Origin of the sequence: Paenibacillus sp. V4I3, assembly GCF_030817215.1 — a bacterium.
Classification (GTDB): Bacteria; Bacillota; Bacilli; order Paenibacillales; family NBRC-103111; genus Paenibacillus_E.
The window spans coordinates 1,693,185-1,750,855 of record NZ_JAUSZA010000001.1; the positions used below are offsets into that span (position 1 = coordinate 1,693,185).

The 57,671-nt window shown below is 46.8% G+C and carries 38 protein-coding genes and 1 pseudogene (2 of these 39 cut by a window edge); 27 read left to right on the top strand and 12 right to left on the bottom strand.

The features are described 5' to 3' along the window. The 9 genes from QFZ77_RS08060 to QFZ77_RS08100 all read left to right on the top strand — a co-directional run. Nucleotides 1-2,986 carry the 3' portion of a hypothetical protein gene (locus QFZ77_RS08060; protein WP_307438309.1) on the top strand. Its footprint begins 1,778 nt before the window's first position, so 2,986 of the gene's 4,764 nt are visible here — the last part of the coding sequence; its start codon lies beyond the left edge, outside the window; it ends in the stop codon at nt 2,984-2,986. A gap of 65 nt (nt 2,987-3,051) precedes the next feature. After that, nucleotides 3,052-3,678 carry a CIS tube protein gene (locus QFZ77_RS08065; protein WP_307438311.1) on the top strand — a complete coding sequence of 209 codons (627 nt, stop codon included), beginning with the start codon at nt 3,052-3,054 and terminating at the stop codon, nt 3,676-3,678. Between the two features lie 4 nt (nt 3,679-3,682). Further along, complete coding sequence (locus QFZ77_RS08070; protein WP_307438313.1) at nt 3,683-4,771, top strand: phage late control D family protein; 1,089 nt, start codon at nt 3,683-3,685, stop codon at nt 4,769-4,771. After that, nucleotides 4,771-5,496: a phage baseplate assembly protein V gene (locus QFZ77_RS08075; protein WP_307438315.1), complete on the top strand. Its 726-nt coding sequence runs from the start codon at nt 4,771-4,773 to the stop codon at nt 5,494-5,496. Before QFZ77_RS08070 ends, QFZ77_RS08075 begins: the two co-directional genes overlap by 1 nt. 18 nt (nt 5,497-5,514) lie before the next feature. Beyond that, entirely contained in the window at nt 5,515-5,916 is a 402-nt protein-coding gene (locus tag QFZ77_RS08080; protein ID WP_057304100.1) for a GPW/gp25 family protein, read from the top strand. Between the two features lie 53 nt (nt 5,917-5,969). Further along, a complete protein-coding gene (locus tag QFZ77_RS08085; RefSeq protein WP_307438318.1) occupies nt 5,970-9,044 on the top strand; it encodes a baseplate J/gp47 family protein in 3,075 nt (1,024 codons plus the stop codon). Between the two features lie 708 nt (nt 9,045-9,752). Continuing rightward, nucleotides 9,753-11,987, top strand: a complete 2,235-nt coding sequence (locus QFZ77_RS08090; RefSeq protein ID WP_307438320.1) for a putative baseplate assembly protein — start codon at nt 9,753-9,755, stop codon at nt 11,985-11,987. Nucleotides 11,988-12,016: 29 nt separating this feature from the next. Beyond that, nucleotides 12,017-14,134, top strand: coding sequence for a phage tail protein (locus QFZ77_RS08095; RefSeq protein ID WP_307438322.1), 2,118 nt, complete (start codon nt 12,017-12,019; stop codon nt 14,132-14,134). 33 nt (nt 14,135-14,167) lie between these two features. Beyond that, nucleotides 14,168-15,859 carry a hypothetical protein gene (locus QFZ77_RS08100; RefSeq protein WP_307438324.1) on the top strand — a complete coding sequence of 564 codons (1,692 nt, stop codon included), beginning with the start codon at nt 14,168-14,170 and terminating at the stop codon, nt 15,857-15,859. Nucleotides 15,860-16,043: 184 nt separating this feature from the next. Here the strand turns inward: QFZ77_RS08100 and QFZ77_RS08105 are convergent, their stop codons facing one another. Continuing rightward, nucleotides 16,044-16,922 (bottom strand): LysR family transcriptional regulator, encoded by an 879-nt coding sequence (locus tag QFZ77_RS08105; RefSeq protein WP_307438327.1) that lies wholly within the window; start codon nt 16,920-16,922, stop codon nt 16,044-16,046. A 109-nt stretch (nt 16,923-17,031) separates the two neighbouring features. Between QFZ77_RS08105 and QFZ77_RS08110 the strand changes: the two are divergent. Together QFZ77_RS08110 and QFZ77_RS08115 are read left to right on the top strand one after the other, a co-directional pair. Next, a pseudogene (locus tag QFZ77_RS08110) lies at nt 17,032-17,412 on the top strand (tautomerase family protein); the annotation flags it as partial. 33 nt (nt 17,413-17,445) lie between these two features. Continuing rightward, nucleotides 17,446-17,775 (top strand): carboxymuconolactone decarboxylase family protein, encoded by a 330-nt coding sequence (locus QFZ77_RS08115; protein ID WP_307449328.1) that lies wholly within the window; start codon nt 17,446-17,448, stop codon nt 17,773-17,775. A 458-nt stretch (nt 17,776-18,233) separates the two neighbouring features. Here the strand turns inward: QFZ77_RS08115 and QFZ77_RS08120 are convergent, their stop codons facing one another. Both QFZ77_RS08120 and QFZ77_RS08125 read right to left on the bottom strand, forming a co-directional pair. Then, nucleotides 18,234-18,896 carry a stalk domain-containing protein gene (locus tag QFZ77_RS08120; protein ID WP_307438329.1) on the bottom strand — a complete coding sequence of 221 codons (663 nt, stop codon included), beginning with the start codon at nt 18,894-18,896 and terminating at the stop codon, nt 18,234-18,236. A gap of 197 nt (nt 18,897-19,093) precedes the next feature. Further along, nucleotides 19,094-19,753 carry a TetR/AcrR family transcriptional regulator gene (locus QFZ77_RS08125; protein WP_307438332.1) on the bottom strand — a complete coding sequence of 220 codons (660 nt, stop codon included), beginning with the start codon at nt 19,751-19,753 and terminating at the stop codon, nt 19,094-19,096. A 279-nt stretch (nt 19,754-20,032) separates the two neighbouring features. Here QFZ77_RS08125 and QFZ77_RS08130 point away from each other — a divergent pair, with 279 nt between their 5' ends. From QFZ77_RS08130 to QFZ77_RS08150, 5 genes are all read left to right on the top strand, one after another. Next, a complete protein-coding gene (locus QFZ77_RS08130) occupies nt 20,033-20,884 on the top strand; it encodes an SDR family NAD(P)-dependent oxidoreductase (RefSeq protein ID WP_307438334.1) in 852 nt (283 codons plus the stop codon). Next, nucleotides 20,881-21,891, top strand: a complete 1,011-nt coding sequence (locus tag QFZ77_RS08135; protein WP_307438336.1) for a zinc-dependent alcohol dehydrogenase family protein — start codon at nt 20,881-20,883, stop codon at nt 21,889-21,891. Before QFZ77_RS08130 ends, QFZ77_RS08135 begins: the two co-directional genes overlap by 4 nt. A 31-nt stretch (nt 21,892-21,922) precedes the next feature. After that, entirely contained in the window at nt 21,923-23,083 is a 1,161-nt protein-coding gene (locus tag QFZ77_RS08140; RefSeq protein ID WP_307438337.1) for an SMP-30/gluconolactonase/LRE family protein, read from the top strand. Between the two features lie 1,442 nt (nt 23,084-24,525). Next, nucleotides 24,526-29,544 (top strand): DUF8202 domain-containing protein, encoded by a 5,019-nt coding sequence (locus QFZ77_RS08145; RefSeq protein ID WP_307438338.1) that lies wholly within the window; start codon nt 24,526-24,528, stop codon nt 29,542-29,544. A 200-nt stretch (nt 29,545-29,744) separates the two neighbouring features. Beyond that, the gene (locus QFZ77_RS08150) at nt 29,745-32,840 is read left to right on the top strand and encodes an ATP-binding response regulator (protein WP_307438341.1); all 3,096 of its coding nucleotides are present in this window, start codon (nt 29,745-29,747) and stop codon (nt 32,838-32,840) included. Nucleotides 32,841-32,984: 144 nt separating this feature from the next. Here QFZ77_RS08150 and QFZ77_RS08155 read toward each other — a convergent pair whose 3' ends face one another. The 5 genes from QFZ77_RS08155 to QFZ77_RS08175 form a co-directional block, all read right to left on the bottom strand. Further along, nucleotides 32,985-34,199, bottom strand: a complete 1,215-nt coding sequence (locus QFZ77_RS08155) for a response regulator (RefSeq protein ID WP_307438342.1) — start codon at nt 34,197-34,199, stop codon at nt 32,985-32,987. Between the two features lie 395 nt (nt 34,200-34,594). After that, the gene (locus tag QFZ77_RS08160; RefSeq protein ID WP_307438344.1) at nt 34,595-36,013 is read right to left on the bottom strand and encodes an MFS transporter; all 1,419 of its coding nucleotides are present in this window, start codon (nt 36,011-36,013) and stop codon (nt 34,595-34,597) included. Nucleotides 36,014-36,077: 64 nt separating this feature from the next. Next, the gene (locus QFZ77_RS08165) at nt 36,078-36,665 is read right to left on the bottom strand and encodes a TetR/AcrR family transcriptional regulator (RefSeq protein ID WP_307438347.1); all 588 of its coding nucleotides are present in this window, start codon (nt 36,663-36,665) and stop codon (nt 36,078-36,080) included. Nucleotides 36,666-36,804: 139 nt separating this feature from the next. Continuing rightward, entirely contained in the window at nt 36,805-37,656 is an 852-nt protein-coding gene (locus tag QFZ77_RS08170; RefSeq protein ID WP_307438349.1) for a DMT family transporter, read from the bottom strand. Between the two features lie 27 nt (nt 37,657-37,683). Then, a complete protein-coding gene (locus QFZ77_RS08175; protein ID WP_307438351.1) occupies nt 37,684-38,634 on the bottom strand; it encodes a metallophosphoesterase family protein in 951 nt (316 codons plus the stop codon). A gap of 224 nt (nt 38,635-38,858) precedes the next feature. On the opposite strand from QFZ77_RS08175, the gene QFZ77_RS08180 reads away from it, so the two are divergent. The 7 genes from QFZ77_RS08180 (at nt 38,859) to QFZ77_RS08210 (ending at nt 48,677) form a co-directional block, all read left to right on the top strand. Next, nucleotides 38,859-40,514: a DUF4091 domain-containing protein gene (locus QFZ77_RS08180; protein ID WP_307438356.1), complete on the top strand. Its 1,656-nt coding sequence runs from the start codon at nt 38,859-38,861 to the stop codon at nt 40,512-40,514. A gap of 138 nt (nt 40,515-40,652) precedes the next feature. Then, nucleotides 40,653-41,423, top strand: coding sequence for a DeoR/GlpR family DNA-binding transcription regulator (locus QFZ77_RS08185; protein WP_307438357.1), 771 nt, complete (start codon nt 40,653-40,655; stop codon nt 41,421-41,423). Nucleotides 41,424-41,663: 240 nt separating this feature from the next. Beyond that, nucleotides 41,664-43,280 (top strand): type 2 periplasmic-binding domain-containing protein, encoded by a 1,617-nt coding sequence (locus tag QFZ77_RS08190; RefSeq protein ID WP_307438358.1) that lies wholly within the window; start codon nt 41,664-41,666, stop codon nt 43,278-43,280. A gap of 66 nt (nt 43,281-43,346) precedes the next feature. After that, entirely contained in the window at nt 43,347-44,264 is a 918-nt protein-coding gene (locus QFZ77_RS08195; protein WP_307438359.1) for an ABC transporter permease, read from the top strand. Nucleotides 44,265-44,276: 12 nt separating this feature from the next. Continuing rightward, nucleotides 44,277-45,155, top strand: coding sequence for a carbohydrate ABC transporter permease (locus QFZ77_RS08200; protein ID WP_307438361.1), 879 nt, complete (start codon nt 44,277-44,279; stop codon nt 45,153-45,155). Nucleotides 45,156-45,328: 173 nt separating this feature from the next. Further along, the gene (locus QFZ77_RS08205; protein WP_307438363.1) at nt 45,329-47,608 is read left to right on the top strand and encodes a helix-turn-helix domain-containing protein; all 2,280 of its coding nucleotides are present in this window, start codon (nt 45,329-45,331) and stop codon (nt 47,606-47,608) included. A gap of 124 nt (nt 47,609-47,732) precedes the next feature. Further along, entirely contained in the window at nt 47,733-48,677 is a 945-nt protein-coding gene (locus QFZ77_RS08210; protein ID WP_307438366.1) for a stalk domain-containing protein, read from the top strand. Between the two features lie 213 nt (nt 48,678-48,890). Here the strand turns inward: QFZ77_RS08210 and QFZ77_RS08215 are convergent, their stop codons facing one another. Beyond that, on the bottom strand, nt 48,891-49,799 hold the full coding sequence (locus QFZ77_RS08215; protein WP_307438368.1) for an AraC family transcriptional regulator: 909 nt from the start codon (nt 49,797-49,799) through the stop codon (nt 48,891-48,893). A 162-nt stretch (nt 49,800-49,961) separates the two neighbouring features. Here QFZ77_RS08215 and QFZ77_RS08220 point away from each other — a divergent pair, with 162 nt between their 5' ends. The 3 genes from QFZ77_RS08220 (at nt 49,962) to QFZ77_RS08230 (ending at nt 54,132) form a co-directional block, all read left to right on the top strand. Further along, a complete protein-coding gene (locus QFZ77_RS08220; protein WP_307438370.1) occupies nt 49,962-51,722 on the top strand; it encodes a glycoside hydrolase family 35 protein in 1,761 nt (586 codons plus the stop codon). Nucleotides 51,723-51,744: 22 nt separating this feature from the next. Next, the gene (locus QFZ77_RS08225) at nt 51,745-52,584 is read left to right on the top strand and encodes an alkaline phosphatase family protein (protein ID WP_307438371.1); all 840 of its coding nucleotides are present in this window, start codon (nt 51,745-51,747) and stop codon (nt 52,582-52,584) included. A 582-nt stretch (nt 52,585-53,166) separates the two neighbouring features. Then, nucleotides 53,167-54,132, top strand: coding sequence for a CapA family protein (locus tag QFZ77_RS08230; protein WP_307449330.1), 966 nt, complete (start codon nt 53,167-53,169; stop codon nt 54,130-54,132). Nucleotides 54,133-54,310: 178 nt separating this feature from the next. Here the strand turns inward: QFZ77_RS08230 and QFZ77_RS08235 are convergent, their stop codons facing one another. The 3 genes from QFZ77_RS08235 to QFZ77_RS08245 are packed head-to-tail and all read right to left on the bottom strand — an operon-like array spanning nt 54,311 to nt 57,335. Beyond that, on the bottom strand, nt 54,311-55,345 hold the full coding sequence (locus QFZ77_RS08235; RefSeq protein ID WP_307438373.1) for an NAD(P)-dependent oxidoreductase: 1,035 nt from the start codon (nt 55,343-55,345) through the stop codon (nt 54,311-54,313). 8 nt (nt 55,346-55,353) lie between these two features. Next, a complete protein-coding gene (locus QFZ77_RS08240) occupies nt 55,354-56,211 on the bottom strand; it encodes a DUF6807 domain-containing protein (protein WP_307438375.1) in 858 nt (285 codons plus the stop codon). Nucleotides 56,212-56,231: 20 nt separating this feature from the next. Continuing rightward, nucleotides 56,232-57,335, bottom strand: a complete 1,104-nt coding sequence (locus tag QFZ77_RS08245; RefSeq protein WP_307438377.1) for a Gfo/Idh/MocA family protein — start codon at nt 57,333-57,335, stop codon at nt 56,232-56,234. A 174-nt stretch (nt 57,336-57,509) separates the two neighbouring features. Between QFZ77_RS08245 and QFZ77_RS08250 the strand changes: the two genes are divergently transcribed. After that, nucleotides 57,510-57,671 carry the 5' portion of a DNA-binding transcriptional regulator gene (locus QFZ77_RS08250; protein WP_307438380.1) on the top strand. 1,053 nt of this gene lie beyond the right edge of the window, so the window shows 162 of its 1,215 coding nt (coding positions 1-162); the start codon lies at nt 57,510-57,512; its stop codon lies beyond the right edge, outside the window.

A 57,671-nucleotide genomic window follows, 5' to 3' on the forward strand; every position in this document is an offset into this window, starting at 1 on the left:
AGTACAGGATCAGGTACCGAATCAAAATCGAAACCAGGATCAAGTACTGAATCAATTGTTGCAATATGAACATACACACCAACAAGTGCTGCTAGAGGCAATCTCTTCTGCCGGTCAAAAGCTTGAGATGGGAACTGGGCAGCAGCCGATTTCGGAAGCTAGCTCATATGAAAATTGGGAAACTCGTTCAAGCTCGCGTGAAGGTAACAAGAGGAATCGAGGCTCCTCCATGATGGAACGCCTCATCAAGTTAGTTACTAAGCAAGTGGCTGAGCAGGGTATTGAATCAACTCCATACAATGAGGCTGCTTTTCCTTCACAGATACATAGAAAACCTAATGTGATGGAAAATGGACTAGAATCTGTTGTGAAAATTCAAAGCAACGAGAAATTGCTAAAGCAGCTGGTCCAACGACAAAAACAAAGACAAAACTCTTCTAATGATTCATTTGTTGGGAGTATACATACAGTTTCAAAAAAAAAATTACAGGTGATTTATGATCATCTAGCAATGACTACTCACATTCCGCGGATTATGCGCAGGGAGAATATCATGCTAAGTAACGCTGATAATCCCCTAGCCATCACGAGATCAGCTGCGAATCCGAATGTGGAATTGAGAATGCAGTCACACTCTGAGTCAGTGCCACTACAACCAAATAGGAGTACAAGAGCAGCTGTAGAAGCTGATCTTGGTACTGATATTTATGTAAAAGCACAAGGGAAATCCGGGAGTGCACAACTATCTTCCAAGCCTAGTGCTATTAGAGTGACATACCAAAAAGGAAATCCCCGTGAGGGATACCTGGCCAGTCTTCAAGCCAGTTCTTTTTTACAGGATTCACAGCGTGTTCTCAGAGCTGCTTCGAAACCTGAAGAGCAAAATGAAACAAGCATGAAAATGGGTCGGAATTTCCCAGTAGCTGCAAGGTCAGTGATACTTAGGGACCAAACATCAGATGCACTGGGTGCTATGAAGCCGCTTGAGGGATATCGAGCTAGCTTGCAAGCCAGTATTCAGCTGCAAGAGGTTGGGCGTGTATTTCGTAAGGCGGCAGGAAACGAAGTGAATAGTGAGTTAATGAAGCAACAATATGCGTCACAAGTGGAAGAAAAATTAACTCCTGCTGTGGGAAGCATACGTTCAACTCCAACTTTGGGTTCTGAACTAGCTGCAAAAATGGCCGAATCCAGTGTCAAGAAAATAGGAACAAGCCTGAACTTGGCGGCAGAAGCTAAAAGGAAAGCTGATTCAGAGAATCGACTTGATGGTTTTCAAACTAGCCTACAAGCTAGAGCAGGATCACTTAAGCAGGAGACTCGGCGGATTTTTCGTACTCCTGTTGAGTCAGAAGGCTCGAGACAGTCGGAAAAGGGCAGACAACAACGTGCAAGGGCGAACGAAGACAGATTAGGGACTAAGCCGCACAGTGTCCTCCCCTCCTCCCAAAGTTTAGCTTCTGAGATAGCTACAAAAGTAGTTGAAAACAGTTTGAAGAAGATTGGTCCCAGTCTTACAGTGAATGCAGGTCAAATAGGCTTACAGCGCAGCTTCTCCCATAATACTGAGCTATCAGAGCCAGCTTCCGTTCGGGCCATTTGGAGGCAAGCTGAAAAAAGGCCGATAGGTGAGACTGGAACGACTATAGAGGCAGTAATGGGAACCATCCGAGAAAGAGCTAATGAAAAGGTTGGTAACAAAGCTAGCAAAAAAGTTAGTAATGACAGTACAAGTAGTGATAGTGCAAGTAATGAAGAAGCAAGCCATACCTCATTGGAACTTGTTAGAGGAACTATAAGCCGGACACCTGTGGACATGGTAAGAAGAACGGGCAGGCCGACGGGAATCGATCGAGTAAGAGAACAACAAGCTGCGATACAAAGAAAGATCGATACCGAGGTAGCGACGACAATTCGACCAGAGATTGGCGGGGCTAGACAATCGATGACTCAAACTGGGACGGGGGAAGCAATGACCCGACAAGTGAAGAGTCGAACAAGCTCAGGAGAAGCCGGGCGAACAGCGGATATTCACACAGGTGCAAGAAAAACCAGTCAAAGGTTGGATTATCGAGCAGCAGGCGAAGGGGTTGCTGGGCAAACGACGAGTCAGACCGGCCGAGCCGTTTGGCGCAGGGCGCAAGTCGAGCATGTTCAGAGACAAGTCATTGTCGATGACAGCGAGCGCGAGCTGCAGGCAGGGAATGGTTCGGAGAATCGAGTGGAAGCCGGAGGCTTGCAGTCAGATTCAGCGGAACGAACCATTCGGGCTAGAGTGAGCGCGCTGGAAGAGGAGCGCGCTCAAGGGTTTGAGGCTGCTGCCGCTTCGCGGGCAGCAGGGAGTGTCGGCGGCGCGCGTGCTGCGCTCGCGCCGACGGCTCGCCAGCCCGTGAGCATGACACCGCGTGTCATGCCGCTGCTGGCGAGCAGCGCAGGAGCGCTTCGCGCTGCTCCTGCGGGTCTCACCCAGGCGGCTGCCATCGGCAGCGCCGCCTGGGCAACTACAGCTGGCGCTCAGCGCAGCGCCAGCATGACCCACAGCAGCAGCGTAAGCTTGGCTGCTGCAGCAATCAAGCCGCTGCCCACGCAGGTGCAGCGGCAAACACTAGCCGGCGGCGTGCCGAACGCCGGCCAACCAAACCAAGGCGCGCCGCTGTTCAGCGGCACGCCAAGCGCGAGGCAAGATTACTTAGCCTCGCAACAACTTCAACCCACGCTGGAGCACAAGCAAGCTCCAGCCGTAGAGATCAGCAGCGCGCTAGCCGAATCGCCGCTGGAGATGGACTGGCTGCGCACCAAAGCAAGCGCAGATGAAGCCTCAACCCCAGAAGCGCCGGTTCATCAGGCGGCGCCGGAGCTAAGTGCGGAGCAGCTGCAGGAGCTGATGAAACAGCTCCCGCAGCTGGACATAGCCAAAATCGCGGACAAAGTTTACCGCGAAATTGAGAAAAAGATGAAGTTCGAGCGGCAGCGTCGAGGCATCTAATTATTTCCATCGTGAATCGTTAATAACGTTAAGTATATAGATAAAAGCAGAAAGGACAGACACCTATGGCGCTCAAGAAAGCAATGATTATCGTTCATAAGGGAAGCAAAACAGAAAATGTACAAGTGATGTTCAATCCGGGTGAGTATACCCTAGATACGAATAACAGCTATTCTTGGAAAACAGTGCCGGGTCTGTCCATGCCCATCGCTCAATTCGTGAGCGGAGGGACAACGACGCTGTCCATGGATTTTTATTTTGACACCTACGAAAAAGGGACGGACGTCCGTTTGCTTACGAAGAAAATCTCAGGTCTCCTGGATGTTGAGAAGGAGATTCATGCACCGCCGCTTTGCCGGTTTGTTTGGGGTTCTCTGGACTTCAAGGGGGTAGTTGTGGCGGTTAATCAGCACTTCACGATGTTTCTAGAAACCGGAGTTCCGGTTCGTGCCAAGCTGAAAGTGACCTTTAAATCCACGCTGAGCAAGAAAGACCAGCTTAAGCAGATACCCCGCCATTCGGCCGACCGGACGAAGTTGAAGATGCTGAATCAAGGGGAACAGCTTTGGATGATTGCTGCAACGGAATACGAGGATCCAACCTTATGGCGGGAAATCGCCAAAGCCAATCAGATAGATAATCCAATGAAAGTCGCAACGGGACGCCGCATTTCAGTCCCGAGGCTGGATTAAGCCGATGCCCTTAGAATTAGAAACGAGCTCCTTTCCCTATGACGAGTTGGCCAAAAAGTACAAAGAATTTTATGCGCCTTCCTATCTAATTAGCGTAGATGGAACGAAAATATCGGACACGATTGCCATTGATATTCTTCGCGTTGAAACATCTATCGATGGAACCGCAGACTCCTTTTCGTTTCGAATTGCGAATGCGTACGATATTACAAATAATGAGTTCCAGTGGCTGTCTACGTTCTCATTAGGCAAAGCCATTGAGATCAGTTTAGGTTATGTAGACAAAATGACCGCTGTATTTTCGGGACATATTACATCCGTTGTTGTTGATTTCCCGGAAGAGGGTGCTCCTGGCCTCGTCGTGCGGGGGATGGACATTTCTTATCTTATGATGAAAGGGACCAAGTCTCGCTCGTGGAATAAGAAGAAATATAGTGATGTTGTTGATGAAATCGCCAAATCGTATGGCTTCAAAACACATATTGATGCAACGACGACGGAATTTCCTGCGCTTTCGCAGAGTCAGATTAATGACTATCACTTTATTCAAAATTTAGCTAATTTGGTTAACTATGATTTCTTTGTTGTGGGGAAGAACTTATATTTCCGTAAGCCGCTCACGGCTATGACGGCATTGATGACACTAGAAATGGGGAAAACCCTCCGTAGTTTAATGATTGATATGAATTTAGCCGAGCAAATTACGGGAGTAACCGTTCGGGCCTGGGATAATAAAGAGCTGAAAGTGATCGAAGGTAAATCGGCTAGCATTACGAAGCTGGGCTCGAACAGCAAGACGGGCAAGGATATCTTGGCATCTAAAGGTGATTTCGTCGAGCATATGTACACGAATGTGACCTCCGTGGAAGAAGCGCAAAGCTATGCAAATGCGATCCTGAATCGCCGAGCGATGAAGCTGATTAGCGGTAACGGGGAATGTATTGGGATTCCTGAGATACGAGCAGGGCGATATATCAAGCTCAGTGGTGTTGGGAAATCGTTCGACCAGACTTATTATATTACTGGGGCGACACACATTTTTGACGATGAAGGCTATACTACACGGTTTCAGTTGGGAGGAAATGCGGTCTAATGTTCAAAACTCCCGATATTACCATAGGTGGCGTGTCTGATTTTGCTAGTCAGAAGTTAGATGGCGTCATGGTTGCTATTGTAACGAATAATGCCGATCCTGATAAAATGGGACGAGTGAAGCTCAAGCTTCCCATGCAGGAAACAGAGACCGAAACGGATTGGTGCCGCATCGCGACGTTAATGGGCGGCAATAATATGGGCAGTCTTTTTATCCCGGAAGTGAATGATGAGGTTTTAGTTGCTTTCCATCTGGGAGAACTCCGCCAGCCCTACGTCATAGGCATGCTGTGGAATCCGAAGAATAAGCCGCCTGCTCCCGCGGAGAAAAATGATCTGCGCATGATTAAAACACGCTCTGGCCATGAATTATCGTTCAATGATAAAAGCGGTGATGAGAGCATTACGATTAAAACGAAAAAAGGCCAAATCATCGAGCTGAAGGATAAGGATGAGAGTATTTCGATCGCGGATTCAAGCGGGAATAACAAGATATTGATCAAGGGCGGCTCGGCAAATGAAATTTCGGTTGTGAGCCAAACCTCGAAGATCACCTTGAATGCCAAAGGCGAGGTCAGCATTGAGAGCACGAAGGAAATCAAAATCAAATCCACCCAAATTAGCATAGAAGCTTCTGCCACGATGGCTCTGAAGGCTGGGGCAACACTGGATCTGAAGTCCGACGGTATCATTAATATTAAGGGCAGTATGGTCAAAATCAATTAACGAGAGGAGCGTGACGAGGTGTCGGAAGCTTTTTTGGGACGAGGCTGGAAATTCCCCATTCAGGTTGATCCTGCAACAGGGCGAATCCGAATGTCTGAGTATGAGGAAGACATCGCCGAAGCGATCCGCGTTATTCTGGGGACCACACAAGGGGAGCGGGTTATGCGCCCGAGCTTTGGATGCGGTGTTCAGGAATTTATTTTCGGATTAACGGACGATACAACGCTTCATTTGCTCCAAAGTAATATTGAGGAAGCCATTCGCAACTGGGAACCTAGGGTTCACGAAGTTGATGTACAAGCCATTCCGGAAGCAGATGACCCTGCTAAGGTGATGATTCATATTTCCTATTTGGTACGTACGACCAATAACTTATTTAACCAAGTATATCCATTTTATTTATTTGAAGGATCGAAATAGAGAGAGGCTGGCTGCGGTAGCGATGACGATACGTACAGAGAGGAGGTGGAGCTGTGCAACCTCCCAAAATTGATTCCAGAGATTTACCCGAGTTGATCGCGCAAATGAAGGAAATGGCGCCGTACTATACGCCAGAGTGGCGGTTTACGCCTGACAATCCGGACCCGGGTTCCGCGCTGTTCTTGATGTTTGCTGATATGTTTCAGGACAATATCAAACGGTTGAACCGAGTGCCTACGAAAAATTTGATATCGTTTCTCAACATGTTCGATGTGACGCTGCTTCCGGCACGTCCTGCCCGAAGTTACTTAACGTTTGCACTGAACGAGGGTACGAAGGAATCCGTGTTCATCTCGGCAGGCACGCAAGTTGCCGCTGCAGCAGAAGAAGGCAGTATCCTGTATGAGACAGCACGGAGTAGCTTATTGACACCCGCGTTACTTACAGATATATACATGACGAGCCGCAAACAGGATATGATCATTCGCATTTCTGATGAGTTCGTCACGGCATCCCGGCAAGGATATGCAGCACCGACAGCGCTTTTCCGCTTGCAGGATGGCGACAATTTACAGGAGCATGCCATTTATTTGGAGCACAGCTCACTTTTCACCGTGTATCATACGGCACGTATCGAAATCGAATTCCGTAACTCGAAGCGACGTTTTGACGAACTTTCGATGTCCAGCCAATTGGCGGATCCTGAACTAACCGAGTGGCTGTATGCCACAGAGGAAGGTTGGAAGGCTTTTGACCACGTAGAGGCTAGAGGTAATCGGGTTATTTTATTGAAAGCAGTGGCGGGTGAGATTGCTCTGCGAGAAGTGAACGGGGCATCCGGGCGCTGGATACAATGCCGTTTAAAGCCGCTCATAAGCGGTGGTAAAACGCTGTCGGACAGCAGGTTGTCCATGGATAACATCTCATTTAAAACCGATTATGTCGATACACTGGAAACAGGTGGCGTTCGGCCTGATCAGATGTTTTACAATGATATTGGCGCGGACCCATCGGGGTTCTATCCGTTTGGTGATCAGTTTGCGCTATATGGTTCTTTTTACATCGGGAGTCAGGAAGTGTTTACGAAAAAAGACGGCGATATTAAGCTGAGCTTCGGGCTGCAAGCGATTCAGAATCGGTTTCAACCGGAGCTGACGGAACAAGTCGATTGGAAAATGGTGATGAAAAAGTCCAAGTTCGATAAACCGCCAGTTACTCACGTCACCGTTGTGGAGGTTGCTTGGGAGTATTGGAATGGGGCAACTTGGTTGCGGCTGGATGTGGGGAAGGAAGCAGAGAAGCTGTTTTATTATCCGCAGGAGCAGAAGGTACGCAAAGAAATTCACTTCCGCTGTCCGGATGATCTAGAAGCGACTTATGTGAACGGCAATGAAAACTGCTGGATCCGGGCGAGGATTTTACATATTGAGAATGCGTATGTGGCGCAAGCGATCTATCTTTCACCTTGGGTGGATGATGTGTCCCTAACCTATAAGTATGATGATCGTCTGTATCCAGCCGAACGTTGCTTAGCGCTGAATAATACGGTGTTTGAGGATCGGACTCGGCATAGCCGTCAGTTTGAGGGCGGGTTTGAGCCCTTTCAACCTTTGGAGGGCCGTCATCCTGCCTTGCATCTTTCTTTTGATACACCGCCAGTAAAAGGCCCGATATCGATGTTCGTTTCAGTGAAACAGCAGCGTTTTTCGGAGCAGGACATGCCATTACTCGAATGGGAGTATTTGCGTACCGGTTTGATGCCGGGAAGTCTTCCCGAATGGGCAGCGCTTAAAGTTATTGATGATACGAACGGTTTGACCCAGAGCGGTACCGTGCAATTCGTTGGTCCATCTGATTTTGCTGGAGCGTCATTGTTTGGTAAAGATGGCTACTGGATTCGTGCAGTTAATCGTGATGATAAATATGATGATAGTTCCGATCGGATACAAATTCCTACCATTCAAGGTCTGTACATGAATACGGTTCAAGTGCTTCAGCAGGAGACGATTATCGGGGAAATACCCGATTCCAAAGGTCTAGAAGAAACGGAATATCAGCTCAGTAGGAGCGGGATCGTCTCCGAAGAGGTATGGGTGGATGAGACGGAGTTTGTGACTGAAGAGGAAATAGCCGAGTACGAACGTGCAGGAGCGCCTCTTATGGATATAAGTCGAGATTCCGAAGGAAACTTACTTCAACTTTGGGTTCGTTGGACAGCGGTTCGTCAGATGGCAGATTCCGGAAATCGAGATCGTCATTATATGATCGATCGTACGTTTGGACGTATTCGTGTAGGTGACGGTATCCATGGCATGCGTCCGCCAAAGGGTGGGCTGGAGCAGCTGAAAGTAACTTACCAAGTTACGTCCGGACAAATCGGAAACGTAGGGGCTAGGCAGATTAACCAGATGCAGGACTCTATTGCATTCGTCGGTGAGGTTTATAACCCAGAACCAGCGTCAGGCGGTTGCCAAGCCGAAAAGCTGGAGTCAGCCTTGCAGCGCGGACCAGAAATGTTGAAGCATCGGGACCGAGCTGTATCGTCCAAAGACTACGAGTGGCTGGCGCGTGAGGCTTATCCGAACATTGCAAAAGTCACGTGCATCCCGAATCGGAACGCCTATATGCACAAAGAAATTGGGGCTATGACTTTAGTGGTGCTTCCAAAAGAAGGGCAGAAGGGAAGCTCCGCGTTTCCAGAGCTGAAGAAGCAGGTAGAGAGGTATATTCTACAGCGGGCTTCCAGCCTGGTTGCTTTCCCGGAACGGCTTCAAGTGATTGAGCCGGTCTATATGGAAATTTCCGTTTCGGCGATCGTTGCTGTTGAGGGGATGGACGCTGTCGTAGCTACTGAAATTCAGGCGTTGGAGAAGCTGAACCGTTTCCTCGATCCGCTAACCGGCAATTTCGACGGCAAAGGTTGGGAAATTGGAAAACAAATTCACCCCTCCGTTTTCTATGCGTTGCTGAAATCAATTCGAGTGATCAGTCATGTAGAGAAGCTTTACATGACCGTATACAAGATTGAGGACGCCGAGCGTACGGAACTCGACGTGAACCGCCTTCCGGCGCTCCCGCACGGGATCATTGTGAGCGGCAAGCACAAGGTGGTTGTGAACGCTTTGTAGTGAGGGAGTCGAGGATGGGGGAAAGTGGGGCCTCGGCCCACGGACCCCCGGACCCCCGGACTCCCGGACTCCCGGACTCCCGGACCCCCGGACTCCCCAGCAACATTGGAAGTCAGCCATACTGACGAAAGGGTTCTGGCAAATAAGAGTCTTTAAAGACTTCTATTTTCTGTTTTTTAGCTGAATTTGCTGTAATAGAAGCCTCTAGAGACTCTTATTTCGGCAATATCATATAAAAAGAGGGGATTTAACAGAAATAAGGGTCCTTAGAGACTGCTAATCAGTAGCTCCAACGGAAAAGAGCAAATAATAGGAGCTTCTAGAGACTTCTATTTGGTTGGTAAGTGATGTTTTACATCGCTAAAGTAGGAATAAATGGGCTGGTTGGCGGGTTAGCAATGTTTTTCATCGTTAAAGTAGCCGATGAGTGGTTGCACGGGAGACTTGAGCAACTTTAAGGATGTTTTACATCGCTAAAGTAGGATTAAATGAGCTAGTTGGCGGGTTAACGATGTTTTTCATCGTTAAAGTAGCTGATTAGTGGTTGAGAGTGAGTATCGAGCAACTTTAACGATGGTTTGCATCGTTAAAGTAGGAATAAATGAGCTGGCTGGTGGGTTAGCGATGTTTTATATCGTTAAAGTAGCTGATTGGTGATGGATGGTCTTGTTGGTGGGGGTTAGTAATAATCGAAGGAGGTGAGCACAAGTGCTGCCAATACCCAATTTGGATGATCGTATGTTTGAACAGATGGTACAGGAGGCTCGGAAGTCGATACCGAAGCTTTTTCCGGAGTGGACGGATGAGAATGAACATGACCCGGGGATTACGCTGCTGGAATTGATGTCTTGGATGACGGAGATGCAGCAGTATTACTTAAACCGGGTGACGGAGCGCAGTGAGCGGAAGTTTCTGAAGCTGCTTGGGATTAGCCCTCGTGAAGCCGTATCTGCGGTTTGTGATGTAGCGTTTGCTGGATTACAGCAGCAGCTTGTGCTCCCCAAGGGGACACCGCTGCAAGCGATGGACCAGCGGTTTGAGACAGTAGACACGGTGCATCTTGTTCCTTCCGAGCTTGAGAAAGTGCTAGTCCGTACGGAGACGGCGGCTGGCGATTTTACATCCAATAATCAGGCTAAGATTGCTTATTATGCTTTTGGACCTGAAGCGCGTAAGGGTGCGCATTTGTATCTCGGTTTCGATAGAGCGCTGACTGAGCAAACGGAGATCTCGATCTTCTTTAAGTTATTTGACCGCTATCCGGTAACCGTGGGTCACCGTGAAGATGGGACAACGCCGATGATTTCGTCTGCTAAAGTGGCTTGGACGTTCGCGGGGGCTGGGCAGCAGGGGCAAAGCGAAAGCTGGCTGCCGATCGAACAGATAAGCGACTCAACGGTTCATCTGTCACAAAGCGGCGAGCTCCGGTTTCGGATCACGTCGGAGATGAAGCCGATTGCTCTTTACCCTGCGGATGATCGCAGCCGATTCTGGATTTGCTGTACACTCGAGGAGGACGGCTATGAACTGTCTCCGAAGATTGAGAAGGTTAGTCTCAATGCGGTGAAAGCAGCAGAGCAGGAAACCTTCAGCGAAGTCACTGCTTTCAACAGTTCTGGAGAGCCTGATCAGAGCTTCGAAGTAAGCTCGTATCTCGCTTACAACGGCCTGCACACTGTGCAGGTGCAGGACGAGCAAGGGCACTGGCGCGACTGGCACATCGTCGCGGAGCTCGAGGACTGCGAGCCGGATGATCGCTGCTGCCAGCTGCAGCAGGACTCGGCTCTGCGCACCACCCGTCTGCGCTTTGGCGACGGGGTGAACGGGAGTATCCCGCCGCAGGGTCCGCAGCGGGTACGGCTCATTGCCTATACGGCCGAGTTCGACTACGGCCGTTTTGTCGGGGGCAGCAGAGGTCTGCCCGGGCAGACCTTTGAAGTCAGCCGTGGCCGGATGTATAAGCCCAGCAGCATGCTGCTGCAGGTTGGTTACCGGCCACGCGGTGAAAGAGACGTCGTTTGGGACGACTGGCAGTCCGTGGATGACTTCGATAATTCGAAGTCTACGGACAGGCATTACGTCTACGACGCTGCAGCAGGAACGATCCGCTTCGGCAATAACGAAGCGGGTCTCACTCCGCCCAAGTCCGTGGAACCGAACATTCGGTTCCTGGCGCTGCAAGCGGGCGGAGGTGTGCGAGGCAACGTGAAGGATGGCCTCGTGACCGGCTTCACGAATACCAAAGGCGTGCGTGTGACGAATCCGTTCCCGGCGCGAGGCGGCCTCGAAGCGGAGACACTCACGCAGGCGAAGCTTCGCGTGCGGCGCGAGCTCGACACGCCGACACGGGCCGTGACTGGCGAGGACTACGAGGCGATCGCGAAGGCGACGCCGGGTCTGCGTGTCGCGCGTGTAAAGGCAATCCCGTTATACAAGCTAGGCATGCGGGATTATCCGAAGGTCAAAGCGCCCGCTCAGATGACCGTCGTGGTCGTCCCTTACAGCGAGAGCGATAAGCCGAAAGCTGGCAAGGGTTTCTTGCAAACGATCAAGCAGCATCTAGATCGGCATCGTCTTTTGACCACAGAACTACATGTGATTCCCGCCGAATATATTAAAATAACGGTTCACGCTGTCGTGGTGATGGAACCCAAGCACAAAGATGAACAGCGCCGAATTATGCAAGAGCTCAGACTATTGCTACAGCCGATGGATCATGGGCAAGGATCGGAAGGCTGGCGTTTTGGCCGAACCGTGTATAAGGGCGATATTTATGGCGTTATTTCCCGGATAAAAGGGGTTGTCTATGTGCAGGACATTTGGATAGACGCCGAGGGCACAGGCTTCCACAAGGATGGCGCTGGTGACATTCATATCCCGCCTTATGCCTTGGTCTATTCCGGTGAGCATGAAGTGGAAACCATTAGTCAGACGGATTTATAATCCTTATTTAGGAAAAGAGGTGTCGAACGATGCAGGATGGACAAACGTTTTTCTCACTTAACAAACCGCTTGACTGGGAACAGGGATATGAAGCCAATATTCATATGCAGAGCGAAGGATTTTCGATTCAGCAGACAGAAAAATACAGCATTCATCGCATCGTTCGCACAGACGAGCTGGAAGGCATTCATCCTATTCAAGAGATGACGGTCGGGCCAGGTCGGAAACTATTTTTGCTAGACGAGGCTTCGAATGTATGGATTTATGATGATGAAAGTCGTCATCGGGAGTCGTTATTTCGTCAGGGTCATCAGTTATTTAGCCATCAAGCGATGCTGGCTTCTATGTCAGATCTTTTGGTGATAGCAGATGCCCACGTTGAAAGCGAGAGAAGACTTGCAGTTTATTCGATTTCCAATGGACAGACGATGTGGGCTATCCATGATTGGGGAGGGCTAGAATTATTCCCTCTCGCGGTTAATACGAGATTAACAACGGCGAATTCGCTTTACGTGGCGGTCCCTTTGGACATTGCGATTGGTATGAATGGAAGTCCTGAAGTCCCTAAAGGCGGCAGGATTGGCATTATACAGTGGAACGCGGCAGGTGATGTGGTACATGTGTACGAGCATGAAGCACACCGTTTGGAAGAAGCAGTTGAAATTGCTGCACTTCGAGGGCGTTATTACACCGCTGCTGCGGATGGTAAATTAGTTCTATTGGATGCACAGCTCAGAACGGTAACGGTGTTCCATGAAGATGGTCGGGAGCCGTTTCATTTTAAGCTGGAGCAGGAAGGGCGCTTTGCCGGTATTTCCATTGATACGAATCATAATATCTATATAGGGGACAGCGGATACGCACAGCAAGAGGGAGTAACGGAGCGGTTTATTCTAAAGTTTCGCGGAAATGGTGAGCAGTTTGATAAAGTGACTAGCTTCCGAGGGCGAACGGATAAATTGCTCCATGATGGGCGCAATCGGTTGTATGTTTTTGATCGGATAAGTGGTCAGATTAGCCTGCTTGATCTTCGTGCCCGTACGATGCTGCTTGAGGGGACTCAGCTTCCTGAGGCCATCTATTTCTCGGCTGAGCTGGATACGACGGAGACGGAGACACAGTGGCATAAGATTCGTCTAGAAGCCGATATTCCGGAGGAAACGCAGGTTCGTTTTTCCTATTTTACATCGGATGAAAGTGAAGGATTCATTGATGGCGAATACGTAAATTATACGGGCTATTTGACGGATCCAAGCATTTCGATTCGAGATAAGCTGGCTGCGACGCGTGACTTATGGTCGGAGTCCATTCTGAATCCGAAGGATGCTCTTCTGATGAATGCCAGAGGCCGTTATCTATGGTTCAAAATCGAGCTGGTAGGCAGCGAGCAAAAATCGCCTTACATCCGAAAGCTTCGGGTCTACTTCCCGAGAACGTCACTGATTGCCTACTTGCCGCCGATTTATCAGCAGGACGAGGATCATAGCCCTTTTCTGGAGCGGTTTCTGGCGATGTTCAGCACGTTCTTTGACGATATGGAGGATAAAATAGACCGTATTTCCTCTCATTTTGATCCGGATGCAGTATCCGGCACTTATCTGGAATGGTTAGGTCGCTGGCTGGCTATCACGGATCATGAGGCATGGGGCGAGACGAAGCTAAGATTGCTGATCAAACAGGCCCCTGAGCTTTACAAATTGCGGGGTACTCGCGAGGGCATGATGAACATGCTTAAGATTTACACAGGGTCTGAACCGTTTTTGCTGGAATATTTTCAGTTTAAACAAATGCAGGAGACATCGGAGCTGCGGCAGCTTTTTGCCCAGTTATATGGGGATAATCCTTATTGCTTCTGCATTATGTTAAAGCCTGAATTCGTACAGACAGACGCACAGCGGCTAACCATCGAGCAAATCATCGAAGACCAAAAACCAGCCTATACCGAAGGCAAATTAATCGTTCTACAACCGTGGATGTACGCGGACATGCATACCTATCTTGGCATTAATACTTACTTATCAGAGCCTACCCTGTTAACACTTGATCAGCGTTCGTCGATGCCTTACAATACGGTGCTGATTGACGTAGATCGCGATAAACGAATGGACATACATACTCGCTTGGAATTGGATTCCGAAATCGAATAAACGAAATGAGTCTTGGAAGGTGAGGGGATACTTATGAAAAAAACACGCTATTACCCGTTTGAGCGCAATCGGTATTTCTATGGAAAGCTGCTGACGGTAAGGGATTTCGAGTCTGAGCAAAAGTATTTCAACGATAAGCGCAGAATGATGAACCGTTTGCTGCATGGTTCGGGGGTACTTACGGGTCTGCAAGTTGTCGCGGTCGATGAAAAGTCAGTTTCTGTAGAGATGGGAGCTGCGATCGACACGCTTGGCCGGGAAATTGTCGTGCCTTCTCCGATGACATTGAAGCTATCGATGATGGACGGTTTCAGCAATAATCAGTATGCCAAGAACGTATACCTATGTATTGCCTATGACGAAAAGGAAAAAGAACCCGTTCACGCGGTGGCTAATTCTTCTATTCGTTCCGACGAAATTAATGACTATAATCGTGTTTTGGAAAGCTATCGTTTGTTTATCCGGGAAGATGCGCCTGATCCAGCCTCACTGCCTTTGGCAAATCTGTCCGATCAGACGGTTGTACTTTATCAAGATTCTGGGGTGCGCGTGCTTCAAACAACACCTCGTTATGTGAATCCAGGTCAGCTCTTCGAAATGAAGCTGCGCTTCGAGAAGACTCTTAAGGCCGGCAGACTGTCCTTTCAATATGAGCTGGCTGCTGAACGCGTAGAGGCGATTGAAGGAGCAACGATTGAGTTCCAAGAGCCGCAGGATGGGCAAGAGAGCGAGTATGAAATGAAGGTGCTTTTGCGAGCGGATAGTACGACTTCCGTGAAGGGCACGATTGGTGTGCAGGTGAGCACGGCTGTTTTGAAGTTGGACGACAGGCAGTTGGAGCTGCAGACTCAAGCTATTGGCGAAGTGCAGATTATTGGCGAATCCGTGCGGGAACGGTTGATGTCCGACTTCGTGAAACAATCTTTGGAAGCTTCCTTAGAAGCCCCTTCAGAACCTTGTATTTATTTGGCTAAAATATGCCTTGTTCAAGTGGGACCAACCTATGTCATTGAAAGTGTCGAGCAAGTGCCATTTGGCGAATACGTGTACAATTCCTCGGTTATGTACAGGCTTGCTCAAGCGAACGAGTACCGCGAGGAAACATCCGGTCAGTTCGTAACGAAGTCCAAAGTGAAAACCTTGGCGCCAGGACAGCCTCCGGAATTCAAGGTTAACTTCAATAAAGCGATTAGCGAGCTTTCATTTGATTTAAGCATTCCAGCAGGCGGTGGCAGCGGCATTGCGGGTATGCTGAGCGGTGTCGTGGACATTCCGATCGAGCCTTTCACGAAGATTGCTGTGTCCCCATTCGGGAGAGCAACGAAAAGCTTCTTCTCCGGCGAAATCGCACATGGACTTGGCGAGGGCAACGTGCTGATCATCACTAGCTTGGAAGAGAGCAGCGGTGAAGCTTTTTCCGAAATGCTATCCAGCGGGGACCGCGTATACGGCGGAGCCTCCGATGTGTTCAAAGGCAGCGAGTTTGAACCCGATGCGCCAGAAGTGAAGATTGGCACGATTGCCTATCCACAAAAAGGCACGTTCCGCATTGGTGTGAAGGTACAGCAAACTTCGGAGCCGGGGAATGTACGTGTGCGTTGGTGGGCGTATAGCGCGGAAATGGCCAGTACTGCACTGGGAAGTGCCAGTGGTGGCGTTGATTCACTAGACGAAGCGCTTTCGGCTATGAGAGAAGCTGCATCGGCGGGCAGCGGGGCTGAGTAGTACTAGTGTGCTCTCTCCTATAGGACATAGGATGAGTTCGTAATATGGATGGTTCGGTTGGCTCAAAGGCATCCACAAAAAAACAAAATTTATACACGCCAAGTAAGGCGTGTTTTTTTGTGTTTGGTGGAGTCACTGTAGGAAGCGAAATCCGGAGTTTTCCAAAAGCTTAAGATCAATACGCTTAGTTTGGCCGCAGTTCCTCTTTTACATATTGCATTAAAAGATTTTTGGATGATGAAGTATACTCCGTGTTACGTAATTGCAGCAGGCCGACCGGGATGGATGAATCCTTCAGTTCGACGTGTATTTTCACGACATTCGGGGGTAACGCCGTGGAATCGAGAACGGCTCCTACGGAAGGGATTCGCTGAACGAACCCAGGAATAGCCGAGATTTGACTCACTGTATATAGAAAAGGAGTTTCGGTGTAATGGGAATATTGCTTAGATAACCTCAGGTAATACAAGCAGGTATTTCCGCCAACGATCATCGGATAGTTAAGCAGTTCTTCAAAGGGTATTATTTCGTTTCTTTCGGCCAAGGGATGGCTGTTCGCTACAATAAAGGAGATATTCTCGTTATATAGCGGTTCGAAGCGAAAAGAAGAAAGATCGGTAGGCTCTCCGCATATGGCAAAGTCCAATTGATTCTGGAGTACCGCGCGTGATAGGGAGTCGGTGTTTCCATTGACAAAGTGACACGATACTTTTGGTTTATGTTCCCGAAATCGTCGCAGTGAGTTGGGTAGCACATGCTCTATCAACGATTCAAGCCCTCCGACGCGCAGGGAGCCGATATCCTCTCTTTGCAAAGCTTTCGCTTGCTCAGTTACATGGTTCCAGTGTTGAATGAGCTTGTTAATTTCCGCGGCAAAAATTTGTCCAGAAGCCGTTAACTCCGCATCCCATCCTCGCTTGAATAGCTGGATGCCCAATTCCCTCTCCAGCCGCTGGACTTGATTTGTAATCGTAGACTGTGCGTAATTCAATTTCGTGGCTGCTTTGGTGAAGTTTCCTTCTTGAATAATGGTTTGAAACGTAGTTAGTTCCTTTAAGTCCATGGCATTCTCTCCATCGATTAATTTGAATTAGTATATCATTTTATTCAATTATACAAATAAAGAAGTGAGAAGTACAATTAGGGTATCTTGCTGAAGGAGTGATATAAAAATGCCATTCATCAGAGTAAGCTACATGGAAAATCAATATGGGACACAGCAACTGCCCATCATTAGCCAAGCGATTATGAGCGCTCTAATCCAGCATTTCACTGTGCCGGAAGACGATTACTTTCAAGTGTTCCACTCGCACAAAGCAAGCGAATTTTATTATAGTCGGAATTACTTAAACATAGAGCGAAGTGACGGGCTGCTCTATATTCAAATCGCGCTCAAATCCGGAAGAAGCACCGAGCAGAAAATAAGCTTTTACGGAAAGTTAGCCGAACTATTATCAGATACGCTTAACATGAGGAAAGAAGACATATTCGTCGTACTGGTCGATACGGAATTCGAGGACTGGACATTCGGTAACGGCGTTGCGCAAATGATCGAACGTCCAGACAACAAGGAGGGAGGCATAAGTATGAAGCATCGAAAAATTGTATTAAACGCCCGTGAATTGTTTGGGGATATTGCCCCTTCTTTCGTACGTTATTCGGAAGATGTGCTCTTCGAGGACGTTTGGAGAAGAGCACAATTATCGCTTCGGGAACGTAGTCTCCTTACGATATCAGTGCTAGTCACCGGAGGACTTACAGGGCAGCTTCCTTATCATCTCCGCTTAGCAAAAGAGAACGGTTTGACCGAAGAAGAACTGATCGAAGCGTTGACCCATCTCGCGTTTTACGCCGGATGGCCGCGTGCCGCATCTGCGATTCAAGTTGCGAAGGATGTATTCGAGGACAACTCATAAAGACAGGATAAGGTGTGTAACTAACCACTGCGGGAGCGCGCATCACTGGCAGCGATGCGTCAGGAGCTCAGCCCTCGCGGACTGCCGCTTGCGGTGGACAATAGAAAAAATAACAAGTTAGGTTATCATCTCGTTTACCCAGTTTATTACATAATAGTACTGGGTAAACGTCAAAAAGACCCCATCTTCGTTGGGTAGTCATGGATATATCGTACTTTATCATTTCAGTTGGCGCTTGAATGGTAAGAAAGTATGAATAACCGTAACACAGAAGAGATGGAATTTATTTATATGCCGAATTCTTAAACCACATTGTTTCAGTTGGATTTTTTCAATATCAAATGAAATAAAAAGAAATGTATCTTTCATTTGGTATGATGTTATGCAAAAAAAGCACCATTTTCAAGACAGGGTCTTGAAAATGGTGCTTCGTTTTGAACTACAAATTTTGATTTATATTATTTATAGTAAGAAGTAGTTAAAGGTACAAAAATACCTGATTTATCGTTATTTTCATATGAATAAATGACAGTAACTTCATTTAGTCCAGCCACATTAACTTCGATTGTTTTTAATCCATCATCTATCTTCACTGTGTCTTGTTTAAGTAAAATGCTATTTTTGTCTTGAATTTTTATTTCAACATCTGAACCTATAGCAGCAACTTGTAAATAAAGTTTTTGATACTTCCCTTTCGGCTCTAATGTGAAATTCGATCCTGAATATGCTGTATCCTTAATGACTTCCCCATAATCCTTATTTTTATATTTGGTTAAATTAGGGTCTTTAATAGCTTGATAAAAAGTTTGAAAAGCATTAACAGGAGTACCCTCGACTTTTTCTCCAAACAAAACACTGTTTGATGCAGCATCATAATCTACAGCTACGTTCAGTGAACTTGCAATAGCTCTTGCAGGTAAATAAGTACTTCCATCGTATGTAATTGGAGTTACTACATTCCCTTGAGCATCCAATAACTGAACTGTATTTCCGTTAACCTTTACTTTAATATCGTTGTTCAGATAAGCTTTAATTTCTTGCAAATTAGCTCCTGCGTAAACTCCACCTGCTGCGCCAAAAATCATCGAAAGCCCTACAATAGAAACTATCGTTCTTTTCACAAATATCTCTCCCTTGCTTCCTTTTTTCCATACATTTCCTTTCTTAATATATATGACAAATAAAGGAAACACAAGTGATGTTATGGGTAAACGTTAAATAGCCCCCATCTTTTCAAGTTGGGGGCTATTTGACGTTTACGGAGGAGCATGGCATTTATATCTACGGTTAAACTTGTCAACCGGATCAGGATCCCGTATTAGGTACTGTAATCTGGCAGTAACGAGCTGACTATCATTGACAACGTTAGCCTGTATACGGAATGGGCCGATTGCACATCTCCCAAGTGTCCACCCATGTAAAGATGAATAACGCCATGGAGAGAGGCCCAGACTATTCGTACAACGGATTCCGTGTCGTACTGGCCAGGAATCAGTCCTTGCTCTTGCGCGTTGCTGATCAAGGTCAATAATTGCCGCATGGCTGTTGCGGTGCCATGCAGGCTTTCCTCGTCCGGTTTGAAATCTGCGAAGGCTCCTCCGAACATCAGCTTATAATAGCTGGAGTAACGTTGCCCGAATTGCCAAAAGGTTTCCCCTAGATTCAGCAAATGCTGCACCGGATCAGCAGCTTGCGGCGTCCCCTCGAATTCGTTAGCGAGAAGCTTACAACCTTCCAGATACAACTGCTGAGCCAATCCCTCTTTATTGACAAATAAGCTATAAATGATTTTTGTCGAGCAATCCATTTTCTGCGCTACTTTACGCACCGTAACGGCTTCCGGTCCCTCTTCTTGCAAGAGCGTGGCTGCAGCATCAACAACGAGCTTGCGGAGATTTTCAATATTCTGTAAGCGAGCCTCTTGATAGGTTTTCAACACTCGTGTGTTCGTATTAACGGAGTTATCCTGGTCGCTCATAATCATCACCTTCGGTTATCGTGTTTTCGTCAGGAAACAAAGTTTCTTAATTTCTTACAAAGAATTTTATACAGTGAATGGATAGTTGTCAATGAGACATGTGATGTTCCAAAATCGTATTGACTTTCTAAAAAAGTGTAGTTACAATGAAATCAATGGGAAACACTGTTACCGAATGACGGATGACTCTTAATTTTCTTGGAAATTGAGGATTACTTTTAAACACTTGGTAACATTGTTTCTATGTCATAACACAGTATCTAAAAGGAGAGTAACACTATGACATTTCAAGGAAAATGGGCACTCGTCACGGGAGCTTCTTCCGGTATTGGAGAGCAATTCGCGAGACAACTGGCCAAACAAGGCAGCCATTTGGTACTCGTGGCCCGATCGGAGAGCAAGCTTGAGAGCCTGGCATCAGAGCTCAAAAAGATGTATAGCATCAAAGCCGAGGTTATCTCAATGGATCTTGCGAAAGAGGGCGCGCCCAGCGAGTTATATCAGCAATGTCAACTTTTGAAAGTGGATATCGAACTGCTGATCAACAATGCAGGCTTTGCTACACATGGTTTGTTTGAACAAGTGTCAGGTGAGCGTCAACATGAAGAAGTGATGCTCAATGTCGCCGCTGTTGTAGATATGACCCACTTGTTCTTGCCGGACATGTTGCGCAAAAGCTCAGGTGCAGTTATCAATGTTGCATCAACCGCTGGATTTCAGCCGCTTCCCTATATGGCCGTATATGGGGCAACGAAAGCATTCGTCTTGTCGTTTACTCAAGCGTTATGGTGGGAAAATCGCGACCGCGGTGTGAAATTCTTCGTACTTTGTCCCGGTTCGACGGACACCAGCTTCTTTAATGTTGTAGGAACGGAAGAAGCCTCCGTTGGAAAGAAAGATACGCCGGAAAGAGTCGTAGAGGTTGCACTTCGTGCGTTGAAGGAAGGGAAAATATATGTCGTTCCGGGTATGCAGAATTATATCGGGGCGCAGTTATCGCGATTCATAACACGCAAGCAAGGTCTTCGACTTGTTGGAGGCATGCTTCGTCCACGCGGAGGATCCGGCAATACTAATAATTATAAGAATACAGGTAATCAATCTGATCTTGCAGGGAGGACAATTCGATGAAAGCTATACAACTGACAAACGGCTTCGGCTTTGAGGAATTAACCTTAACGGAGCTCGAGATTCCAACACCAGGCCCCCATGAGGTGCTGATCCGCATGAGGGCAGCTTCTCTGAATTACCGGGATCTAGTGATCCTCAGCGGATTAATGCCGATTGAAATCAAATTCCCCTTCATTCCAATATCAGACGGAGCGGGAGAAATTGTAGCCGTTGGCCAAGGAGTAACAAGGTTTCAGGTCGGACACCGAGTAGCGGGTAATTTGCAACAGCGATTTTTTGCCGGCAACCCAAGACCGGGGGTATTAGAAGATAGTCTGGGAGGTCCGTTGAACGGAGTAGCGGCGGAGTATGTCGTTCTACATGAAGACGGAATCGTCCATATTCCCGATCACCTCACTTGGGAGGAGGCTGCCACCTTGCCGATCGCGGCATTAACCGCATGGAGCATGCTAATCGAATACGGTGGTTTGCAAGCGGGCGATACCGTGCTGCTGCAAGGAACAGGCGGTGTTTCCATCTTCGGGCTTCAATTCGCTCTTATGGCCGGAGCACGAGCGATCATCACATCGAGCAGCAACGACAAGCTGGAACGAGCAAAAGCTCTCGGTGCATGGCAAACGATCAACTATTCGGAAGTTCCCGATTGGGATAAAGCAGTGTTAGAACTGACTGGCGGCGTGGATCATGTTCTGGATGTTGGAGGAGCGGCAACGATGGTTAAATCCATAAATGCGCTTCGCATTGGAGGAACCTTGAGTATGGTCGGGTTCTTATCGGGCTTGACCATTCCAGAATATGATGTCACGGGCATCTTGCAGAAAGCCGCAACGGTTCGCGGCAGTCAAGTCGGCAACCGGAATCACTTTGAAAATATGAATCGAGCGATTGCCCATCATCGTTTACATCCCGTCGTCGACCGTGTATTCCCTCTAGATCGAATTGGCGAAGCATTCGCGCTCTTGGCTGAAGGAAAGCAATATTTCGGAAAAATCGTAGTCCAAATTTAAATCTCACTTAAAAGACATAGGAGGCACTCTAATGCCAAATGCTCAAATTCGTTCCGTTAAATCTACTGAAGGCGTGAATCGTCCAAAACGCTCACCACGTAAAATGCGCAGAGCGGGGCTATCGCTGCTTGCGGTGCTCCTTCTTGGAGTCATTGTTTTCTTACTAGTTCCTTCACCTATCGAACCGGTAAAATGGCTGGCACCGACGGCTCCCTCTTTTCAAGAAGCGGGCCCTTGGAAACAGAACAACAAACTCAGCTCTGCTCAGCTTGTTACAGATGCCCCGCAATTCCCGGAATTCATTACATTCGATAAAGACGGCCAGCTATATACAGGGGATTCGGACGGGAAAATTTACAAGGTTCCTTTCGATGCAGAGGGCAATCCGCAAAAGGCCCAAGTGTTTGCAGACACCAAAGGAACGCCTAATGGACTTAAATTTGATGCCAAAGGCGATTTGATCGTTACTGATATCAAGAGGGGACTGCTGTCTATAAACCAATCCAGGAACATAGAGGTATTGGCCGATCAAGTGGACAGCAAGCCGATCTATTTAGCTAACGAGCTTGATATTGCCCGGGACGGCTCCATTTATTTTTCGGATACCTCGAACTATGGACGTGTGACATTCAGAGAAATTGCCGAGAACAAGCCGCATGGACGCTTGCTGAAGTACGATCCAATGACCAAACAGACGACCGTCCTGTTAGAAGGCCTCTATTTTGCGAACGGGGTTGCCTTGTCTGCGGATGAAGATTTCGTGCTTGTGGCGGAATCGTATCATTATCAGTTGACCAGATACTGGCTCAAGGGTCCAAAGAAAGGGACATCTGATATTTTTGCGGACAATCTCGCAGGCTTTCCAGATAACATTACGCGTGATGAACAGGGTCATTTCTGGGTCGGGATCTTTACGACTCGCCTTTCTTTTGCAGATCAGATGCATCGCAGCCCGTGGTTGGCCGGTATCATGGCCAAAGTACCAGAGTCGCTGCTTAGCGGCGCAAGCGCACCGGCGAAGCAGGGGCTTGCTGCGGAGTTTGGCCCACAGGGAGAACTTATCGGAAGCTGGCATGATCCGGAAGGTTCGCTGAATGGCGTAACTACGGCTGCAAACCATAACGGATATTTATATATAGGAACGGCACCTGGAGGCAGTAAAGGCGTTCATCGCGTGCTTTTAACAAAATAATGCTCCGAGAAACCCTAATTACGTACCAGTTGGGGTTTCTTTAGATATTTGGTTGAAGGAATTAAGGATTGACATTCTCCTCATCAGTGAAACTAAATGCAACAAGTTGGGTTTCTAAAGTAATTATGAAAGTGACTCAGTTTTGATGCTTTTTAATAGATAGAAAGAGTCCCATCTTTTAGATCTAAACTAATTTTCCCCCGCAAGTTAGTCATAATATTTAACTGTTTTGCTTTGCGTTCTAGCAATTTAATCCATTCTTCATTTTATTTTATTCATTAATCTATAGATGACAACGGCAGCCTTTGCTCTTGAGCTATCATCCTTAGATGCAAATTTCCCCCGCTAGTTCCACTGAGTAGACCCATTGATCAGCAACTCCGAAATTCAAAATAAACCACACAGACGGAATGGAATGGATTTCGCTGGACGATATACTTCACATCCGCCTTCAGTCTGACGGAACGCGATCTTGAATAATTTCTTTACTGGTCTCCGAGCCGGGAATGCAGTTGTCGCAGAGACTCCTCTGTGATGGCTGCTTGTTCTTTTGCGAACGGCCCTTCAGCATCTTCTGTTCAAGGTCGCACCTCAGCTTCTCCAGCAGCATCGAATTCGATCCCCCGTTCGCAACGACGTTGACGGCATTGGTGATATGCCGTTCCACGCCATTCAGGCTTTTTTCAAGCCGTTTTATTGCTTCTCTCGCGTATTCGGAAACGAGCCGACCACCGAAATCCCAGAATATCCCGGTAGCATTCGCTGAATTTGATTTAACACCAGCGCCTTGTCATCCACCAATATAATCTTCATGTATTTCACACGCTCCATAATAATGTATGTATTTTTTATCGGTTCCATTTGCGTGAGTGAAAACAGTGTGTGAAAGTACCCATAGCTTGTAGAGATTTTGTATAGTTCCTTATGTTACGATCATACCCGTCGAAAGAACAAGGATTTTAGCAATATATCGGGAGTGAGGTGCTTTGGTTCCCTTCAGATAGGAGCTGAGAGCGGAAGAGAATAAGAATGGTCGGATGTTTTACTGTAGTTGGAGTTGAACTCCTGATTTTGACGAGGTGCGGCTATGAAAACGTATTGGAACTGCTAAGTCTCCACAGGTTATCCTGCTACAAGGCCGCCAAGTCTTTACGTGTATGATAAAACCAAATTGAACGGGGGATTTGGCGATGCAACTAAATCTGCTTGAGATAATTGGGAAACTCCGAATGATGTGTTATTGCTTAACACCTGGAAAACCATGTAGCAGCTACATTTAATAGAACAATTTGTTCGTGTATGTGAACGGGATTAAAATGTATTCTACTATCGTTTGGGGAAAATGTTGAACTATGGCGTAATTTGTTATTTGGTAGAGATGGAATTCGCACAGATTAATCGTATTAGGAGATGATGAAATGATGTTTGTGAGGAATGGTAGGATGAATTGGAAGAAGCCGCTCAAGCTGCTGCTGGTCGGCGCCTTGACCATAGGTTTATGGCCTACGGTGTTGGCTCCGCAGACGGCCAAAGCGGCGGCGGCAGCAGCGCCGGGCGGGGTTACCACAAATCTTCATCTATGGCTTCGTGCTGATACCGGCGTGACTACGGCGAACGGTACTGTTTCAGCATGGAACGATCAGAGTGGTAATAACCGTGATTTCTCTCAAACCGATGCTACCAAACAGCCTGTTTATAATGATGGAAGCAACCGGATTAACTTTAATGAGGCAGTAACTTTTGACGGGACGAATGATTATTTATTAAATGCGAATGGTGTTCTGGGAAGCAGCGCCTACAATAATTTTAATGTATTTTTAATGTCGGATCTAGGAAGTGGTTCGAATTCCATTTTATGGGAAGAAACGTCCGGTGGGGGCAGATTAAATGTGCATCTGCCTTATAGTGGAGCTGTTTATTGGGATGCAGGAAGCCAAGGTACTGAACGAGTATCTGCTTCTGCAGGAACAGTGGGTCCAAAGTATATTTGGAATTTTAATTATGGAATCAATGGTTCCGGAGACGCAGGTCAATCCATTTATCGTGATGGGAATGCGCTTGTTTCTGCACCCAGCCGAACGATTCCTCTAACAGGTATTAACCACAAAATATCATTCGGCTCACAATATGATACGAATGGAAATCCAGTAAGTTATTATAACGGCCAAGTAGGCGAATTAATTTTCTATTCAGGTCCATTGACGGCAATAGACAGACTTAAAATCAATTCCTATTTAGCGATTAAATACGGAAAATCATTAAACAATCTCAATTATTTGGATTCGAATGCCACTCCAATTTGGAATGCAGATCTGAATTATAATAGTAATATTGCAGGTATTGCCCGTGACGATGCACAAGGTTTGTATCAAAAGCAAAGCCGTTCGGCGAACGTTGCATCGAAGATAACAATTGGCATCGGAGCACAGTTGTCAATGAAAAATGAGAGTATTTCAGAAACGCTTGCAGATAAACAGTCGTTAATCTGGGGCGATAACGGACAACCCCTAAAATTTGATAAGCAAATTGGCACGACAGACAAAAACCATGCAGAACGTATCTGGAAAGTTCAGAACACTGGGAATGTCGGCGAAGTGCTAATTGCGATTCCGAAGAATATGATTCCAGCAAATTCGACGTTGCTTGTAAATGATAACGGCTCCGATTTCACGAATGCCACAGAGCATCAATTAACAGTAGTAAGCTTTGAGGGAATAGATTATTTTACGACAAAAGCAGCCTTAGCGAATGGACAATTCTTCACCTTTGCTGCTCCAGTGCCAGTACCGAATAATGCAGTGCTCGAACATGCGGCAGCGGGCGGGAATAAAATTATTCTTACGTTCGACAAAGAGGTGGGGTGGACAAATTCAACCGGGTTGACAATTACAATTGACGGTACACCAATAACACCGGTCATTAATGCTGACCCAACTGACGCTAAGAAAATGATTTTCACTTTACCAACAGGAACGGATGTCACCGGTAAAACAGTGAATGTGTCCTACAATGGCATTGGTAACTTAATAGGTACGAACAGTGTACCTGTGAATCGATTCTCAATAGATGCAAAAACAGGCACGTTAGCTAGTGCGGCGAACAACAGTGTCAACGAAAGCCCTAGCAGCGTCACGGTAGGCGGTTCGGTGACGCTAACGGCAGCGGGAGATCGGCAGTCGGAAATAGGAGCGGTGTACGGGGATGAAAGGTACATCCCGACAAGCTGGTCATCGACGGAAAGCGGCAAATCGGGAACGTTCAGCGTAAGCGGAGTCACCTATACCTCAACTTATACGCCTGCGACAGCAGGCAGTTACACGGTAACGGCTACTTTCACGAAGCAAACGTGGGATGGCAGCGCATGGACAGATACGACCACGACGGACGTGAAGACGACCACCGTTACGGCTGCTCTTCCTGTGATAGGAGGCAGTGTAGCGATCAGCGGTACTGCCAAGGTTGGTCAAACGTTGACGGTGGACTTAACGGGAATCACGTATTCGGCTACAACGAATGATAATCCGACTTACCAATGGTATCGTAACGGAGTCGCTATCGCGAGTGTGACAGGTTCCAGCTACGCGTTAACCGCAGACAACATCGGTGCGGTCATCACGGTGAAGGTCACCGCCGACGGTGTGCATGCGACAGGCAGCGTAACGAGCGCGGCGACCGGTGCGGTAGCCGCAGCGGACGGAGCGGCGGCTCCAACCAATGTGATTTTGGACGCAAGTGCGAAGACGCTGACGTGGAACAATGTATCGGGATATGCCAATGTTTCCGATTATGAATATACGGTGGACGGCGGGACAACATGGACGGCAGCAACTGCCAACCCACAGCCGCTGGCAAGCGTGCCGAATCCTGTTTCCAATGCTCAAGTTCGCGTAAAAGGAGACTCCAGCGCCGGTCGGGCTCCCGGTGTAATCGGTACAGCTGCTCTTCCGGCTATGGGGGGGAGCGTAGCGATCAACGGTGTCGCCAAGGTTGGTCAAACGTTGACGGCGGACTTATCGGGGATCACGTATACGCCGAGCACATCGGGTAACATGCCGACTTACCAGTGGTATCGCGACGGAGTCGCTATCGCAAATGCGACGGGTTCAAGCTACACGTTAACCGCAGCCGACCTCGGCACGGCCATCACCGTGAAGGTCACCGCCGACGGCACACATGCGACAGGCAGCGTAACGAGTTCGGCGACCGCTGCGGTAGCCGCAGCGGCGGCTCCGGCAGCACCTGATGTAGCAAGTAAAACAACAACGAGCATCACGTTGCTGGCCGTCGCTGGTCAGGAATACAGCAAAGACGGCGGTGTGACCTGGCAGGATAGCCCAACGTTCAGCGGACTGACACCGAATACGGACTATACGATTGTAACCCGTGTGAAAGCGACAGCGACGCAGAACGCGTCCGCTATCAGCGCGGGAACAACGATTCGTACATTGGCTTCGACGTCTACAACAAACCTGTCTGGCGGAATGATGTATGAAGATACAACCTATCCTACACAAGCAACAATCACTGTGGCTGGCGTTACAGGCAGTGTCTATCAATATACTGGCAAATACGCTGTAAACGGTGTACCGGTAGGGGTGTATCCGGCAAGTATTACGATTACGAACCCTGTCAACGCATCACTTAACGCAACATTTACGGCTACTGCTACCGTAGATAACGCTGGTAACGTCACATATGGGCCATTTAAGCCAAATGCGGGAGCACCTGCGGGAATGAGCGTTACAAGCGATGACAAGGGAAACATTATTGTGCATCCTTCTACTGCTGTTTCAAAGGTAGCCAGTGATATGACAGCTGCTATCCGCACGAATACTTTAGAGGCTTTACAAGCAGCACATGACGAATTTACGGCTCTCACACCGGAAGAACAATTGCAAATAAGCCGGACAACGGTAGAGAATGTATCCAATGCGATATTGAATTTACTCCAGGCTTCATTAAAGATTAGCAGTGCCGTAAGCGGTGTTGCAAACCCTGCTGCCACAAGAAATCAATTGGATAATCAAAAGGGTATGCTGCTTACGCCTGCAGAAATTGCTCAGCTACTGGGTGGCCAATCTTTGAATGTCACTCTTAATCTGAATGCAGCGGATGTGTCTACTAGCACAACTCCAGGAGTATCAGCCGACAAAGGCTTAATTGAAACCCGCGTTACCTCAAGTGCGGCAATCATTGGCTTTATGTATGATATTAACATTACAAAAAAAGTAGATGTACTAAACAGCAGCGGCACAGTAATCACTCCAGGCGCTTCACAGCTTGTGCCTGTAGTGCCGGAGCCGATTAGTATTACACTGCCCATTCCGACAAACCTGCTGGGTTATAAGTATTTCGCTATTGTGAGAGTTCATGGCGGCGTTGCGGAATTCATACCAGCCTCTGTCAATGGAACAACGGTAACGTTCTCCTCAACCAAGTTTTCGACTTATGGTTTGGTTTACTCCAACCAAATGATATTTGCGGATAACTTGCCGGGCACAGGACCTTCACTGCCATCAACGGATGGCGGAAGTGGAGGCGGAGGTTTCATCAGCCCCACCGTTACGATTGATAATGCCGCAGGCGGAAAAGTTACTGTAGATAATAATAGCGCTACATCCGGTACAAAAGTGACCATTACTGTTACACCTGATGCCGGATATACTCTGGACAAGTTATCGATTACAGATGATAAAGGTAATGTAATCAACTATACAGACCTTGGCAACGGTACTTACACGTATGTCCAACCGAGTGGTTCAGTTAAGATTAACGCTGCGTTCAAAGCTTTAGACAAGGCACCAGCATCGGCTGCCGATACGGGAGTATCCAAGTTGCTCAATACGATGGAACATTTAACATATTTAAGCGGGTATGAGGATGGAACCTTTAGGTCGGACGGCTCAATAACCCGTGCTGAAGTCGCTCAAATGTTCTATAATCTTCTAAAAAATCAGGATGTAAATACTTCAGGAAAGCACTTTGCTGACGTACCTGAAAAGGCATGGTATGCAAAAGCTGTGAACACCTTAGCTAGCCTCGGTATTATTAACGGCTATAAAGATGGCTCCTTCGCACCTAATAAGGCCATCACTCGCGCAGAGTTTACAATAATAGCAGTAAGCTTTTCGAATAAAGCTCCTGGCAATAAGAGTTTTACAGATGTATCGAACACCCATTGGGCATATTCCAACATAACAACCTCAGCGGAATATGGATGGGTAAATGGCTATCCGAACGGCACCTTTGAACCGAATAAAACCATCACTCGTGCAGAGTCTGCTACGATTGTAAACAGAATGCTTAATCGTCAGCCTGACAAGAAAGCCATCGATGCGTCTACCAGCTTCAAAGTTTTCAAAGACGTTTCAAGTGGCTACTGGGCATACTATGATATCATGGAAGCAACCCATGCCCATAAATACAAAAAATCAAACGGTATGGAAATTTGGATACCGTAACAAAACGTCATTGATTAAGTAAGCTCAAAATAAGAAAGCCCACCAATGTTTCGTATATTGGAGGGCTTTCTTTACATTCCAGACTTTATTATCCGATTGCGGCAGAAGGAATTCACGCTGTTCTTGTCGAAAATATGAGCCCCAGCATTTGCAAGCAGATGGTGGAGTTGCTCGGCGAAATGTTGGGAGTGAGCTTCTTTATGATACGGATAAAAAACAAAAACGCCCTGAAATATGCTGCCACGTTCATCCTGTTTCTTTTCATACTTCTCGGCATCCGGTGGCTTTGGTCCGGGTTTTTTCTTACGCCTGAACATCCTCGAGCGGTTCAAGGCGTGCTCGATCTGCGCGGCTGGGACTTCGCGAAATCCCGTTCCATTACGCTGAAAGGCGAGTGGGAGTTTTATCCGGAAGCGTTCATCACGCATGAAGACAAGGGCCGGGAATCTCTTGGCAAGCGTTATATACAGGTTCCGGGGGATTGGCGAAGCGCTTTGCCGTCAGGGTCAAAGTCATCTTTCGGATACGGGACGTACCGGCTGCGCATTCTTGTCAGTCCTTTTCTGCAGCAGTCTTTCGAATTCTGGATTCAGGAAATTCAAGCCTCTTCAACAGTTGAATTCAACGGTCAGCTAGCAGGAGTCGGCCAACCGACTGAGCAAGCGAAAACGTATACGCCCCGCCGGATTTCTTATACCCCGCTCTATAAGGCGAACGGAGTGAGTGAGATCGAGCTGCTTGTACGCGTTGCCAATTTCGAAAATCCGTTTAATGGCGGCATTGTCAGGGACATCCGCTTCGGGTCGGATGCGGTCATCGATACCGAACGCTGGAGCTCCATTGGCTTTCAGGTTGTGACATTCATGATACTGATGTTGCATGGCTTGTACGCATTGATGTTATACATGTTCAATCGGCAAAAATCGTTGCTCGTCTTCTTCATGCTGCTTTTGGTCTCTGGTCTTTCGATTGTGTCCGATAACGATAGCCTGCTGTTGGTAGGCATGCCTTTCATCAACTATGCATGGGCGTTGAAAATCAAGGTACTCTCGTACTTGTCTTTTTCCTTTTTTTTCCTATTACTGATTGGAATATTTGCCAAGATCAAAACAAACACTGGATTGTTCCGTACGTACGTCGGCGTTTTCACTTTATATTGGGGGTTTGTGGCGGTCATGCCGCCACCGCTCATTTACCATTCGATCGATGCTAATGTATTCACGCTGATTAGCTGGTTCCCATGGGGCTGGATTGTCTATCTAGTCGGCAAAATGATAGCAAGAAACCAGTCTGGCGCCATCTTTCTGGTGCTTGCCACCACGAGCATCTTATCCAACTCTGTCTGGGGGGCGTTTAATACTCGCTCGGAAGTAACGAGCGTATACTACCCGGTTGACGTGCTGGCAGCTATTGTCTGTTTTTCCGCTTACTGGTTCAAGCAGTACTTCCGCAATTCCGAAGAAAACGCTAAACTGAATGAGCAGTTAAGGATGGCAGACAAATTGAAGGACGATTTCCTGGCCAACACATCGCATGAATTGCGCAATCCGCTGCACGGGATACTGAATATGGCGCAAACGGTACTTGACAGCGAAAAACATGCGCTGAGCGATAAGAGCGCCAAAAATTTGGAGTTGATGATCATCGTCGGCCGGCGCATGTCGTTTATGTTAAATGACCTGCTCGATTTGACGCGTCTCAAGGAGGGTATCGTCCGCCTGCATCTGCAAAGTGTTCAGTTGCAAGCGGTCACTTCCGGCGTATTCGACATGGTTCGCTTCATGACCGAAGGTAAACCGATCCGTCTCATCAGCGAGATTCCAAACGAGTATCCCCCTGTGATGGCCGACGAAAACCGGCTCGTTCAAATTGTGTTCAATCTAGTTCACAATGCGGTCAAATTTACTAATGAAGGGACAATCACCATCCGGGCAGCCGTTAAGGGCGGGAAAGCGTACATTAGCGTTGCGGATACAGGCGTAGGCATGGACGCGGAAACGCTGCAAAGAATCTTTAAGCCCTACGAGCAAGGCGACACCGGCATGACGGCGGCTCCAGGCGGCGGCATCGGACTCGGGCTTGGCATTTGCAAGCAGCTCGTAGAGCTGCATGGCGAAGCGTTAGAGGTCATCTCTGCCCCCGGCGAAGGCACAGTATTCACGTTTTCATTGGCGCTGTCCGATTCGCTTTTCGTTCAACCGGAAATGGAAGCTGCGTCGATTCTATTGCCCGCTTATATGGAAACAGGCGCTGCCGGCTCGAACATTCAATACGGTGAAGATACGGAGATGCCAAGTTCCAGATCTACGGATAGACCGATCGTATTGGCTGTGGACGATGATCCGTTTAACCTGAAAGTATTGGAGGACATTTTAACTGCGAAAAGCTTCGATATCGTTGCGGTTACGAGCGGCAAAGAAGCGTTGTCTCAACTAAATTCGAGAGTGTGGGATCTGGTTATTACCGACGTCATGATGCCTCACATGTCGGGATATGAGTTAACGCACGCGATCCGCGAGCGCTATTCGAGCTCAGAACTGCCCATTCTGCTTCTGACCGCACGCAACAATTCTGAAGATATTGCCGCGGGATTTTTGGCAGGCGCCAACGATTACGTTGTAAAACCTGCGGATACGATGGAGTTGATAGCTCGGGTCAGGGCATTAACCGATGTGCACCGTTCGATGCGCGAACGGCTGCGTATGGAAGCTGCATGGCTGCAAGCGCAAATACAGCCGCATTTTTTATTCAACGCGCTCAACGCGATAGCGGCGCTCAGCGACATCAATCTGAACAGAATGCGCCTTCTGCTTGACGAGTTCGGAAATTATTTGCGATCCAGCTTCAACTTTCAAAATTCCGAGCAGCTTGTTCCGCTTGAACAGGAGCTTGCTCTCGTCCGTTCCTATTTGTATATCGAGAATGAACGTTTCAACGGCAATTTGGATATTGTATGGGAAATTGATGTGGGCATGAGGCTGAAGATTCCTCCGCTTTCCATCCAGCCTCTCGTGGAAAACGCAGTACGGCACGGTATAACGAGGCGTTCGTCGGGAGGAAAGATCCTTATTCAAATCACCGAATATGAAGACCGTTCAGAAGCAACCATTACCGATAACGGTGTTGGAATGGATGAAGAAACGGTGAAAGGATTATTGCGCACACATTCGAGCGGCAGGCAAGGAGTTGGTCTGCGCAATATCGATCGGCGGTTGAAACAAATGTATGGGAATGGATTGCAAATTCAGAGTTATCCGGAGCAAGGTACGACCGTTTCCTTTGTCATGCCGAAGTGAAGTGTGAGGAGTATCAAGCTTTAGCGTTTGCAGGCTGTTGGCTTGGAGAGAGGCGAACGATGTGATTGCCTTCCTCCTCAAAGCCAAGTGTGCACCTCAAGATCTACTTTGAAAATGGCTCGAACGAGCTGTAGCGAAGCATTGTTAGGGGCGCCTCGCAGCGGCATGGATAGTTACCAAGGTTTCTGCTTCTATGTCCTCCTTCGTCACTCTCATTGTGTTATGGGAAATTTCATTCTCGATTAATTCGAACCAGTCTACGAGCTTGTCGGTCAAGCCGATCTGCAGCTCTTTGGAAAACAGATGATTCAGCTTACGGAAGTGCTTCTCCGCTTCTTTGCGCCGTCCGCTTGCCGTATAAAGCTTCATCAGCGCAAGTCCGTTGTCTTCGTTATACGGATCCGCATCCTGAATCCGTTCGTACATCGCGAGCGCTTCCTCCAGCAATCCGGCTTTCTCATAGAATCGGGCTATCGAACTGGCGTGCTTATACCATAGCTTCCGTAGTCTTTCGCGCTCGGTCTCCGCCCATCCAAACCCGTACTCCTGAAAATAGTCCCCTTCATAAAGCTCAAGCAGCCGCAGCAGCTCGGAATGACTGTCGGCCAAATTTCCTCCGCTCGCCTGCCGCAAACCGTTCTCCCATTCATCCACGTCAATCCGAATGCGGCTTGTGTCCAACACGTAGCCTTCCTGAATAGTCAGATTGCGGATGGGGATATCGATGACCATTTGCTTCAAGCATTGTCTGATGTGATAAATCGATGTGTACAGTTGACTCGTCGCCTGTTTCACGTCAAGCTCCGGCCACAGCAGCTCCAGAAGCGTTTCCTTGAGGACGATATTGCCGCGATGGTGCAGCAGATAAGCAAACAGCTCTTGCGTTTTAGTCGTCCGCCATTTCGGAATTTCCGGAGACCCGCTGCTGTTCTGAAAACGGAGAGACCGAAAACAGAGAACACGGGAAGGCGCCGTTGATTGGATGTCTTCTTGTTTATGCAATCTTCTTTGCATTAGTCGCTTTATCGTATGATCCAAACGAGCTTGATGCAGCGGCTTAAGCAAATAATCGACCGCATTCAGTTCGAACGCTTGGATAGCATATTCGTTATATGCCGTTACAAACACAATATCGATTCCCGGGCAAGCCTCCTGTGCCAATTCTACTGCATCAATGCCCGACAGCTCCGGCAAGTGAATATCGAAAAATATGACGTCCGGCTGAAGTTCCGGCATTCGCGCAATAGCCTCCCGCGCATTCTGAAATGAGCCGACCACCGAAATCCCGGAATACCCCGATAGCATTCGCTGAATCTGATTTAGCACCAGTACTTCGTCATCCACCAACATAATCTTCATGTATTTCACGCTCCATAAAAATGTATTACATTGTTTTTCAGTGCCATTTGACCCGTTATACCAATACTATCGGGATTTTGGTAATGGATGATTAGAGCTTGTCCGAACAAGCCGCGCAGATGCGGAAAAAAAGCGCTGTTATTCGCTATATCATCATTGGGGTACTGTTCCCATAAAATTTAAAAGGGGTACCGCCACATGCCTATCAAGCTAAGAACAAAGATACGGGATGCATATTATCAGTTCACCCTTGAGCCTGGTCCAGTTCAGCTCTAAACGGAATTTCGTGCAGACCTAAATAAGCCTTTTCAGGCTGTCTTTTTTAATATTTAAAAAGTGAAATTAAGAAAGCCCATGCAACTATGCATAGGCCTTCTTAATTTTGTCGATTAGTTCTAAATATTCGGTAAAGCCCTTGTCTCAGACTCCTTCAAGACTACAGTCTTCTTTTGCTTCTTTCTACCAAACGAGAAATAGTAAATAGCTAGAATAACCAGTTGCAATGCGGCTATAACCAAACAGATATTACTGAAAATAAAGCCAGATGAATAGCTGTAAAAGGGGTTCCAGTTTGGAATGCCTTGGGATCCAAGATCAACAATTTTACTGTATATGCCAATAGCAATCCCTTGCGAAATAAAGTTGACCATCGCCAGCATGCCCATCCCCACGCCGACCTGTTCCTTAGGCAGGGTTCTTGAAACCGAGTTGGATAACGCAATGACAATGAAAGATTGCCCGACGTTGCCAAGAATCAGAAATACAGCAATAAACAGGGGGGATCCTCCAGTAAAAGTGGAGAGTAAAATAAAACAAGCCAGCAGTAGGCTTGAAGCCACATAAACGACGAACGAATTGCCTTTTAGATCCGCGAGTCTACCGCCTCTACGTCCAAATACAGCAGAAGCAACAGCTGCAGGGACCATCGCGAAACCGATCCAAACGGATGGCAACTTCTGAATATTTGCTAATAGCAGAGGACTGAGTACATAGAGTGAGCAGCAAGTACCGCTGATGAGGAATGAAATGGTTAGTCCGAGCGTGTACTTATTATTTCGAAAGAGTTTTGGCGCAATAAAGGGCTCCCCAGCCGTGTAAATTCGAGCAATGAATAACCCTAAAGCGAGTAAGCCACCTAACAAAAGCCAGATTCCCTTCGTAACACTCAGCAGAAATAAGGCTATTGTGATGGCCAACAGACTACCGCCAATCCAGTCAAATTTCCCTGTTGTTCCAGGCAGTTCATTTCCTAAATATTTGCGGTAAAAAGGGAGGGTCGCCAAAATAAGCAAGGGTACAGCAAATAACCAGCGCCAGTGTACCGTGCTAACGATTAAAGCAGCGACAACAGGCCCAAGTGCATTACCAAAAGCTAAGCCTACAGCGGTCATACCAAGAGCTGCACCTCTGCGCTCCGGAGCGAAATACCGCAAGGGTATGATCATCGCAATCGCGGGAATAACCGCAGCTCCGGATGCTTGCAGACATCTGCCAACTAGCGCCATTCCGAATGTTTGTGAGGTCAGCCCGATGAGAGACCCGGTCGTAAATAAAAGGAGTCCGAAGGTTATCAAACTTTTCAGCCTATAGCGGTCTGCCAGCTTTCCGTAGGTGACTGCGCCAATCGCGTAGATCAGAATGTAGGCAGAAGAAAGCCAGCTGACCTGGGAAATCGTAAGGGAGAAGTCTTCACTAATCTTGGGCAAGACGATGTTGAACATGATGCCGCTCATCATGGATATAATCAGGGTGAACATCAAAATACGCATTAATTTGTCACCGGCTTGCTGCGGTTCTTGGGTTTGGGTAGTCATACGTTACCACATCCTTTTTAAAATTTGACTGTCAGTACTGACTGACATTGACTCTGTAAAAAAACTAGGGTTGTAAGGCCCTAGCAAAAATCTTTACGCTCTCTTGAATAAATGGCTCCAACGAAATGGTTGAGTAATTTTTATGGCTATCGAGATCGTTCATGAACGCCCCGAAATTCATCATCATAAAGGAGAAGGCGTGCATCTCCGGATTCGTGGGAATCATTTTGCCTTTCTCGGACATCGTGATGAAATAATTCGTTAAGATTTCCAACAATTGCAGAGGATGCTTATGCGTACGCTCGCTGAATCCGGGCAGTTGGCCTTCTTCTTTGAGGCTGATCTGGATCAATTTGCGATTACGGTTCATAATCTCATGATAGGTTTTACTAACCAGAAGCAGATCCTTCTCCAGATCCCACACGAGCTTTTCACTAAACAGCTTTTTCATCTCTTCGGCATAATGATAGCGGTCAAATGCGGCTTCGAGAAGCTTCTGTTTACTGCCGAATTGGCGAAATAATGTCTTCTCACTAAGACCTGCTTCTGTGGCAATTTCAAGGGTGGTTACCCCATTGTAGCCTTTAGCCGCGATCAAATTGAGCGCCGCTAAGAGAAGTCTATCGCTGCTTCCCAGCTTGCTGCCGTCCATGTTATTATCCCTCTTCCACAACGATGTCAGTACTCACTGACATTATAATATGATGGATATGAAATAAAGTCAATGTATGTATATCCTGTTATAAAGAATTTTCTGCAAAATTACGCTTTTATCCGCATGGCACCACTGTTTAGCCAAAAAAGCTAATGATCAGAATGCCGATCAGGATAAGAATCGAGCAAATAATTCGTAGTGTGCCTTGCTTTTCTTTGAGCACAACAATGCCCAGAATCGTAGCAAAGACAGTGCCAATCTCACGAATTGGTGAGATATGGGCGACAGGAGCATATTTCATGGCGATCAAAAATAACAAATAAGATCCGGGATTGAGGATCGCACCCAGTAAAATGATCTTGGCGTTCAGCTTCCATTCGACGCGAAGTTGTTTAGAAGCGAGTACAATCGGCGTCAGTGCAGCCATGAACCCAATATTCGTAACCTCTAATAAAGAGATAGCTGAAACATGCTGAAGGTTGATGCGATCAACAAAAACGTAGCATGTCGTGCATAGGCCGACACTAAGGGCCATAAGGAATGCTTTAACCGTTCCGGCGGATGCTTGTTTACGGGTGAAAATACCGCTAAGCCAAATGAAACCGAAGACCATGCAGAGCAGACCTATCCAACCGTATATCGATAAGGATTCACGAAGGAACAAGACGCTGCCAATGGGAATGAAGAGCGTGCTGGTGCCTCTCATAATCGGATACACCTGGGACAGGTCGCCCATATTGTAGGTGCGTGCCAACAACAGGGAGTAGACGCTTTGCAAACAAGCAGATAAAAGTAAGAATCCGTAGGCTTTTAGAGATAAAGGGGTAAGCCATAGTTCTCTGATTAAATAAGGAAGAAGTCCGATTGTGGTTACCATCATGATGGACCATAGGAAGACGCTTTTATTCTGGCTTCTTTTGGTGAATAAGCTCCAGACCGCGTGCGTAAGACCAGAAGCTACGACTAGTAAAATTGAAACGATAAACAAGCGATCATCTCCAAACCTTGAGAGAAGTTAAACGTTGGGGTTGTGTTCGGGTTGATCGATGATTACCGTACCGTCAGCCAGTCGCAGCCAGGATTCGAAAGAACGCTCGCCTTCGCGGAGTCGAATCATCCGGGCACCACGTGGATAGCCGTCTTTGCCATAGGTATTGTAACCGGTTGCTCTTCCGTAGCAGAGACGTACTCCGTAAAGCTCGCCCCAATAATCGTTGACGTGGTCGTGTCCGCAGAAGGTCCCTACGATATCGCCCATTTCAACCATTGCTGTAAATAGTCCTGAATTGACGGGAGAGCAGCAGACATTTTCAAACTTGTTGCCGTAGCAGGTCTCATTGTCCCAAACTTGTTTATACTCCGGAAGCGGGATGTGAAAGAAGGCCAAGGCAGGGTACGCCTGCGCCCCGATGCTCAATTGGAGCTTACGGGATTCCTCCCTGTACCAGTCGATCTGATTGCTGCGAATCCAATCATAACCTTGGATATGCGGCAGCACAGAGCGATCCCCGGAATCAAAGAAGTACAAAGCGGCAGCGGTCTGACCATCGGGACCGGAAATGGATAACGTATAGTTGCCAACACCGTTAATTCCTTCTGGTCCTCGCTGGGTAATGGTATGGGAATGCTCAAGCACTGTATGCATAAGTTCATCTCTAGTGATGGTAGTTTCTGTATCATGGTTGCCGAACACAACAGCCCATGGAATACCGCGAGATTCGGCCGTGTGAACGGCATCGCGAAACGCTTGATGCGGATTCTCGCAAACAGGTTCACCAGAAGCCCCGTGCCCTGTGTAAATGACGTCGCCTGTAAATACGACAAGATCAGGATGCTCAGCGTCTAGCACTTCTTCCATTAGACGACGTGTTTCCTGATCCTGATCCTCACCATTTTCCCAATGTAAATCGGTGAACTGGGCAATCGTAAAAGTTCGATCTTCGCGAAAGACAAGCTGATGCTGCACGATAATGTCCCCCTATAAGTTGTATTTTTGTAGTAATCATGTTGTTTCTTTATTATATATTGTTGTTTGTTGGCTATTGTATCGCTGGTTTGCTATGCTGTCAATGAAGAATTTTTTCACAAAAAAGAGCGATTAGGCAAAAAATGCCGATATACGGTACGGAGTAACAACCGTATCTTTATAATCAATCAACATATTAATTCTAAGTAAGAGGAGATCACATCATGTCTGATAAAAAGGTTGAATTACGATGTTTGAATTCTTTGGCTAAAGTAATCGCTCATCATGAACTCAATTCTCTTTATTTCCTTGAACGAGCAACAACGTTCAGCAACGAAATTTATTCGTTTCAGGTAGCCTATCGATCGGAGCAGCTTATCAAAGGCATACGCATCGAAATCGAATCACCTCTAGCCGAGTGTATAACAATTCGAAAAGTCGGATTAGTGCCAAGTGAATTAGCATGTTATGGCGATCATGATGGTTATGTGATCAGTGATCAACCTGGTCTGTATCCCGATCCGTTGATGCCATTGGATGTAAATGGTGAAGTCGCTTTACCTGGGAGCTGGAGCTCTCTATGGATAACGGTGGATCTCAAAAATCAACATTTAGAGAGTGTGTATCCGATTGATGTGATGTTGTTATCCTCAGATGGCAATAAGATGGGATCGGAACGTATCCATTTGCACGTAATGAGCGGTTCTTTGCCCAAGCAAAAGTTGATTCGAACCGAATGGTTTCATACGGATTGTTTGGCTAATCATTACAATGTGAATGTCTTCAGCGAAGAGCACTGGACTCTTATTGAGCAATATGTTCAAACTGCGGTCAAACAAGGAATCAATATGATTTTAACACCCTTATTCACGCCTCCATTGGATACAGAAGTTGGCGGTGAGCGGACTACTGTGCAGTTGGTAGAGGTAGAGCGTGATGAGAATGGGTACCGATTTGATTTTCGCTTACTAGAGAGATGGATAGCACTTGGAGAACGCTGCGGGGTTGAATACTATGAGTTTTCTCATTTATTTACGCAATGGGGGGCACAGTTTGCGCCCAAAATCATGGCTGCGGAAAAGGGGCAGCTGAAGCGAATATTTGGTTGGGAAACAGACGCAACTGGAGAAGAATATGGCCAGTTTCTAGAGGCATTTTTACCTGAATTGGATCAGTTTATCAAAAAGCAGGGCATTCAGGATCGCGTATTTTTCCACGTTTCGGACGAACCGACCTTGGACAATTTGGAATCATATCGAGCAGCAAGTACCCGATTGAGCCAGTTCTTTCAAGGATATCCTACGTTCGATGCACTTTCGGACTATGAATTTTACGCGCATGGCCTTGTGAACACACCAGTGGTTGCCAATAATCATATCGATTCCTTTATTAGCCGCGGCGTGGATAACCTTTGGACTTATTATTGCTGTGCGCAGTACAAAAAAGTATCAAATCGATTCTTTGCATTTCCTTCGGAGAGAAATCGGATCATTGGATTCCAGTTATATAAATTTAATATACGAGGATTTTTACACTGGGGGTATAACTTCTGGTATTCACAATATGCACGTAAAATGGTGAATCCATTTGTCCAAACGGATGCGGATCGAGCTTTTCCTTCTGGGGATGCCTTTCTTGTATATCCAGGAGAAACGGGACCAATCGAATCTATTCGTATGGTCGTATTTTATGAAGCGTTGCAAGATGTAAGGGCGCTTGAAATGTTAGAAGGTTTAATTGGTCGCGAGAAAACTATTGCTATGGTTGAAGAAGATCTTGCTGTGCCATTAACATTCAGCGATTATCCGCATGAACCCGACTGGATTATCAAGAAACGTGAGAAGATCAATCAACTTATTGCATCGCTGGCTAAAGGATGAAGCCGATCCGTTGACATCGTAAGCGCCACCTTATAAACTGGATGAAAACAACAGGAAACATCACCATGTGGATATCATCGGTCAATAGCTGATGCTTACGATGCCAGTTTCCTTACGGAAAACTCTTAGGAGGCCATTATGTCATTAACATACGAAGATCGCAGGATGACCATCCTGAACCATTTGGAGATGGAAGGGAAAGTGCAGGTGCATCACCTGTCTGAGATGCTTAATGTCTCAACGGAAACGGTGCGGCGGGACCTAGATCGGCTAGAGAAGGAAGGCAAGCTTCGCAAAGTGTACGGAGGCGCTGTCAAAATGCGCATGGAGCTTGTTGAGCCGCCCTTTCTCAAACGGACCCAAATGATGAAGTCAGAGAAAACAGCGATCGGCAAGCTGGCTGCCTCTTTGGTCCAAGACGGGGAAACGATTATGCTGGATAACGGCACGACGACGATTGAGATATTGCCTTACCTGAAGGATCGTACGAGTGTAACCTTGATCACCCATTCAGTTCCGATTCTCAATCTGGCCATGGAAACGTTCCGGGGAAGAATTATCTTCGCAGGCGGGGAAGTGAACGTCGAGTATCAAGCCACATCAGGCTCCCTGACGGATCAGATGCTGGATCAATTTAAAGTGAACAAAGCATTTATTTCTGTTGGAGGCATCTCACTCGCGGACGGCATTACAGACTTCCATTTGGCTGAAGCTATTATCTCACGGAAAATGATGCAGCGGGCCGAGGAAGCCATCCTGGTAGCGGATCATTCCAAATTCGGTATGGCTACGTTTGCTAGAGTGTCCAAGCTTGAAGAAATCTCGATGCTCATTACCGATTCAGGCTGCTCGAAGGAATGGATCGATACAATTGAGGCGCTCGGCATTGAAGTGCTGATCAGCGACTAATACGCAAATCGCCACCGAACCGGCTCCCATAGCGGCGAAAGGGCGATTTTTTCTTTGCAAATAAGGGAATTCTCAAATAATGATGATGGTACAAAAAGAAGCGACGTCTATTCCTAAGAAAACAATACGATTGAATAATCGACGATATACGACATCAGGAAGTGTGAGATATGCTTCTTTCACAGGGCTAATCCGCTTCACGGCGTTAGCGCCGGACTACGATATAAGGGGAGTGTTTCCATGAAAAGAAGATCTCAATTAAAAGTACTGCCGATCGCGGCGACCATTCTTGCACTATCACTTGCAACCGCTTGCGGAAATGCTGGATCTACAAAAGATAAAGGCAGCACAGCGCCAGTCGCAACTGCTGATTCTAAAGAACCTGTGAAGGTGACATTATGGACACCAATGAATCCGAATGCGAAAGCCGTCGTTAAGAGCTTGAACGAGCTGCCTATGGTAAAAGAGTGGGCCAAGAAAACAAACGTAACGTTTGACTTCCAACATTCTTCCGGAAATACACCGCAAGATGATATTCAGCAATACGGTGTTATGGTTGCTTCTAATAATCTGCCGGATTCGATGCTGTGGAGTTGGAACAGCGTGCAGGGCGGAACATCCAAAATGTTCAAAGACGGCACGATTATTAAACTGAATGATTTAATTGAGAAGAATGCTCCGAATTTGAAAAAGATTCTGGATGCGAATCCGCAGATCGCCAAACAAGTCAAGTCAGATAACGGCGATATTTATGTGATGCCTCATCTGAAAGTAGGTCAATATGGTCAGTACAAAACATTCAGCGGTATGATCATTCGACAAGACTGGCTCGAAGAACTGGGACTGAAAGCGCCTGAAACGGTCGACGAGTGGGAAACAGTACTTAAAGCTTTCAAAGAGAAGAAAGGCGCTATTCCTTTCACTTTGAACAAATCGACTGCTATTGGTGGTTTTGATTTTGCAGGCGCTTACGGCGTATCAAACGCCTTCTATATCGACAATGGGAAAGTGAAGTTCGGACCCATCCAACCGGAATATAAGCAATACTTGACGACTATGCAAAAATGGTACAAAGAGGGTCTGATCGATCCGGATTTTGCGTCCAATGACGGAAAAACGATGGATTCGAAAGTAACCTCCGGCAAAGCTGGGGCGTTCTATGGATACATCGGCGGAAGTATCGGTACGTATTCGCCTGCCTTGCAAAAGACAGATCCGAAAGCAAAACTTGCTCCTGTCCAATATCCAGTATTGAAGAAAGGCGACGAACCTAAGTTCGTGCAAGCGTCCTGGGAATACGACAACATCGGAACGGTGATCACAAGTGCGAACAAGCATGCTGCTGAAACCGTGAAAGCGCTGGACTATCTGTATAGCGAAGAAGGCGCAATGCTCAAAAATTTCGGTATCGAAGGCCAAACGTACACGAAAGTAGATGGTCAACCGAAGTACACGGACCTGATTTTGAAAAATCCGGATAACCTGCCGATCAGTCAAGCGATGGCTAAATATTTTATTGCCAACTACGGCTTCTCCGGTTTGGACGATGACCGTTACAATGATCAATATTATCAATTGCAGTCGCAAAAAGATGCCGTAAAACTTTACGCCAAATATGCGAATAATGCATACAAAGTGTTGCTGCCGCCAGTGGCGCTGACACCGGATGAAGCGAAGGAATCTGCGAAAATTATGAATGATGTAAGTACGCTCTTGTCCGAGCAAGTCACGAAAGTGGTCATGGGCGCCGCGAAAATCGAAGATTTCGACAAAGCTGTGGAGCAATTTAAAAAGATGAACATTGACCGCGCGACGGATATTTATCAGGCGGCAACGGATCGTTACAACAAACGTTAATAGATTTCAAAAAATAGAGGGGAGCCAGCCTCCCCTTCTTCATCATACAGGTAAGGAAGTGAGAACATGGCTAATTCCCTTCGGGTTTTACTAGATGACATAAGAAAAAATCGCGCGATCTACCTGATGGTACTGCCGGTTGTGCTGTACTTCTTCATTTTCAAATATTTTCCCATGTATGGCGCTGTTATCGCCTTCAAGGACTTCAGTCCAGCAAAAGGGATCTGGGGCAGCGATTGGGTAGGGTTTCAGCATTTCACAGCTTTCTTTAAAAGCTATTATTTTATCCGCGTGCTGCGTAATACGTTTCTGATTAGCATTTATAACCTCCTTTTCGGCTTCCCTGCACCGATTATTCTCGCGATTCTTTTGAACGAGATTCGCCAGAAGCTTTTTAAATCGATTGTGCAGACGGTTTCCTATTTGCCGCATTTCATCTCGATTGTTGTCATTTCAGGGTTAATTATTGACTTCACGAACCGTGGAGGTATTGTGAACTCCATCATTATGTTCTTTGGCGGGCAAGATTCTGCACTTATGAATGATGCCGGCAATTTCCGTACCATTTTCGTCAGCACGTCTGTTTGGCAAGAACTCGGTTGGTCGTCCATCATTTATTTGGCTGCGCTTAGCGGGATTAACCCGGAGTTATACGAAGCTGTTCGCGTTGATGGGGCAGGAAGGTTCCGGCAAATATGGAGTGTAACGCTTCCTGGGCTCATTCCAACCATTATGATTCTGCTCATTCTTCGAATTGGTGGATTGATGGAGGTCGGTTTCGAGAAGGTCGTCCTGCTGTATAATCCGAATACGTATGAAACGGCGGATGTGATTTCGTCCTTTGTGTATCGAGAAGGGTTAGCACAAGGGAATGATTTTAGCTATACAACGGCCGTAGGGCTATTTCAATCCATGATTAACTTTATTCTACTTATTAGCGCTAACAGCTTATCCCGCCGATTCTCCGGCAGCCGGTTGTGGTAGGAGGAACTAACGATGAAATTAAGCGCAACTGAGCGTCTATTCGATATCGGTAATGCGATTCTCATGATTTTGCTTATCGTCTGTACGTTGTACCCGTTCTACTATGTGTTCATGGCATCCATCAGTGATTCTAATTTGCTTATCCAGCATTCGGGCTTGTTGTTTAGACCGCTCGGGTTTAATCTCGACGCTTTTCAGAAAGTGATTGCGAATCCCAACATTTTGACGGGTTATGGGAATACATTACTCATCTTGATTGTGGGTACGGCGGTTAATCTGTTTTTTACAACGCTTGGGGCCTACGCGCTGTCCAGAAAGTTTGTGATGCGGAAGTTCTTGATGATCTGCATCGTGTTCACGATGTATTTCAGCGGCGGATTGATTCCGACATATTTGTTAATCAACAACTATCTGCACATGGGAAATAGCTACCTTGCCCTCATCTTACCCGTGGCGATCAGTACGTGGAACTTGATTATTATGCGAACTTCGTTCGAAGCGATCCCTGAGGGCTTGATGGAATCCGCTAAGATTGATGGCGCAGGCGAATGGCGCATTTTGTTCCAGATTGTAGTGCCGCTGTCCATGCCTGTTATTGCCGTTATGGTGCTTTATTATGGTGTAGCTCACTGGAATTCCTGGTTTAATGCGATGCTGTTCCTTCACGATCGGGAGATGTTCCCGCTGCAGCTGATTCTTCGAGAAATTCTGGTGCAAAACAGCACGGATTCGATGACCACTGGAACGGGGAATGCGAACGACACGCAAGCGATTGGGGAAAGTATTAAATATGCAACGATCATGGTGGCTACATTGCCGATTCTAATTGCCTATCCTTTTTTACAGAAATATTTTGTGAAAGGTGTTATGGTCGGCGCGCTCAAAGAATAACGACCAGGCCTGTTCTCTTTTTGGATCTTCAAAAAGAGGGCGGGATATTTGGTTTTTTCCACTTTCTGTGAGGGAATCAACAAAAATGATGATGTTACAAAAATCGTAGATGTACTTGAGCTGATGAAGATGGGATAATACTGCTTACAGCATGAGTGAGGGAGGACTTCTTTGTGAAGCGGAGCGTATTTTTATTTTGGCTTTACTCGAACTTAACCATTCTATGTATTCCCATCGTCATCACGATGTTGGTTCTTATTCAGTCGCAGTTTTTACTGAGCTCGGAGGTCATTCGATCCAATAAAGCGCTGCTTAACCAAGTGAAGCAATCGCTAGATAATCAGTTCAAAGATATTAAGCGGATGGGGCTCCAGCTTTCCCTGGATCCTAAAGTCATTAAGTATGTTAATCAAGCTGATTTCAACAATTCGCAAGTCAAGATCGATACACTGGATCTGATCACTTCGCTTCGTTCTTATGCGGCCTCGAATGGGGATATTAACGATTTATATGTATATATGAAAAAAGATCATTTCGGTGTTACGACATCGACAATGAATCAAGATGAGCTTCTCTTCCAATTGCTCCACGCAAAAAATAAAGGCATCACCATGAAACAATGGAGCGACAGTATGGAGAAAATCTACTATGGAAATTTCCTTCAATTCGCTGACGATGACATGGTGTACATGCAGTCACTGCCGATTCAGAATGCCAGCGAAGCGCCGGCAACACTTGTTGTCATGCTGAATGCAGAACGTTTGAAAGCAGCTATCTCAAATATCCAAATTGCCCAAGCAGGCAGCGTATTGATACTCGATTCCACTAATAAGCTGCTGATGACGGCAGGCGATTCGGATCATGTATCCGATATTGATTTCGAGCAGATCCACTCAGCGGAGGGTTCATTTAGTCAAAAATGGGGCAAGGAAGAGGTAACGGTTTCTTACGTTTCTTCGGTTGAAAATGAATGGAAGTATGTGTCCATCGTTCCTACTAAAATTTATTCAGCGAAAGTAAGTCAATTGCGCAGCTGGATTTACGCTGGCTTATTTATGTGTATTTTTGTCGGTGGTCCGATGTCCATCTGGCTGACGCGAAGACATTATATGCCGATCCGCCGCATGGTGGATTTGGTTTCTCCGAAGGTGAAGTCCAATATCGAAGGGATTGGGAATGAATTCTCACTGCTCCAGTCCTTCATGTCGGAAAATGAAGCTTTACAGGTTACGGCGAACCGAACTATTCAGAAGCAGCAAGACGTGCTGCGCAGCCATTTTCTGGCACGGCTGCTTAAAGGCAGAGTCGAGAGCGGTTCTGCACTCGCGCAATCGATGGAATCGTTTGACCTGCGGTTCGAGACGAACCGTTTTGCCATCCTGCTGTTTCATATCGGCGATTATGAGGCTTTGTTTGCTGATGGTGGGACGCGCGATGCGGAGTCGAAATTACAGTATGTTTATTATATTGTGACGAACATTACGGAAGAGCTGATTGGCCGAAAACATACGGTGTTCACGACCGAAGTGGATGGTATGATTGCTTTTCTGGTTAACATTCAGAATGAAGATGAAGTTCGGACGAAGCAGGATTTGATTGATATTGCGCAAGAGGCGCAGACGATTATTCAGGGGAAATTTTATATTCAGCTGACGATTGGCATCAGTGATATCCATCCACTCTTGACCGGAATCCCCCTTGGATTCGACGAGGCGCTGGAGGCGCTGGAATATAAGTTTGTTATAGGTCCAAGCCAAATCATACCTTTTGATCGGATCAAACGACCGAAGAACGAGCTGTATTATCCGCTGGATATGGAGCGGCAGCTGATCAATCATATTAGAACCGGGCAGTACGAGGAAGCCATGGAGGCTGTCAGCGAACTGATCGTAACGAATGTGTCGGACGGCACGTTGTCGCTTCAGCTCGGCAAGCTTCTCATGTTTGAACTGATCGGCACGATCTTGAAGGCCATTGAGCATCTGGATCAGGGACCTAATGAATTGGCGGTAGAGAAGCATGCACTCATTAAACAATTGACCCAGTGCGAGTCCTTCGTGGAAATTGAAGATGAAATTTATAAGTTTTTGAAAACCGTCTGTGACTACGTTGATTCCAAGAAGAAAAGCCACAATACGAATCTGAAGGATCAAGTGCTGAGCTATATTGATGAGCATTTGGCGGATATGGATTTGAGCCTGACCTCATTGTCTCTGAAGTTCGAAGTCAATGCGCCTTACTTGTCACGCTTCATCAAAGAGCAATCTGGTGAAACGTTTATTGATTACGTAAATAAACAGCGTGTCCAGCTGGCCAAGCAGTTAATGACGGAGACCGATGATACGATTACGGATATTACGCAAAAGGTCGGCTTTTCGAACAGTAATACCTTCATCAGGGTGTTTAAACGCTATGAGGGGATTACACCAGGACAGTTCAGGAAAGGGGAATAATGCAGGGAATAAGGCAAGAATTAAAGTGCCATTTTGTGTGCTGTGATACAGAATATTGTCTGTTTATTAGGTATAATGATTCAATATACAAAAAACGACAAATTATTCTGGGAGCGTGTAAAGCATGAAATGGAAGCTTAACATTGTGGTTTCGCTAGCAGTTCTGGGTACTTTATTAAGTTCTGTGGCGTATGCAGAGCCTAAGCATGATAAAGGTTCGGATCATTCAAGTTCGAGTACCAGTTCAAGTTCAAGTTCAAGTTCAAGTTCAAGTTCAAGTTCAAGTTCTAAATCAAGTTCAAGTTCTAACGATCAAGTGGATGGGAAGCTGAAGGAGAAAAAGAAAAAAAAGGAAAAGAAGGTTTCCGGAGAACAAGAAACGGTGACTTCATCTACCTACGGCTCTCATGGACATAAGGGGTATAAAGGTTTACAAAACGCTTACGAAAACGTCAAAGATCGCCCTGCCGGTGCCGTCATTTCCAAATTATTGGAAAAGTATAATTTGCAGTTAAGCGAAACGGCAGATATTGGTTCAATTCTTGCGGACTCGGTCATTGAGGCAGAGAATAACGGGGACTTGGACATAGCTGCAGAGATTCAAACAGAAGTGATTAAATCAGACTCTACGAACCTGACTGTATATAAAAAACTTGGAGCACTGAATAGTAAGAGAGGCAAGTTAGGTGTCAAAGCCTACGTTAATGGCCTTGAACCTCACTTTGAAGTCCCGCCATTTATTAAAGAGGGGAACACGTTAGTTCCTTTCCGAGCGATTGCTGAAGCCTTGCAGGCTACCGTTACTTGGAATCCAGAAGATAACTCGGTTACCGTGGTGAAAGATGGTGTCACAGTGAAGCTTGTGTTAGGTGTTCGCAAAGCCTTTGTGAATGGACAAGCCGTTGATCTAGAAGTGGCAGGAGAAGTCTATCAGGGGTCCACGATGGTGCCGGCTCGCTTCATTAGTGAAGCGCTGAAAGCCGATGTGCAGTGGGAACCAGAATCACAAAGCGTCGTGATTAACGAGGTTGAAGAACAAACACCGGACATAGACGCGGCACAGGAGTAAAATACCGAGAACGCCTGCAAACCGGGACCATGAGTGAAATGCGCGAGAACGCCCGCAAACCGGGAAACAGGAGCAAAACACACGAGAACGCCCGCAAACTTCGAGGTTTGCGAGCGTTTTTATTGTTCAAAGAAACGGAAGGATGAGCAAGTTGAACGACGATGCGCTATTTCGTGATAAACACGTTGAAAATGGGATTAGCGGAACGTTCCGCTAAAGTACGAGCGGCTGCTGCGCAGCATGATGCTTCGGCTTGAATTCACTTGGCGACAGGCCAGTCCAGCGCCGGAATTGCCGCGAGAAGTGGCTGGCCGAATGGAAGCCGAGCTTCTCCGCAATGTCTGTCATCGGCAAATTAGTTGTGACGAGCAGCTCTTTGGCTAGGTTCAGCTTTTGCCGGCTGACATACTGACGCGGTGATAGTCCGTAGACTTTGGAGAAGAGCTTGCTGCACTGACTGCGGCTCAGGTTCAGCTCTTTCGCGACCCCCGCGACAGACGCCTCCTCGCAGAGGCCAAGCGACAGCTTTTCTTCAATCGCATGGGCGACATCAGCGGTGAACAAGGAGGCGTCTTTGTCCTTCATTGGCGCATGTTTGCTCAGTGAATCCTGTTTGCGTAGCAAATCTAGCACATCATGAATGATTAGCAGTGTATAGGATTGCAGCAGCAGTTTATCCTCGAAGCGCAGATATTGCTGTTCTTGCTCCGTGTCCTCAGTCCGATTGCGATGCATGATAGCCTCTAGTTCGCTTACGTAGAACTGAAGCCTGCTTTGCTCCGCATCCTGATGATGGATGTGCCGATATGGAGTAGTCGATAGCAGGCTGCGTATTTCGGTATCATCAAGATCAAAATGCACATTAAAGTAGCCATAATTTGTGGCAGCGGCATTGGAGGATTGATGCCTCACGCCTGATTTGATCAGCAGCCAGTCTCCTTGCCGCATTGTTATGGATTCACGGTTCATTTCTTGCACAACTTCACCCTCCGAGCAGTAAAGCAGTTCAAACAAATGATGATGATGCCGAGGGTAATGCCATCCCGGGGGCTGTAAGCCAAAATGGCATCCTACTACTTGTAAGGTATTGATCATATTCGGAAAACGGTACAAATCATCCATGAAGGGCTCCTTCCGTACGTCATTGCTGTACGTTCAATCATATCATTGAACTGGCACATTTGGTATAGAAAATGCTCCATTTGGAGATTGAGGATTGACCGCCTTTTCAGCGATGATTAGATCATTCATACACTATCGCATTCATCAGTCGGAGGGATAACCATGGCCATTTTACAAGCTCAAAATAAGCAGTTTCTTTTAGATGGGAAGCCTATTCAACTCATATCTGGAGCCATCCATTATTTTCGCGTCGTGCCTGACTATTGGGAAGATCGTTTATTGAAGCTCAAAGCCTGCGGGTTTAATACCGTGGAGACTTATATTCCTTGGAATTTGCATGAACCGCAGGAAAATGTGTTTAACTTTGATGGAATAGCGAACATCGTGAGATTTGTGGAGCAGGCTGGTAGTTTGGGTCTGCATGTGATCGTGCGGCCGAGCCCATATATCTGTGCGGAGTGGGAGTTTGGCGGATTACCGGCATGGCTGTTGAACTATCCGGATATGCGGCTTCGCTGCATGGATCAGGCTTATCTGGAGAGAGTCGACCATTACTATGACGCGCTGATCCCACAATTGGTCCCGCTGCTTGGCACAAATGGTGGACCCATCATTGCGATGCAGATTGAAAATGAATATGGCAGCTACGGCAATGACACAGCGTATTTAACGTATTTGCGGGATGGACTCATCAAACGCGGTGTAGATGTTATGCTGTTTACATCTGACGGTCCGGAGGACGGCATGCTGCAGGGCGGGACGGTTCCAGGCACGCTTGCCACGGTGAACTTCGGTTCTAAACCGGAGGAAGCTTTTAATAAGTTTCGTGAATACCGTGTTGATGAGCCACTCTTTTGCATGGAGTACTGGAACGGTTGGTTTGATCACTGGTTGAAGCCTCACCATACGCGTGATGCGGGCGATGTTGCGGACGTATTCGACCGAATGCTTCGCGCTGGGGCCTCTGTTAATTTCTACATGTTCCACGGCGGGACGAACTTTGGCTTCTACAACGGAGCGAACTATCATGATAAATATGAAGCGACAATCACCAGCTACGACTATGATTCGCCTTTGTCCGAATGCGGAGATGAGACGGAGAAATATAGGGCTGTCCGCAGCGTGATTGCAGGTTTTTTAGGTAAAAATGTTGAGGATTTCCCAGAATTGCCTGCACCAATAAAGAAGAAAAGTTATGGTCGAATCGCTTTGACCGAAAAGGCAGATATGCTTGAACATTTGTCACATCTCGCTAAGCCCGTTAAGAGCACTTGTCCAGAGCCGATGGAAAAGCTGGGCCAAAGCTATGGATTCATCGTTTATTCCACGCATGTGTCCGGGCCGCGTACCGGTGAAAAGCTGCACCTGCAGGAGGTACATGACCGTGCGCAAGTCTTCTTGGACGGTGTCTACCAAGGTACGGTGGAAAGATGGGATTCACGTCCACTCCCGATGGACATTCCCGCTCAAGGCGCGAAGCTTGACATTGTGGTCGAGAACATGGGACGCGTCAACTATGGTCCGAAATTAAAGGACTATAAAGGTATTACAGAGGGTGTGCGGATGAACAATCAGTTCTTGTTTGATTGGACAATATATCCACTCCCACTGGACGATTTGACGGCGATTCCATTTGGACGTTCCGCTGAGGCGAATGAAAGGAATGATCGTCCTGCCTTTTATCGAGGGGAATTCACCGTGGAAGAAGCGGGAGACACGTTCGTTCGTTTAGAAAACTGGTCGAAAGGCGTAGTCTGGATTAACGGTTTTAATTTGGGACGTTATTGGGATAAAGGGCCGCAGCAAACGTTGTATCTGCCGGCACCTTTACTGCGAACTGGACGCAATGAAATTATCGTATTTGAATTACATCATACGGAGGAATCGGTCATCGAACTGACGGATGCGCCGGATTTGGGATAACTTGTAATCGGAGGGATTGACAATGGTATCAACAGCGGCAGTCAAAAGAGTCATCATTCTTGGAATAGATGGAGCGGGTGCGTTCGTCAGCGAAGCTGATACGCCGTATATCGATGTGCTTCTCCTGGGCGGAGCCAAAACGGATCATGCGCAGACTGTCTTTCCCTCCAATAGCGGGGAATGCTGGGGTTCTCTGCTGCATGGTGTAATGCCGGAGAGGCATGAGTCCCATTTGAATATTAAAATGGAACAGAACTACCCAATTGCCTCGGCAGCGCCTTCCTTATTTCAAATCATAAGCGAAGCCAAACCTAACAGCAAGATGATGGCTTCCTTCGTCTCATGGAAACCGATACAGACCGGAATCATTGAAGAGAACGACGCAGTTTATAAATACGCTGCACCTGATGAAGAATTGGTTCCTGCCATTGCCGCGTATATCCGTAACAATCCGGAATTTGAGCTGCTGTTCGTTCAGTTGGATGATGTGGATGCTGCCGGCCATCGGCATGGGTATGGCTCCGAGGAGTACTTAAAGGCGATCTCGCATGCAGACAATCAAATCGGTGAGATCAGTAAAGCCATTTTAGATGCAGGAATGCTGGAAGACAGTCTGATTATCATAACGACGGATCATGGCGGCGGGGGCTTGGATGCTTTCAATCACGGAAGCGATCATCCGAAAGACATGACGATTTTCTGGGGCTGCCGTGGTCCTGGCGTTCAAACAGAGGCTGATTTGGCTGGCCTGAGTATTATGGACACAGCTGCCGTCGCGCTGTCTGCGCTGGGTCTGCCATTCCCGGATAATTGGGATGCCAAGCTTCCGAGCGGGTTGCTGGCGCAAACGGGGCAGCGCTAACGGATGAAGGCACGGCGACTGGATCTAGCCAGACGCCGAATGTGCTAAGCAGGAATGAGTCAGTCTCAGATTTTTCGTGAAAGAACCTCCGAGTCCACCAGTGGGAATGGAGGTTCTTCTTTTTTAGTAAAGCTCGGAATTTACAAATGGGCTTTTGTGACGTCGGAACTGGCAACGCAGGCCGGGTTGTATGATTGCCGCTACGCAAGAATGTTTTTCATCATTAAATTTGAACGCTACCGAAATGTGTTTCGTTAACGATATAAAACAACCTTAAATGACGTGGAATCAAGCTAATTAGTCCGTTTTCCGCTCCATAGTGATGTTTTTCATTGCTAAAGTGTGTGTGAAAGGGGAATCTCCATACTTTAGCGATGATTAACATCGCTAAATACCTTGTAACTGGGTGTGATAGTTACCGGGCCCAACATTCAGAATTAACACTATCACCCAGCCCCAGCACCAAGCACCCGGCCCTCAGCACAGCTTCGCCCAACCTGCGCGGACTTAAAGCCCAGCCTATTTTACAATCAACTACCCCTTTCAGCGAATAATGTGCTCATGAGAGGAGTGAATGCGTTGGTGCAAATTACGATTGCCGCTGTCGGAGATTTGTTGATGAAAAGTGAAATCATTGACTCTGCTAAACAAGGAGACGGATATTCGTTTGATCCTATTTTTGAACCCATTAAACCTTATCTAATGAACCACGATCTAACGATTGGTAATCTGGAGACGACCTTCTCTGGGAACAGGCAATTGGGCAGGATGGGAATCCGTCCCAAATGCAATTGTCCAATGGAACGAAGGAATCCGAGAACCGGGTACCCCGTATTCAATTGCCCGGATGCATTAGCAGCAACGCTGAAAAACGTAGGCTTTCATGTATTAACAACTTCCAATAATCATTGTATGGATGGTGGTGTAGTTGGCTTAAAGCGGACATTGAAGATCCTCGATCAAAACGGGCTCAAGCATACGGGGACCTCTCGTACCCTTGATGAAGCTAATCAGCATTTGATTATGCGTGTAAAAGGGGTGAATATTGGCATTTTGGCCTATACCAAAGGGACGAATGCCATACCTGTTCCTCATCGTTGGATGGTTAATCCATTCGATCGAAAAAAGATGATTGCAGATATCCGCCAATTGAAAAACAAAACCGATTTCATCATAGTATGTTTACATTTCGGGAAAGAGTATCAGACGTATCCGAGCAGAGATCAGAAGCAATTGATGCAGTTCCTTTTTAAGCAAGGTGTTAACGTAGTCTTAGGCTCACATCCTCATGTGCTGCACCCGATAACTCAGACCGTAGTCAAAGACAACGATGGCAAGGTGCGCAATCGAGTCGCTGCATCCTCACTAGGTAACTTCATATCGTCGAAGCTGACCAGAGGTGAGAATACGATTCGGGGTATGATTTTGTCATTGACACTAACTAAAAATGAAAGTGGCGTCATAGATGTTCTCAAAATCGACCAAATTCCAACGATAGTGAAGAAAAGGAAGGCGGATAAGACTACGTTTACAGTTGTACCGGTTTGATAAACATCAATAGGAGATTTTCCAGACTTCATATGATGGCATACAGTTGCTGCTTATAATAAAATAAAGTCGAAGAAGCAGTATGAAATTTATCCTGACTTCGGACAACAAAAGTGCCTCTCCATGTAAGCACATGGGAGGGGCACTTTTGTTGCATTTGTTGTTGATGAACTGATTTTTATTCATATTGAGAAAGGGGAATGAACTGCTCGACTAGTTTTTCGGCCCAACGTTGATTTGCTTGCACAGTTCGTCCAGCGTTATGCGGGGTGTGAACGACATTGTGCCTTCCTAATAGTGAATCATTCAATGGTAAGGGCTCGATATCAAAAACATCTGCTGCAAGGCAAATCTCATCTTTAAGAACGCGCTCACGAATTGCCTGCATATCGCAAATTTCCGCTCTCGTTACCAGTACCACTAAACATCCTTTAGGCAGTGAATGAATATGTTCCGATGTAAGTAGTCCTCTTGTTTGCTCTGTTAATGGCACCATGGGTACAAAAATCTCAGCATCTTGGATGAGTTGACTCAAGTGCCATTCTTTTCTAGCTCGTGCACGGTGAAAGGAAGGTTCCGTAGCAAAGGGATCCCACGCCGCAACGTCTGCCCCAAGCATACTGACAAAGCTTGCATAACGGGAAGCAATATTGCCTGCCCCAACAATACGGACTCGTTTACCTTCAACGGTTCCATTCGTAAAGTTGGGATCGTCACAAAACTGTTCTCCTCTTTTTTTCGGTGTGCCTACACCATTCTCAGATTCATAATACCAAGGCTGCAAGCTTGTAATGATGTCATGATGCGTTTGAGGAATTCTACGTAAACCACATAGGGTTAGCGCCAGACCGAATTCGGATACTGATTGTCCCCAATAACCTTCGCTTGGATGCGTGTACATGTTAACCCCTGCATCTTTCAAAATGGCCATTTGTTCTTCCGTTACAGGACTCCCATAGGAGCAGGTTGTAATAACGGCTTCTTTTAAACTACTGAAAGCGCGTAAGCAATCGGATGTCACAGCTACATTTAAGGAAATCAAACGGGTAACGCTGCCGGGCTCGGGAACAAGCTCTCCAAGCGTTTTTAACTCATTAGGAGCCAATCGAATAAAATCAGTTGATCCTTGGGCTTTCCAAAGTGTGTGAAAGTGGTCCGCGGTCCACGGCCAGGTCGCCTCGAAGCTAGGATGGACGATAATAACGCTTCTCATATTAGGATTCACTCCTTGTAAATGGATATTTTTGACGCAAAATTTCGCCAGTTGTTATTCACATGGGATGGATCCATATCACCACAAAATACGAGTATCCGATATCGATGGACTTGTGTTTCTCCTATACGGAGCTCCCACTGACCTGCAATACAACGGCTTGGGGAAATACCTAATTGTCCATCAACACGCCATGGCACAGGATGTTCAGCATTGTTCGGATGATCCATAAACACAAAGCCAGCGTTATCAGTTCGGCCTTTAATCGGCATTCTGCAGGAAACCCAACGGGCACGTTTTCCCTCTGCTTCACCATTCATTTGACCTTCACTATTGAGCGCTTCGCCTCCTAGTTCACGACGATAAGGCATACGAAGAAAAAGACCGCCGTAATCATAACGTCCGAAGGTTAGGTTAATTTCAGCTCGTAAAGACCATTGGAAATCAAGCTCGTATGTACTCCCCAGATCATGCAGACTCCATTGCTGCCGTTCTGTTATCATGTGGTTTCCTTGTGGATCGCGCCAATACGTTTCAATCTCCCATGAAGCATAGTGCAGGTTAATGACCGCAGGCTTGAGCGGCAGAGGGTGAAAGCTGCCGTCCTTTGGATGATGATTAATGCCTTCCTCCCAAAACCCAATGCCATTTACATCATTCAAACCGATATAAATGCCATGCTGCCAGGGGTGATGAGGCGGAGCATTTTCAGTTAACACACCATTTCCATCCGGAGCAAGAATGGGGTGAATAAAGGGACGTTGATGTGTTTGTGCATTCTGTACAAGAATCGGATCTGGATGATTACCACGATAAATACGTATGCTTTGTTCATCATTTTCAGCTCTTAAATAAGGAATATCCATGGGGATGACCTCCATATGATTTAACGGAATATTGGCAGCTTCACTTGCGCACCATTGTTCATGGCGGATTCATGTGCGCATATGCCGGCACAAGTCCAATTGGCAGACGTATAGCTATTTGGGAAAGACTCACGCTTCTCAACTATGCTCATGATAAATTCATGTGCCAAATGCGGATGGGAGCCACCATGCCCGTTTCCTTGTTTAAAGGATAAATGTACGTTATCTGCCGAATCGTAGACACCCTGCATCGTATATTTACGTATGCCTTCTGGGAGCAAGTTCACATAATCTGGAATTTCAACCCGCTTAGCGTTCTCACCTATGAAGATAACAGGTTCTTCACCCTCTAACTGCTGCCATTCAAAGCTCATTTGATCCGCATAAACGTCAAAGCTTTCAACATATTCGCGTGATGTTTCAAATAGAGATCGCGTAACCTCGATGGCAAGGTAGGAGTCACGAAGCCGGAATAATGCGGATTCGACTGCAAAAGGTGACCCATATTTTGCAGCAAGATTGTCAGCTATTTGTCCAGAACCTAGGCACGAGACGAATTCTGCTTCCTTGTCGGCAAGTGCGAGCAATGGACTAACCGCGTGCGTCGCATAATGCATGGGTGGGAGCCCTTCCCAATATCCAGGCCAGCCTGACATCTCTTGTTGATGAGCTCCGCGCAGGAACTGAATCCGCCCAAGTTGGCCGCTGTCTCGCAAAGCTTTCACATATAGAAACTCGCGGGTGTAAACGCAGGTTTCCATCATCATATAATTTTTCCCAGATAGCTGCCCAGCTTCGACTATTCGTTTGCAATCTTCAACAGTCGTTGCCATAGGGACCGTACAAGCTACATGCTTGCCTGCCAACAATGCTGCAATGCTTTGCTCGGCATGGTTAGGGATTGGAGAATTAATATGCACAGCATCAATGTTATCGTCCTTCAGCATTTCATCAAAACTGGCATACCTAACTTGGATACCGAAATGGTCACCTATTTGATTCAATTTATCCGTTGTTCTTTGACAGATGGCGTACATTTCCGCATAGGGATGATTTTGATAGATGGGAATAAATTCTGCCCCAAATCCTAAACCGACTATGGCGACTCGTATTTTTGAAGACACAGTTGGATCCTCCTGTCATATTCCGTTTATAGCTTGACTTTAGACCAAACAACAAAGGAAGTCGATGAGATTATTTGCTTTATAAAATGAGATTTTTCACCTATCTTTCCTAGTTGTAAATAGTAGAATATAACCATATATTTATAAGTAGTGCGAAAAAGGGGTTGTTTACCAATGAGTTTATTCACATCAGGATTCAACGAAAATTTATCCATATCGAATCCACAGCAAAAACAAGTCGCTCTATTAATTGAAACTTCGAATGGGTACGCTCGTGGACTTCTTAGCGGGATAAACACCTATTTGCGTGAAAACCGTCCTTGGTCGATATTTCTC

What these genes read in the sequence shown, in the direction of transcription:
- QFZ77_RS08165 (WP_307438347.1), bottom strand. Translation starts at nt 36,665, where the DNA reads ATGGACGGCAGCAAGCTGGGAAGCAGCGATAGACTTCTCTTAGCGGCG.
- QFZ77_RS08215 (WP_307438368.1), bottom strand. Translation starts at nt 49,799, where the DNA reads ATGGATGATTTGTACCGTTTTCCGAATATGATCAATACCTTACAAGTA.
- QFZ77_RS08185 (WP_307438357.1), top strand. Translation starts at nt 40,653, where the DNA reads ATGTCATTAACATACGAAGATCGCAGGATGACCATCCTGAACCATTTG.
- QFZ77_RS08135 (WP_307438336.1), top strand. Translation starts at nt 20,881, where the DNA reads ATGAAAGCTATACAACTGACAAACGGCTTCGGCTTTGAGGAATTAACC.
- QFZ77_RS08100 (WP_307438324.1), top strand. Translation starts at nt 14,168, where the DNA reads ATGAAAAAAACACGCTATTACCCGTTTGAGCGCAATCGGTATTTCTAT.
- QFZ77_RS08235 (WP_307438373.1), bottom strand. Translation starts at nt 55,345, where the DNA reads ATGAGAAGCGTTATTATCGTCCATCCTAGCTTCGAGGCGACCTGGCCG.
- QFZ77_RS08200 (WP_307438361.1), top strand. Translation starts at nt 44,277, where the DNA reads ATGAAATTAAGCGCAACTGAGCGTCTATTCGATATCGGTAATGCGATT.
- QFZ77_RS08220 (WP_307438370.1), top strand. Translation starts at nt 49,962, where the DNA reads ATGGCCATTTTACAAGCTCAAAATAAGCAGTTTCTTTTAGATGGGAAG.
- QFZ77_RS08095 (WP_307438322.1), top strand. Translation starts at nt 12,017, where the DNA reads ATGCAGGATGGACAAACGTTTTTCTCACTTAACAAACCGCTTGACTGG.
- QFZ77_RS08180 (WP_307438356.1), top strand. Translation starts at nt 38,859, where the DNA reads ATGTCTGATAAAAAGGTTGAATTACGATGTTTGAATTCTTTGGCTAAA.
- QFZ77_RS08160 (WP_307438344.1), bottom strand. Translation starts at nt 36,013, where the DNA reads ATGACTACCCAAACCCAAGAACCGCAGCAAGCCGGTGACAAATTAATG.
- QFZ77_RS08070 (WP_307438313.1), top strand. Translation starts at nt 3,683, where the DNA reads ATGCCCTTAGAATTAGAAACGAGCTCCTTTCCCTATGACGAGTTGGCC.
- QFZ77_RS08150 (WP_307438341.1), top strand. Translation starts at nt 29,745, where the DNA reads ATGATACGGATAAAAAACAAAAACGCCCTGAAATATGCTGCCACGTTC.
- QFZ77_RS08195 (WP_307438359.1), top strand. Translation starts at nt 43,347, where the DNA reads ATGGCTAATTCCCTTCGGGTTTTACTAGATGACATAAGAAAAAATCGC.
- QFZ77_RS08140 (WP_307438337.1), top strand. Translation starts at nt 21,923, where the DNA reads ATGCCAAATGCTCAAATTCGTTCCGTTAAATCTACTGAAGGCGTGAAT.
- QFZ77_RS08190 (WP_307438358.1), top strand. Translation starts at nt 41,664, where the DNA reads ATGAAAAGAAGATCTCAATTAAAAGTACTGCCGATCGCGGCGACCATT.
- QFZ77_RS08145 (WP_307438338.1), top strand. Translation starts at nt 24,526, where the DNA reads ATGAATTGGAAGAAGCCGCTCAAGCTGCTGCTGGTCGGCGCCTTGACC.
- QFZ77_RS08225 (WP_307438371.1), top strand. Translation starts at nt 51,745, where the DNA reads ATGGTATCAACAGCGGCAGTCAAAAGAGTCATCATTCTTGGAATAGAT.
- QFZ77_RS08065 (WP_307438311.1), top strand. Translation starts at nt 3,052, where the DNA reads ATGGCGCTCAAGAAAGCAATGATTATCGTTCATAAGGGAAGCAAAACA.
- QFZ77_RS08240 (WP_307438375.1), bottom strand. Translation starts at nt 56,211, where the DNA reads ATGGATATTCCTTATTTAAGAGCTGAAAATGATGAACAAAGCATACGT.
- QFZ77_RS08075 (WP_307438315.1), top strand. Translation starts at nt 4,771, where the DNA reads ATGTTCAAAACTCCCGATATTACCATAGGTGGCGTGTCTGATTTTGCT.
- QFZ77_RS08155 (WP_307438342.1), bottom strand. Translation starts at nt 34,199, where the DNA reads ATGAAGATTATGTTGGTGGATGACGAAGTACTGGTGCTAAATCAGATT.
- QFZ77_RS08210 (WP_307438366.1), top strand. Translation starts at nt 47,733, where the DNA reads ATGAAATGGAAGCTTAACATTGTGGTTTCGCTAGCAGTTCTGGGTACT.
- QFZ77_RS08125 (WP_307438332.1), bottom strand. Translation starts at nt 19,753, where the DNA reads ATGAGCGACCAGGATAACTCCGTTAATACGAACACACGAGTGTTGAAA.
- QFZ77_RS08105 (WP_307438327.1), bottom strand. Translation starts at nt 16,922, where the DNA reads ATGGACTTAAAGGAACTAACTACGTTTCAAACCATTATTCAAGAAGGA.
- QFZ77_RS08130 (WP_307438334.1), top strand. Translation starts at nt 20,033, where the DNA reads ATGACATTTCAAGGAAAATGGGCACTCGTCACGGGAGCTTCTTCCGGT.
- QFZ77_RS08115 (WP_307449328.1), top strand. Translation starts at nt 17,446, where the DNA reads ATGAAGCATCGAAAAATTGTATTAAACGCCCGTGAATTGTTTGGGGAT.